Origin of the sequence: Microbacterium sp. SL75, assembly GCF_026625865.1 — a bacterium.
GTDB lineage: Bacteria > Actinomycetota > Actinomycetes > Actinomycetales > Microbacteriaceae > Microbacterium.
Genome location: NZ_CP113067.1, coordinates 1193801 through 1250242, shown reverse-complemented (window position 1 = coordinate 1250242; position 56442 = coordinate 1193801). Strand labels below are relative to the sequence as shown.

The 56442-nt window shown below is 68.3% G+C and carries 56 protein-coding genes and 1 pseudogene (2 of these 57 only partly in view); 31 read left to right on the top strand and 26 right to left on the bottom strand.

Annotated features, from left to right (window positions below):
• Positions 1-624 carry the 5' portion of an LLM class flavin-dependent oxidoreductase gene (locus OVA17_RS05740; protein WP_267788776.1) on the bottom strand. The gene continues 438 nt to the left of window position 1, outside the view, so 624 of the gene's 1062 nt are visible here — the first part of the coding sequence; its start codon is at positions 622-624; the stop codon falls past the left edge of the window.
• Between the two features lie 123 nt (positions 625-747).
• On the opposite strand from OVA17_RS05740, the gene sfnG reads away from it, so the two are divergent.
• The 8 genes from sfnG to OVA17_RS05700 all read left to right on the top strand — a co-directional run bounded on the left by sfnG (position 748) and on the right by OVA17_RS05700 (position 10783).
• Positions 748-1878, top strand: coding sequence for a dimethylsulfone monooxygenase SfnG (sfnG, locus tag OVA17_RS05735; protein ID WP_210075494.1), 1131 nt, complete (start codon positions 748-750; stop codon positions 1876-1878).
• Between the two features lie 230 nt (positions 1879-2108).
• Positions 2109-3740 carry an ABC transporter substrate-binding protein gene (locus OVA17_RS05730; protein WP_267788774.1) on the top strand — a complete coding sequence of 544 codons (1632 nt, stop codon included), beginning with the start codon at positions 2109-2111 and terminating at the stop codon, positions 3738-3740.
• Between the two features lie 119 nt (positions 3741-3859).
• Positions 3860-4933: an ABC transporter permease gene (locus OVA17_RS05725; protein ID WP_210075490.1), complete on the top strand. Its 1074-nt coding sequence runs from the start codon at positions 3860-3862 to the stop codon at positions 4931-4933.
• A gap of 1 nt (position 4934) precedes the next feature.
• The gene (locus OVA17_RS05720; protein ID WP_267788771.1) at positions 4935-6017 is read left to right on the top strand and encodes an ABC transporter permease; all 1083 of its coding nucleotides are present in this window, start codon (positions 4935-4937) and stop codon (positions 6015-6017) included.
• Positions 6014-7705 carry a dipeptide ABC transporter ATP-binding protein gene (locus tag OVA17_RS05715; RefSeq protein WP_267788770.1) on the top strand — a complete coding sequence of 564 codons (1692 nt, stop codon included), beginning with the start codon at positions 6014-6016 and terminating at the stop codon, positions 7703-7705. Before OVA17_RS05720 ends, OVA17_RS05715 begins: the two co-directional genes overlap by 4 nt.
• A gap of 504 nt (positions 7706-8209) precedes the next feature.
• Positions 8210-8683: a dihydrofolate reductase family protein gene (locus OVA17_RS05710; protein WP_267788768.1), complete on the top strand. Its 474-nt coding sequence runs from the start codon at positions 8210-8212 to the stop codon at positions 8681-8683.
• A gap of 229 nt (positions 8684-8912) precedes the next feature.
• Positions 8913-10403, top strand: coding sequence for an RCC1 domain-containing protein (locus tag OVA17_RS05705; protein WP_267788766.1), 1491 nt, complete (start codon positions 8913-8915; stop codon positions 10401-10403).
• 122 nt (positions 10404-10525) lie between these two features.
• Positions 10526-10783, top strand: a complete 258-nt coding sequence (locus tag OVA17_RS05700; RefSeq protein ID WP_267788764.1) for a hypothetical protein — start codon at positions 10526-10528, stop codon at positions 10781-10783.
• Between the two features lie 117 nt (positions 10784-10900).
• Here the strand turns inward: OVA17_RS05700 and OVA17_RS05695 are convergent, their stop codons facing one another.
• Both OVA17_RS05695 and OVA17_RS05690 read right to left on the bottom strand, forming a co-directional pair.
• Entirely contained in the window at positions 10901-11995 is a 1095-nt protein-coding gene (locus OVA17_RS05695; protein ID WP_267788762.1) for a hypothetical protein, read from the bottom strand.
• 2 nt (positions 11996-11997) lie between these two features.
• Complete coding sequence (locus OVA17_RS05690) at positions 11998-13158, bottom strand: hypothetical protein (RefSeq protein WP_267788760.1); 1161 nt, start codon at positions 13156-13158, stop codon at positions 11998-12000.
• A 190-nt stretch (positions 13159-13348) separates the two neighbouring features.
• Between OVA17_RS05690 and rpsF the strand changes: the two genes are divergently transcribed.
• The 10 genes from rpsF (at position 13349) to OVA17_RS05640 (ending at position 21001) form a co-directional block, all read left to right on the top strand.
• Positions 13349-13741 (top strand): 30S ribosomal protein S6, encoded by a 393-nt coding sequence (gene rpsF / locus OVA17_RS05685; RefSeq protein WP_058622540.1) that lies wholly within the window; start codon positions 13349-13351, stop codon positions 13739-13741.
• Positions 13742-13746: 5 nt separating this feature from the next.
• Entirely contained in the window at positions 13747-14271 is a 525-nt protein-coding gene (locus OVA17_RS05680) for a single-stranded DNA-binding protein (protein ID WP_210075480.1), read from the top strand.
• A 101-nt stretch (positions 14272-14372) separates the two neighbouring features.
• On the top strand, positions 14373-14627 hold the full coding sequence (gene rpsR, locus OVA17_RS05675; protein ID WP_055832386.1) for a 30S ribosomal protein S18: 255 nt from the start codon (positions 14373-14375) through the stop codon (positions 14625-14627).
• Between the two features lie 10 nt (positions 14628-14637).
• On the top strand, positions 14638-15090 hold the full coding sequence (gene rplI / locus OVA17_RS05670; protein WP_103207550.1) for a 50S ribosomal protein L9: 453 nt from the start codon (positions 14638-14640) through the stop codon (positions 15088-15090).
• A gap of 226 nt (positions 15091-15316) precedes the next feature.
• Entirely contained in the window at positions 15317-16687 is a 1371-nt protein-coding gene (locus OVA17_RS05665; RefSeq protein WP_267788758.1) for an adenosylhomocysteinase, read from the top strand.
• A complete protein-coding gene (locus OVA17_RS05660; protein ID WP_267788757.1) occupies positions 16684-17988 on the top strand; it encodes an amidohydrolase family protein in 1305 nt (434 codons plus the stop codon). Before OVA17_RS05665 ends, OVA17_RS05660 begins: the two co-directional genes overlap by 4 nt.
• Entirely contained in the window at positions 17978-18409 is a 432-nt protein-coding gene (locus tag OVA17_RS05655; RefSeq protein WP_267788756.1) for a cupin domain-containing protein, read from the top strand. The genes OVA17_RS05660 and OVA17_RS05655 overlap by 11 nt, the downstream gene beginning before the upstream one ends.
• Positions 18410-18523: 114 nt before the next feature.
• Positions 18524-19390: an ABC transporter substrate-binding protein gene (locus tag OVA17_RS05650; RefSeq protein ID WP_267788755.1), complete on the top strand. Its 867-nt coding sequence runs from the start codon at positions 18524-18526 to the stop codon at positions 19388-19390.
• Between the two features lie 4 nt (positions 19391-19394).
• Positions 19395-20261, top strand: coding sequence for an amino acid ABC transporter permease (locus OVA17_RS05645; RefSeq protein WP_267788754.1), 867 nt, complete (start codon positions 19395-19397; stop codon positions 20259-20261).
• The gene (locus OVA17_RS05640; protein ID WP_267788753.1) at positions 20258-21001 is read left to right on the top strand and encodes an amino acid ABC transporter ATP-binding protein; all 744 of its coding nucleotides are present in this window, start codon (positions 20258-20260) and stop codon (positions 20999-21001) included. The genes OVA17_RS05645 and OVA17_RS05640 overlap by 4 nt, the downstream gene beginning before the upstream one ends.
• A gap of 138 nt (positions 21002-21139) precedes the next feature.
• On the opposite strand, the gene OVA17_RS05635 is transcribed toward OVA17_RS05640, so the two are convergent.
• Both OVA17_RS05635 and OVA17_RS05630 read right to left on the bottom strand, forming a co-directional pair.
• Entirely contained in the window at positions 21140-22828 is a 1689-nt protein-coding gene (locus OVA17_RS05635) for a beta strand repeat-containing protein (RefSeq protein ID WP_267788752.1), read from the bottom strand.
• A gap of 78 nt (positions 22829-22906) precedes the next feature.
• Positions 22907-23920 (bottom strand): hypothetical protein, encoded by a 1014-nt coding sequence (locus OVA17_RS05630; RefSeq protein WP_267788750.1) that lies wholly within the window; start codon positions 23918-23920, stop codon positions 22907-22909.
• Positions 23921-24511: 591 nt separating this feature from the next.
• Here OVA17_RS05630 and dnaB point away from each other — a divergent pair.
• Both dnaB and OVA17_RS05620 read left to right on the top strand, forming a co-directional pair.
• Positions 24512-25879, top strand: a complete 1368-nt coding sequence (gene dnaB, locus OVA17_RS05625; RefSeq protein ID WP_094735227.1) for a replicative DNA helicase — start codon at positions 24512-24514, stop codon at positions 25877-25879.
• Positions 25880-25925: 46 nt separating this feature from the next.
• On the top strand, positions 25926-26108 hold the full coding sequence (locus tag OVA17_RS05620; protein WP_267788747.1) for a hypothetical protein: 183 nt from the start codon (positions 25926-25928) through the stop codon (positions 26106-26108).
• Between the two features lie 58 nt (positions 26109-26166).
• Here the strand turns inward: OVA17_RS05620 and OVA17_RS05615 are convergent, their stop codons facing one another.
• Together OVA17_RS05615 and OVA17_RS05610 are read right to left on the bottom strand one after the other, a co-directional pair.
• Positions 26167-26703, bottom strand: coding sequence for a hypothetical protein (locus OVA17_RS05615; protein ID WP_267788745.1), 537 nt, complete (start codon positions 26701-26703; stop codon positions 26167-26169).
• A 441-nt stretch (positions 26704-27144) separates the two neighbouring features.
• Complete coding sequence (locus tag OVA17_RS05610; RefSeq protein ID WP_267788743.1) at positions 27145-27723, bottom strand: hypothetical protein; 579 nt, start codon at positions 27721-27723, stop codon at positions 27145-27147.
• 63 nt (positions 27724-27786) lie between these two features.
• Here OVA17_RS05610 and OVA17_RS05605 point away from each other — a divergent pair.
• From OVA17_RS05605 to OVA17_RS05590, 4 genes and pseudogenes are all read left to right on the top strand, one after another.
• Positions 27787-28018, top strand: a pseudogene (locus OVA17_RS05605) (DnaB-like helicase C-terminal domain-containing protein); the annotation flags it as partial.
• Between the two features lie 291 nt (positions 28019-28309).
• Positions 28310-29809: a DGQHR domain-containing protein gene (locus tag OVA17_RS05600; RefSeq protein ID WP_267788741.1), complete on the top strand. Its 1500-nt coding sequence runs from the start codon at positions 28310-28312 to the stop codon at positions 29807-29809.
• 65 nt (positions 29810-29874) lie between these two features.
• Positions 29875-31137: a hypothetical protein gene (locus OVA17_RS05595; protein ID WP_267788740.1), complete on the top strand. Its 1263-nt coding sequence runs from the start codon at positions 29875-29877 to the stop codon at positions 31135-31137.
• A gap of 23 nt (positions 31138-31160) precedes the next feature.
• On the top strand, positions 31161-32387 hold the full coding sequence (locus OVA17_RS05590; RefSeq protein WP_267788738.1) for a DNA adenine methylase: 1227 nt from the start codon (positions 31161-31163) through the stop codon (positions 32385-32387).
• Between the two features lie 128 nt (positions 32388-32515).
• On the opposite strand, the gene OVA17_RS05585 is transcribed toward OVA17_RS05590, so the two are convergent.
• Positions 32516-32686 (bottom strand): hypothetical protein, encoded by a 171-nt coding sequence (locus OVA17_RS05585; protein ID WP_267788736.1) that lies wholly within the window; start codon positions 32684-32686, stop codon positions 32516-32518.
• Between the two features lie 364 nt (positions 32687-33050).
• On the opposite strand from OVA17_RS05585, the gene OVA17_RS05580 reads away from it, so the two are divergent.
• Positions 33051-33605: a dihydrofolate reductase family protein gene (locus OVA17_RS05580; RefSeq protein WP_267788734.1), complete on the top strand. Its 555-nt coding sequence runs from the start codon at positions 33051-33053 to the stop codon at positions 33603-33605.
• Positions 33606-33658: 53 nt separating this feature from the next.
• Here the strand turns inward: OVA17_RS05580 and OVA17_RS05575 are convergent, their stop codons facing one another.
• From OVA17_RS05575 to OVA17_RS05550, 6 genes are all read right to left on the bottom strand, one after another.
• Entirely contained in the window at positions 33659-34735 is a 1077-nt protein-coding gene (locus OVA17_RS05575) for an alkene reductase (protein WP_267788733.1), read from the bottom strand.
• A 100-nt stretch (positions 34736-34835) separates the two neighbouring features.
• A complete protein-coding gene (locus tag OVA17_RS05570) occupies positions 34836-36392 on the bottom strand; it encodes a gamma-glutamyltransferase family protein (RefSeq protein ID WP_267788731.1) in 1557 nt (518 codons plus the stop codon).
• A 46-nt stretch (positions 36393-36438) separates the two neighbouring features.
• Positions 36439-37206: an amino acid ABC transporter ATP-binding protein gene (locus OVA17_RS05565; RefSeq protein WP_267788729.1), complete on the bottom strand. Its 768-nt coding sequence runs from the start codon at positions 37204-37206 to the stop codon at positions 36439-36441.
• Positions 37203-38009: an amino acid ABC transporter permease gene (locus OVA17_RS05560; RefSeq protein WP_267788727.1), complete on the bottom strand. Its 807-nt coding sequence runs from the start codon at positions 38007-38009 to the stop codon at positions 37203-37205. Before OVA17_RS05560 ends, OVA17_RS05565 begins: the two co-directional genes overlap by 4 nt.
• Before the next feature lie 2 nt (positions 38010-38011).
• Positions 38012-38878 carry an ABC transporter substrate-binding protein gene (locus OVA17_RS05555; RefSeq protein WP_267788725.1) on the bottom strand — a complete coding sequence of 289 codons (867 nt, stop codon included), beginning with the start codon at positions 38876-38878 and terminating at the stop codon, positions 38012-38014.
• A 164-nt stretch (positions 38879-39042) separates the two neighbouring features.
• Complete coding sequence (locus OVA17_RS05550; RefSeq protein WP_267788723.1) at positions 39043-39684, bottom strand: TetR/AcrR family transcriptional regulator; 642 nt, start codon at positions 39682-39684, stop codon at positions 39043-39045.
• A 138-nt stretch (positions 39685-39822) separates the two neighbouring features.
• Between OVA17_RS05550 and pdxH the strand changes: the two genes are divergently transcribed.
• The 3 genes from pdxH (at position 39823) to OVA17_RS05535 (ending at position 42651) form a co-directional block, all read left to right on the top strand.
• Positions 39823-40464, top strand: coding sequence for a pyridoxamine 5'-phosphate oxidase (pdxH, locus tag OVA17_RS05545; protein WP_267788721.1), 642 nt, complete (start codon positions 39823-39825; stop codon positions 40462-40464).
• Positions 40465-40572: 108 nt separating this feature from the next.
• Complete coding sequence (locus tag OVA17_RS05540) at positions 40573-41376, top strand: formate/nitrite transporter family protein (protein ID WP_267788720.1); 804 nt, start codon at positions 40573-40575, stop codon at positions 41374-41376.
• 114 nt (positions 41377-41490) lie between these two features.
• Positions 41491-42651 (top strand): GTPase family protein, encoded by a 1161-nt coding sequence (locus OVA17_RS05535; protein ID WP_267788719.1) that lies wholly within the window; start codon positions 41491-41493, stop codon positions 42649-42651.
• Here the strand turns inward: OVA17_RS05535 and nagA are convergent.
• The 8 genes from nagA to OVA17_RS05495 all read right to left on the bottom strand — a co-directional run bounded on the left by nagA (position 42635) and on the right by OVA17_RS05495 (position 50700).
• The gene (gene nagA, locus OVA17_RS05530) at positions 42635-43765 is read right to left on the bottom strand and encodes an N-acetylglucosamine-6-phosphate deacetylase (RefSeq protein ID WP_267788718.1); all 1131 of its coding nucleotides are present in this window, start codon (positions 43763-43765) and stop codon (positions 42635-42637) included. The two genes, OVA17_RS05535 and nagA, sit on opposite strands and share 17 nt — an antisense overlap.
• Positions 43762-44532, bottom strand: coding sequence for a glucosamine-6-phosphate deaminase (locus tag OVA17_RS05525; protein WP_267788717.1), 771 nt, complete (start codon positions 44530-44532; stop codon positions 43762-43764). Before OVA17_RS05525 ends, nagA begins: the two co-directional genes overlap by 4 nt.
• Positions 44529-46322 (bottom strand): copper homeostasis protein CutC, encoded by a 1794-nt coding sequence (locus tag OVA17_RS05520; protein WP_267788716.1) that lies wholly within the window; start codon positions 46320-46322, stop codon positions 44529-44531. The genes OVA17_RS05525 and OVA17_RS05520 overlap by 4 nt, the downstream gene beginning before the upstream one ends.
• Entirely contained in the window at positions 46286-47293 is a 1008-nt protein-coding gene (locus OVA17_RS05515) for an asparaginase (protein ID WP_267788714.1), read from the bottom strand. Before OVA17_RS05515 ends, OVA17_RS05520 begins: the two co-directional genes overlap by 37 nt.
• Before the next feature lie 35 nt (positions 47294-47328).
• The gene (locus tag OVA17_RS05510) at positions 47329-48195 is read right to left on the bottom strand and encodes an amino acid ABC transporter permease (protein ID WP_267788712.1); all 867 of its coding nucleotides are present in this window, start codon (positions 48193-48195) and stop codon (positions 47329-47331) included.
• Positions 48192-48836, bottom strand: coding sequence for an amino acid ABC transporter permease (locus OVA17_RS05505; protein ID WP_267788711.1), 645 nt, complete (start codon positions 48834-48836; stop codon positions 48192-48194). Before OVA17_RS05505 ends, OVA17_RS05510 begins: the two co-directional genes overlap by 4 nt.
• Before the next feature lie 78 nt (positions 48837-48914).
• Positions 48915-49868 carry a glutamate ABC transporter substrate-binding protein gene (locus OVA17_RS05500; protein WP_267788709.1) on the bottom strand — a complete coding sequence of 318 codons (954 nt, stop codon included), beginning with the start codon at positions 49866-49868 and terminating at the stop codon, positions 48915-48917.
• A gap of 61 nt (positions 49869-49929) precedes the next feature.
• Positions 49930-50700, bottom strand: coding sequence for an amino acid ABC transporter ATP-binding protein (locus OVA17_RS05495; RefSeq protein ID WP_210075409.1), 771 nt, complete (start codon positions 50698-50700; stop codon positions 49930-49932).
• A 150-nt stretch (positions 50701-50850) separates the two neighbouring features.
• On the opposite strand from OVA17_RS05495, the gene OVA17_RS05490 reads away from it, so the two are divergent.
• Positions 50851-52041 carry an ROK family transcriptional regulator gene (locus tag OVA17_RS05490; RefSeq protein WP_267788708.1) on the top strand — a complete coding sequence of 397 codons (1191 nt, stop codon included), beginning with the start codon at positions 50851-50853 and terminating at the stop codon, positions 52039-52041.
• Between the two features lie 32 nt (positions 52042-52073).
• On the opposite strand, the gene OVA17_RS05485 is transcribed toward OVA17_RS05490, so the two are convergent.
• Both OVA17_RS05485 and OVA17_RS05480 read right to left on the bottom strand, forming a co-directional pair.
• Positions 52074-53000: a nuclear transport factor 2 family protein gene (locus OVA17_RS05485; RefSeq protein ID WP_267788706.1), complete on the bottom strand. Its 927-nt coding sequence runs from the start codon at positions 52998-53000 to the stop codon at positions 52074-52076.
• Between the two features lie 237 nt (positions 53001-53237).
• Positions 53238-53591, bottom strand: a complete 354-nt coding sequence (locus tag OVA17_RS05480) for an SdpI family protein (RefSeq protein ID WP_267788704.1) — start codon at positions 53589-53591, stop codon at positions 53238-53240.
• Between the two features lie 48 nt (positions 53592-53639).
• Between OVA17_RS05480 and OVA17_RS05475 the strand changes: the two genes are divergently transcribed.
• On the top strand, positions 53640-54167 hold the full coding sequence (locus OVA17_RS05475; protein ID WP_267788702.1) for a hypothetical protein: 528 nt from the start codon (positions 53640-53642) through the stop codon (positions 54165-54167).
• 34 nt (positions 54168-54201) lie between these two features.
• On the opposite strand, the gene OVA17_RS05470 is transcribed toward OVA17_RS05475, so the two are convergent.
• A complete protein-coding gene (locus tag OVA17_RS05470; RefSeq protein ID WP_267788700.1) occupies positions 54202-54990 on the bottom strand; it encodes a hypothetical protein in 789 nt (262 codons plus the stop codon).
• A gap of 95 nt (positions 54991-55085) precedes the next feature.
• Between OVA17_RS05470 and OVA17_RS05465 the strand changes: the two genes are divergently transcribed.
• Positions 55086-55745 (top strand): HEAT repeat domain-containing protein, encoded by a 660-nt coding sequence (locus tag OVA17_RS05465; RefSeq protein WP_267788699.1) that lies wholly within the window; start codon positions 55086-55088, stop codon positions 55743-55745.
• Positions 55746-55752: 7 nt separating this feature from the next.
• On the opposite strand, the gene OVA17_RS05460 is transcribed toward OVA17_RS05465, so the two are convergent.
• A protein-coding gene (locus OVA17_RS05460) for a serine/threonine-protein kinase (protein WP_267788697.1) crosses the window boundary here: on the bottom strand, positions 55753-56442 show its 3' portion. 327 nt of this gene lie beyond the right edge of the window; 690 of the gene's 1017 nt are visible here — the last part of the coding sequence; its start codon lies off the right edge, out of view — the gene reads right to left on this strand; its stop codon occupies positions 55753-55755.

Here is a 56442-nt window from a genome sequence, read left to right as displayed (position 1 = left end):
GTGCGTGAGGTACGCGTCGGCGAAGCGCGTGATCGCCGTGCGGCCGGCTTCGCTCTCGCCGCCGGCGTACAAGCGCGGCTGCACTTGCGGCTTGGGCTCGGTATACGTGCCCTCGGTGCGGTAGTACTCCCCCTCGTACGCGAAGGGCGTCTGCGACCAGAGACCGCGCAGCACCTCCACCCACTCGATCGTGCGCGCGTACCGGTCGTCGTGCGCGCTGAAGAGCCCCTCGTACTGCTTGGCCTCTTCTGCCCACCACGCCGACACGACGTTGAGGGTGAAACGGCCGCCGCTGATCTCGTCGATCGTCGCGGCCTGCTTCGCGGTGTGGAACGGGTTGTGGAAACCCGGACGCACGGCCGTCATGAGCTCCAGCGACGACGTGACCGCGGCCAGTCCCGCCGTCACCGCCCACGCGTCGAGCGACGGAGCCTCGACGCCTTTGATGTCGTTGAGGTTGAGCTCGGGAATGAGCGTGAGGTCGAACCCGCCCTCTTCCGCAGCCCGCGCGATGTCGGCGATGTGGGCGAACGACACGGGGGTCTGCTCGTCGTCGACGTTGCGCAACCATCCGCCGAAGATGGGGGTCCAGTAGCCGAAACGCACGCGCTGGGGGGAGGTCATGGCTCCATCCTCACCCGGCGACCGTCGCCCGGCGTCACGCGACGAAACGGTCCGTCATATGTCGTTGACCGATGCCCGAAGCGATGCGAGGTTGGCCGGGTTCCGATCCGCGAGGAGGACCCCATGACCGATTCCACTCCCACCCACGAGCCGCTGAAGTTCGCCTACTGGGTGCCCAACGTCAGCGGCGGGCTCGTCATCAGTTCGATCGAGCAGCGCACCGACTGGGGCTACGACTACAACGTGAAGCTCGCGCAGACGGCCGAGCGCGTGGGATTCGAGTACGCCCTCAGTCAGGTGCGCTACGCCTCGAGCTACGGCGCTGCCCAGCAGCACGAGTCCACCTCGATCAGCCTCGCTCTGCTGCTCGCGACCGAGAAGCTCAAGGTCATCTCGGCCATCCACCCGGGCATCTGGCATCCGGCGGTTCTGGCCAAGTTCATCAACACGGCCGACCAGTTCTCGCACGGCCGGGCCGCCGTCAACGTCGTCAGCGGGTGGTTCAAGGACGAGTACACCGACCTCGGTCTCGAGTGGCTCGAGCACGACGAACGGTACGAGCGGGCAGCGGAATTCATCCAGGTGCTTCGCGGCTTGTGGACGCAGGAGAAGTTCTCGTTCCACGGCAAGTACTACGACATCACCGATTTCACGCTTCGGCCGTTTCCGTACGAGGTGCCGGGCCGGGCGCACCCCGACATCTTCCAGGGCGGCAATTCCACGGCCGCTCGCTTCAACGGTGGCGCATTCTCGGATTGGTATTTCTCGAACGGCAAGGACTTCGACGGGTTCACCGAGCAGTACGACGACGTCACCCGCATCGCGGCGGAGCACGGTCGGCGCACCCGGTTCGGCCTGAACGGGTTCGTCATTCAGCGAGACAGCCGTGCCGAGGCGGAGGCGCAGCTGCGTGAGATCATCGCCCACGCCGATTCGGGCGCGGTCGAGGGGTTCCGCAAGAGCGTGCAGGAGGCGGGTAACGCGACCGCGGACAAGAAGGGCATGTGGGCGGACTCGAGCGTCGACGATCTCGTGCAGTACAACGACGGTTTCCGCACGCAGCTCTTCGGCGACGCGCAGCAGATTGCCGAGCGGATCATCGAATACAAGAAGCGTGGCGTCGACCTGTTCTTGCTGGGGTTCCTTCATTTCCAGGAGGAGCTGGAGCTCTTCGGCGAGACCGTGATACCGATCGTGCGCGAGCTCGAGGCGGATCTGATCAGGAGCGGCGACCCCGTGACCGCGGCGCGATGACGCGTATGCCGTAAGGCGTATACGGTGCTGGACGTCACGGCGGGTGACGGGGTCGGCGGCGAGGCGGTGAGTGCTTTGCTTCCCCGCGGGCCGGAACTCAGTCGCACGTTCGTTGAGTTTCGGTCTCGTAAATATGCGCGCAAGGGCTTTGTGAGTGGCGGGAATCGGACTTAGATGTCCGAAGGAATGCGGCATTTGTCGCAATCAACACTTCAGAGCAGAGGTACAACATGACACTGCACAACAGTGGCCGCGGCCGACTCGGCCTCGCTCTCGGCGCGCTCGGTGCGTCGACCCTCGTCCTGGCAGGCTGCACGACCACGACCGGAGGCAGCTCCTCCGACGGCGGCTCGACCGACCCGCTCGTCATCGGCACCACCGACAAGATCACCTCGATCGACCCGGCCGGCTCGTACGACAACGGCTCGTTCGCCGTCATGACGCAGATCTACCCCTTCCTCATGAACAGCCAGTACGGCACGTCGGAGGTCACTCCCGACATCGCCGAGTCGGCCGAGTTCACTTCGCCGACCGAGTACACGGTCACGCTCAAGTCGGGCCTGAAGTTCGCGAACGGTCACGACCTGACCTCGTCCGACGTGAAGTTCTCGTTCGACCGCCAGGTCGCGATCAACGACCCGAACGGTCCCGCATCGCTGCTGGGCAACCTCGACAGCGTCGCCACCCCCGACGACACCACGGTCGTCTTCACCCTGAAGAACGGCAACGACCAGGTCTGGCCTCAGATCCTCTCGAGCCCCGCCGCGCCGATCGTCGACGAAGAGGTCTTCTCGGCCACCGCCGTCACCTCCGACGACACCATCGTCGAGGGCAAGGCCTTCGCCGGTCAGTACACGATCGACTCGTACAAGCCCAACGAGCTCATCTCGTACAAGCCGTACGCCGATTACATGGGGTCGCTGCCCAAGGCCGCCAACGGCGGCATCTCGACCAAGTACTACGCCGACTCCTCGAACCTCAAGCTCGACGTGCAGTCGGGTGCGATCGACGTCGCCTACCGCAGCCTGAGCGCGACCGACGTCGCCGACCTGCAGAAGGACGACGCGGTCAAGGTCGTCGACGGCCCCGGCGGCGAGATCCGCTACATCGTCTTCAACTTCGACACCATGCCGTACGGCACGAAGACGGCCGACGCCGACCCCGCCAAGTCGCTCGCGATCCGTCAGGCCGCCGCCGACCTCGTCGACCGCCAGGCCATTGCGACCGACGTCTACAAAGACACGTACTCGCCGCTGTACTCCTACGTGCCGCAGGGTCTCGCGGGTGCCAACGAGGCGCTCAAGGACATGTATGGCGACGGCCAGGGCAAGCCCGACGCCGCCAAGGCCAAGGCGACCCTCGAGGCCGCCGGGCTTACGACGCCCGTCACGCTGAACCTGCAGTACAACGGCGACCACTACGGCCCTTCGTCGGGTGACGAGTACGCCGCGGTCAAGGCACAGCTCGAGAAGGACGGCCTGTTCACGGTCAACCTCGCGCAGACCGAGTGGGTGCAGTACACGAAGGACCGCAAGGCCGACGCCTACCCCGCTTACCAGCTTGGTTGGTTCCCCGACTACTCGGATGCCGACAACTACCTCACACCGTTCTTCTCCAAGGACAACTTCCTGCTGAACCACTACGACAACGCGGACGTCCAGAAGCTGCTCGTCGACCAGGCGACGCAGACCGACAAGACCACGCGTGAGTCGGAGATCGGCGAGATCCAGGACAAGGTGGCCGCCGACCTCTCGACGCTGCCGCTGCTCCAGGGTAAGCAGGTCGCAATCGTGGGCTCGAGCGTCGAGGGCGCCGTTCTCGACGGGTCCTTCAAGTTCCGTTACGCACCGCTGCACAAGTAAGACCGAAGCGGCGCCTCGCGCGATCGCGCGCCCGGCGACCGAGGGTCACGAACCCTCGGTCGCCGGGCGAGAGCGGAGCGATGAGGCGCCGTTCCCCCTGTGAGTAAGGTCTCTCCCGTATGGTCACTGCCGTCGACGCTGCCGACATCGCCAAACCCGTCGCTCCCAAGGGCGGAGGACTCTGGCGCTACATCCTGGTCCGTCTGCTCTTGATCATCCCGACGGTGTTCATCCTCGTCACCGTGGTGTTCGTGCTCATGCGCATCACCGGCGACCCGATCACCGCCGCCCTCGGCGGCCGTCTTCCCCCCGATCAGCTCGCGGAGCGCATCGCGCAGGCCGGGTACGACCGCCCGCTGATCGTGCAGTACTTCGAGTACATCGGCGGGATCCTCCGCGGCGACTTCGGCACCACGCTCACCGACAACCGTCCGGTGATCGAGATCCTGCTGCAGTACGGATCCGCCACTCTCGAGCTCGCGATCTACGCGCTCTTCGTGGCGCTGCTCATCGGCATCCCGTTCGGCCTGCTCGCCGCCTACAAGCGCGACCGCTGGCCCGACGCGACCCTGCGCATCGGGGCGATCCTCGGGTATGCGACGCCCATCTTCTTCGTCGGGCTCCTGCTCAAGCTCGTCTTCTCGGTGTGGCTGAGCGTCCTGCCGGTCGCCGGACGCGCGAGCACCCGCACCGAGCTGAAGTTCGCCTCGATCGAGAACCCCACCGGCATCTACCTGCTCGACGCGATCCGCCTCGGCGACGGAGCGGCCGCGGGAGACGTGCTGATCCACGCGATCCTGCCCGGCGTGGCTCTCGGCATCCTGACCGCGGGGATCTTCCTCCGCCTGGTCCGCACGAACGTGATCGGCACGCTGGGCGCCCAGTACGTCACCTCGGCTCGTTCTCGCGGCGTGGGGGAGTACCGCCTGGTCACCAAGCACGCCTACCGCCCGGCGCTCATCCCGATCATCACCGTGATCGGTCTGCAGATCGCCCTGCTGCTGTCGGGCGCCGTGCTGACCGAGACCACCTTCGAGTGGAAGGGCCTCGGCTTCATGCTCAGCGAGTACCTGAAGGCGCGCGACTTCGTCGCCGTCCAGGGGATCGTCGTGATCATCGCCGTGCTGGTCGCCTTCACCAACTTCCTGGTCGACGTCATCGCGGCGATCATCGACCCGCGAGTGAGGTACTGACATGTCGGATGCCATCACCCCCACCCTCTCCGACGACAGCGTGACCGTGCGCAAGGTCCCCCTGCGCGACCGCCTGCCGGTCATCTCGCATCTGCGGCGCAGTGTCGGCCTCCAGCGCACCATGCTGGTGCTCGGCCTCCTCATCACCGCCGTCTTCCTACTGACGGCGCTGTTCGCCCCGTTGCTGGCGCCCTACGGGTTCGCGCAGCAGGAGGCGGACGGCGTCAAGTTCGGGACGCAACAGGCGCCGAGTGCGATGAACCTGCTCGGCACGACCGTCGGCGGCTACGACGTGCTTTCGCGCGTGATCTGGGGAGCGCAGACCGCTCTGCTGGTGATCCTGTGCGCGATCGCGTTCTCGATCTTCCTGGGTATCTTCTTGGGCCTGGTCGGCGGCTACTTCGGCGGCTGGTTGGACCGCATCCTGGTCGTTCTGTGCGATGCGATCTACGCCTTTCCCTCGCTGCTGCTCGCGATCGTGATGTCGATCGCGATCACGAAGGGCCAGTCGACGCTGTGGGGCGGCATCCTCGCCACCGCCATCTCGATCACGGTGGTCTTCGTGCCGCAGTACTTCCGGGTGATCCGCGCCGAGGTGGTGCGGGTCAAGGCCGAGCCCTTCGTCGAGTCGGCGCGCGTGATTGGGGTGCCGACCGGTCGCATCCTGCTCCGTCACGTGCTGCGCAACTCGACCCGTTCCTTGCCGGTCGTCGTGACCCTCAACGCCTCCGAGGCACTGCTGACCCTCGCGGGCCTCGGCTTCCTCGGGTTCGGAATCGAGGCCACCGCCGCCGCCGAGTGGGGCTACGACCTCAACCGTTCGGTGAGCGACGTGACCAGCGGCATCTGGTGGACCGCCATCCCGCCGGGAGTCGCGATCGTGCTCGCCGTGCTCGGCATCACCCTCGTGGGCGAGAGCCTCAACGATCTCAGCGACCCGCGTCTGCGCACGCGCCGCCGCGCCGGTCGGGCACCTGCGCCCGTGACCGCGGTCGACCCGTCGACGGCTCCCGCCGAGGCTCGCGCCACGGCCGCCCCCGCCGGGCCCCCGGCATCCGCCCCCTCCGATGGGAGCCCCTCATGACCGGCACCACCGCCCCCGTCGCCCGGATCGACGACCTGCGCGTCACCTTCGCCACCGACGGCGAGCCGGTCTCGGCGATCAACGGGATCTCGCTCGAAGCCCACGCCGGCGAAGTGCTCGCCATCGTGGGCGAGTCGGGCTCGGGCAAGACCGTGACCGCGAACACGCTGCTGGGGCTGCTGCCCGAGACGGCCACGCTCTCGGGCGCCGTCATCGTGCGCGGCCGCGACGGCGACCAGACCGACATCGTGCACGCGACCCGCGCCCAGCTGCGCGAAATGCGCGGGCGCGACGCCGCCATGGTGTTCCAGGAGCCCTCCACCGCGCTCAACCCCGTCTACACCGTGGGCTGGCAGATCGCCGAGGGACTCCGCTCGCACGAGAAGCTGTCGAAGGCCGAGGCGAAGACCAGGGCCGTCGACATCCTGCGCCGCGTCGGCATCCCCGACCCCGAGAAGCGCGTCGACGACTACCCGCACCAGTTCTCGGGCGGGCAGAAGCAGCGCGTGGTCATCGCGATGGCGCTCGTGCTCAACGCCGGCCTGATCATCGCCGACGAGCCGACCACGGCTCTCGACGTGACGGTGCAGGCCGAGATCCTCGATCTGCTGCGCACCTGCCGTGACGAGTTCGGCGCGACGATCGTGCTCATCACCCACAACATGGGCGTCGTGGCCGACCTCGCCGACCGCGTGATCGTCATGTACCGCGGCGACATCGTCGAGCAGGCGCCCGTGCGCGAGCTCTTCGCTTCCCCGCAGCAGGCGTACACGCGCGAGCTGCTGGCCGCCGTGCCGCACGTCGGTCGCGGCAAGAGCGCCCATCAGTCTCTCGAGACCGCGGCACCGACCTCGCCGCCCGAGGGCAGCCTGGTCGTCGCCGAGAAGGTCGAGATCGGGTACCCGGGCCGCTTCGGTTCATCGGGGGTCGTCGCCGTGAAGGGCGTCGACTTCTGGATCGAGCCAGGCGAGGTGCTCGGCCTGGTGGGCGAATCGGGCTCGGGCAAGACGACGATCGGTCGCGCGATGGTCGGGCTGACCTCCGTGGTCGGCGGGTCGCTGAAGGTGCTCGGCACCGAGATGCGCGGCGCGAAGCCCCGCACGCTCGCCAAGACCCGCCCCGACATCGGGTTCGTCTTCCAAGACCCGGCCACGAGCTTTAACCCGTTGCTCACGATCGCGGAGTGCATCGCCGAGCCGCTCGTCGTGCACCGTCGCGTCTCGGGAGCCCGCGCGGCGCGCACTCGCGTGAACGAACTCCTGGATGCCGTGCAGCTGCCGACCGCGTTCGGCGACCGCTACCCGCATGAGCTGTCGGGCGGTCAGCGCCAGCGCGCCTCGCTCGCCCGCGCCCTCGCGCTCGACCCCAAGCTGCTGATCGCCGATGAGCCGACGTCGGCGCTCGACGTGTCGGTGCAGGCGCGCGTGCTGCAGCTGTTCGCGCAGCTGCAGGCGGAGTTCGGCTTCGCGTGTCTGTTCATCAGTCACGACCTGGCCGTCGTCGACGAGGTCGCCGACCGCGTCGTCGTGCTGCAGCAGGGCGTGATCCGCGAGCAGGGCACGACCGTCCAGGTGCTCACCGAGCCGCGCGACGACTACACCAAGCGCCTGCTGGTGTCGCTGCCCGTGCCCGACCCGGTCGAGCAAGAGAGCCGCCGCGAACTCTGGCGGTCGACCCGCGGGGTCTGACCGCAGCCGCCGCATTGCCGGGCCCGCCCCGTGCGGGCTCCCACGTGGACACCGCGACCGTCACGCTCGCCGTCAACGAGGGGGACTGGGAGAAGTGGACCTCACCGTGATGCACGCCCTCACTCGACGATGGATCGAGAGTGTGCCGAATGCTCCGCTGCACCCCGATCATCGACTGGGTGAACTCCGGGATTACGCTCGCGTACATATTGCGACGGCGTCGTCTTCGGCGGGAATCGCGGGACTCGGGGAACTGATGTGGCTCACGGGCCCCGAACCTCGCGCGCGTGTCGGTGAGGAGTCGGCCAGCCTGCTCTCGTGTGGGGAGCTTCTACCCGACCGTCGACACTCTGATGATGAGCCGCGCCACGTTCGACACGGTCTCGGCGTTCGCCGAATGGCCGTTCGCTGACAACGCCTCATCGTGCTCAGTACGACACTGGTCGCGAGTACGCACGTGAGCGTCGTGCGCGCCTTCGAGGAAGCGCGAGTCGCCCTCGGGGAGTGGGGGCCGGGCGTGTTTACATCGACGGCGGGAGAACGATTCAGTCCTTCCTCTCAGCCGGCCTCGTCGACAAGACCACCGTCTCGATAGCTCCCATCCTTCTCGGTCGAGGGAGCCGCCTCGTCGCCGAGCTCGACAGCGACGTTCTCCTGACCCTTCGCGGCCACCACGCGACTGAAGGGCGTAAGAATCTCGTTCTCCATCTCCATCTCCGGCACCCGCAACCGGCGCCGCAACTCGACCAGTTCCTCGTGCTCGTCGGACAACAGACCCGGCTTGCGACCAGAGTCGACGGCGTCCTTCAGTTGCCGAAGCACGACTCGCTGATCCCGAGATTGCGAGCGGTCTGGCCAACGGGTTTGCCGCTGGCGACCACACCCAGGGCTCGACGTCGCAACTCCGGCGGGTGGGCAACTGCAGGTCACTGCCCCCTAGACCCAAAACGCTCCATTTCAAACCGTTTTAGGTGCTAAGGTCCTGGTCCGGGACTCCCCACACGTCCCCGCCCACCTGACAACCCGCGCAAGGTACTGCTGGCCCGGATACACGCGCTCTGCAACCCTGTCCACAGTTGCGTGGGTAGCCCTACTTCACCCATGCCCTAGGAAACTAATGAACCGAACTTCACCGTCGCGGAAGCGCCTACGCGCCCTCTCGATTCTTGCCTCGGCGGCGTTGGCATCAGTTGTCATCACAGGCGTAGTGGCACCGGATACCAGAACGGGTGCGTGGTTCACGGCCGACAAGAGCCTTTCCGGCAATCAGCTGACCGCTGCAACGCTAGGCGCCCCGGCCAATCTCGCCATCACCACTAACAGTTCAGGCGGGAACGTGGTGTCCTGGTCTTCCGCCGCATCACAGACGTGGGCTCAAGCCAATAACGTCTCTTCGGGGATCACCTACACCGTTCAGCGCACCCTGCCCAACCAGACTGCGACGACGATGTACACCGGCAGCGCGCAGTCCTACACCGACGCGTCCTCTTCGCCCTCTATGAAGCAATTCACCCAAGTTTCTGCAGGCGTGGATCATGCCCTGGCACTCGCCCAGGATGGATCAGTATGGGCGTGGGGAACGGGAAACAACGGACAACTCGGCACCGGCAACACGTACGACTCGACCCTTCCGATTCGGGTTATCCTCCCCCGCAAAGCAAAACAGGTCGAGGCTTCGACCCGCAATTCGTTAGCTCTTCTCGAAGATGGTTCCGTCTGGGGCTGGGGACGCAACCCGTATGGAGAATTGGGCGACGGATCAACCACAACACGGTTTAGTCCTGTAAAAGTAGTTTTTCCGGACGGTGTCACCATCGGAAAACTCGCCGAGATGAACCGTGCGCAATACGCAAGCTACGCAATCACCACGACCGGGAAACTCTATTCCTGGGGGCACAATGACAAATACCAGCTGGGCCTGAACGACACGACAGATCGGGTATACCCAACTCTCGTTCCGGGCGTCACCGTCAAGGCCGTTTCTGCCGGCGCGGACCACGCCGCCGCCTTGAGCACTGGCGGGGACATCCTGGCGTGGGGTGACGGCTCAAAACGTCAGCTAGGCCGAAACTCTACGGTGAGAACGAAGCCGACGGTCGTGTCATTCCAAGGTCAAGTGGGGGCGAACGGCTTTCAGAGCGTGTCATCCGGATCGTATTTTGTCCTCGCGCAGGATTACGACGGACGCGTTTGGACCTGGGGAACCGTTGCTGAGTACTACACCGCGACAATAATCACTCCAGAAGTCGCTGTATCCGGGGGATTTAGTTTCATTCAGGGGGGACCATCCACCGCGTGCGCTAAGAGCTACGATTCACGTGTGCTGTGTTGGGGATCTAATCAGAACGGCCTCCTGATGGACGGCACGACGACATGGAGCGAGGCCCCTGTGGTCGCCACATCTGCAACATCGAAGAATGTTACCTCGCTCAGCTTTTCGGGATTAGCTGTTATGGCTACCGTGCAGCCCGATTCTATTCCTGGAACGAACATTTGGGCTTGGGGCGCCACTCTGCGCGGTAATGGGGAAAACGCGGAGGTCACCACCCCCACCCAGGTGAGCGGCCCGGGCGGGTGTCTCTCAGGTCTGAGTCTCAGGAGTGGCTACTGCGCTCCGCCCTCCGGTACGCAGTACTCCGTGACCTACACCTACGCCGGGTGGAAGTCTGGCGTGGCCCGGGCCACAACCAACTATTGACAACCCGGGCTTATGATAGTCGGTTAAGTACGCCTCGGCTCGGGACCGAATTTTCCGAGACTTCGCGGTCTCAGCCGCTCCACGTGATCAATCGGTAGAAGTACCTGACATACCCTGTCTGAATGGCTTACCCCACCGAACCCCGAAAGTACAAAACGTTCCACGAACTGGACCCTTCCCAGATCGTTCATCTACGTCATGTCGGCGAGGACGAAACTGCCGAACCCGAATACGTTGATGCCGCGTATCAGGGTGGCGCGGGCGGAAACCCGGTAACCGGGAAGTTCTTTGTACCTGCGGAGGGACGCACGATTACCGTCAGCGAAGCTCAATACGTGGCGTGGTCCCGCCACTCAGGTCGACACGGCTGGCGGAAGTAACAGCCAACGTCGTACGCCCGTTCGACGGTTCAGCGATCCACTCCGCGGCTGCCTCTGCGTGTCTTAGTGCGGTGACTCGTGCAGGATGCGCGTCATCAGCCGAAACCGGGGTGACCCTCATCGCCCGAGCACGACCGACAGCACCCAGAATCCGCCGAAGAACACCACAACCACTATCGATACCCACGAGATCCCTCGTTTCAAGCGCCGCCCCTCGCGGGCCACGCCGGCGGGCGGCGGGGTGAGCAGGGGGGCGCCCTGGACGGTGGCCCCCGGGATACCGGATGCCACGGCCCCGGCCGTCTCTTGGGTGAGCCGCTCATCGTGCCACCGCGCCCACTGCGCGAGCTTCTCGTCGATCGCGTCGACCGTGGCGAACAACCACCGCCAGGTCGCGGCATCCAGGGTCACCAGGTCGCGCTTGGCGTAAAGGAACAGCCAGTCGTCGACGATCTCGACGTCGAGCGCCGCGGCGTTGTCGACGAACCGCGCCATGACGTCCGGGGTGAAGAGGTACAGCGCGTCGCGCTCGTACCCCTCGGGGCAGTACAGGGCGAAGTGCCTGTCGAAGTCGCCCTCGAGGCTGAGTCGCTGGTCACGACCGAACGTGATGGGCAGGTTCGAGCCGCCGAACAGACCGTTGTTGCCCACGGCATCCAGCACGATGTGGGGGAGCGGGGTGTCGAGCCGCAGCGCGACATAGCCCCAGCGGTGCGTCTGCTTGTTCTTCCCCGACCCGGTTTCGTAGGTGTAGTTGGCAACCTCGAGAGAGCGCGGCTGCTCTCGCCGCATCACGTCGTGCAGCTCCTGATTGCGGCCGAGGTCGAAGATCATGCCCGGGCGGCGGGGGTTCGAGAATCCCGGATGCCACGTCATGTCGTTCGCGCTCGCGAAGAGGCTCAGCCGGTAGCGGCGTGCCGCGGCCCCGCCGACCGCGCGGATGAACGCCCACGCCAGGAAGCCGACGATGGCGAGAACGAGGACGAAGGGAAGGAGGGCGACGGGATTGCCGCTGTCGCGCGTGAACGCTCGGGTGACGATCGTCGCGATGGTCGGGACGAGGATGAGCGCGGCCACGATCCCCACGAACGCGAACACGATGATCGCGAACGCGCGGCTCTGCAGCATCCCCTTCTCGCGCAGCGCCTTACTGAAGGCACGGACCTTCGCGCGGTCGATCGGCTGGGTCAGGGCGGTGGTGTCGACGGTCATGCTCACTGTGCCAAGAAGAAGAGGAAGCCGGCCGCGAAGGCGACGAGCGGGATGACGATGAGGGACCCGGCCACGACGAGCAGGGCGATGAGCCAGGCGTTGCTGCGTTTGAGCCTCTGACCGGGAGGGGCGACTCCGACCGGCGCGGGGGTGAACGTCATCGGCAGGGGCGCGGGTGCCGGCGCCGCGGCTGTCGGTGCAACGGCTCCCGGCGCCGCGGCGACCGGAACGGGTCGCGGCGCGGGAGCCGCCTCCTGCAGCCGGTCGTCGCGCCACCGCGCCCACTGGTCGAGCTTGTCGAGCAGCGCCGAGACGACCGCGAACGCCCACGCCCACCGGGCCGGGTCGGTCGTCGAGAGCTCCTCGGGCGAGTAGAGGAACATCCAGTCGTCGACGATCTCGACCTCGAGAGCCGAGGCGTTGTCGATGAAGCGCGCCATGACGTCGGGGGTGAAGAGGTACAGCGCGTCGCGCTCGTAGCCCTCGGGGCACGACAGGTGGAAGTACCTATCGAAGTCGCCCTCGAGGCTCAGGCGCTGTCCGCGCTCCCAGAGGCCGAGTTTCACGCCGTTGCCCACGGCATCCAGGACGATATGGGGAAGAGGAACGTCGAGCCGGATCGCGATGTATCCCCAGCGCGAGGTGTGCGTGTTCTTGCCGTCGCTCGTCGTGTAGGCGTAGTTGCCGATCTCGACGAACCGCGGCTCGCGTCCGCGCAGGATGTCGTAGCCGGTGCGGTCGCTGCCGATGCCGAACAGCACACCCGGAAGAGGAGGAGCGGGCACCGCGGGCACGTACTCCATGCCCACGTCGCGGCTGAACCCCGCGAGCCGGAAACGGCGGTCCTCCTGCGTCCGCTGGGTCTTCTGCCCCACGAACCAGGCCAGGGCGAGCCCGCCGAGGCCCAAGCCGATGGGGATGAGGAAGAGGACGCCCAGAATGATCGATCCCTCGCGCAGGAACGGCGACAGCACGACCGCGAGCACGATGATGACGACGCCGACCCCGCCGATGAACGCCAGTGCGATGGCGTAGGCGGCGATCGCCGCGCCCGTCCCGGGGAGCTTCCCCTCGGTTCGGAGCTGCGCCGTGAACGCCTTGGCGGCCCGTGGGTCGGGCGGCGTGAGCAACGCCCGCGCGTCGAATGGTCGGATCCCTGCCATGCGGCCCCCCGCCGTCGTCTGGTCACGTCCACGCTACTCAGGTCCGATTCCTCGGTGCCACCGGCATCCGTTAGACTACGAAGGTTGTCCGGCTACGCCCATGCGCGTGTGAGCCCGCGACGACGTGCAACACACCCTCCTGCTGCCGGGAAATGCCCGTCAGCCGTTCTAGTCCGAAGGAGGTGGGTTAGTGACGCACCAGTACGAACTCATGGTCATCTTCGATCCCGAGGTCGACGAGCGCCAGGTCGCTCCGAAGCTCGACGGATTCCTCAAGGTCATCACGGCCGATGGGGGAACCATCGACAAGATCGACATCTGGGGCCGCCGTCGTCTCGCCTACGAGATCCGCAAGAAGAACGAGGGCATCTACGCCGTCGTCAACTTCGTCGCGACCAGCGAGGCCACGAACGAGCTCGACCGTCAGCTGAAGCTGAACGAGCAGATCATGCGCACCAAGGTCCTCCGTGCCGAGGAAGCGATCGCTCAGGTCGCCGCCGAAGCCAAGCGCTCCGAGGAGAAGGCCGCTCGCAAGGCTGCCGCTCCCCGCAAGGTCGAGTCCGCCGAGAAGGCTGCGAAGTAACGACGATGGCCGGCGAAACCGTCATCACCGTTGTGGGCAACCTCACGGCCGACCCCGAGCTGCGGTACACGCAGAACGGGCTGCCGGTCGCGAACTTCACCATCGCGTCGACTCCCCGCACGTTCGACCGTCAGGCGAACGAGTGGAAAGACGGCGAGGCGTTGTTCCTGCGCGCCTCGGTGTGGCGCGAATTCGCCGAGCACGTCGCCGGTTCGCTGACGAAGGGCAGCCGTGTCATCGCGACCGGTCGCCTGAAGCAGCGTTCCTACCAGGACCGCGAGGGCAACAACCGTACCTCCATCGAACTCGAAGTCGATGAGATCGGCCCCTCGCTCCGCTACGCGACCGCCCAGGTCACCCGAGCCGCCGGTGGCGGTAACGGTGGCGGCGGTGGCGGTCAGCGCCCGCAGGTGCAGCAGTCGAACGACGAGCCGTGGTCGACCCCCGGCTCGAACAACGGCGGCGGCAACAACAGCGGCGCTGACGCATGGAGCACTCCCGGCTCCTACGGCGACGACACCCCGTTCTGATCTTCGCCCCGCTCTCGAGCGAGACGACCCCCGAAATTCCGGATGCCATGCCCCGGTCCACGTGACCGGAACGGCGTCCGAACCACACGAAAGAAGGAAGCATGGCTGGAAAGGCCACTGGCGACCGCCGCAAGCCGCGGAAGGGCGCGAAGAACGCAGCCCCCGCGAAGGCGATCCGCGTCGGCGTCATCGACTACAAGGACGTCCCCACCCTCCGCAAGTTCATCTCGGAGCGCGGCAAGATCCGCGCCCGTCGTATCACCGGTGTCTCCGTGCAGGAGCAGCGTCTGATCGCCCGCGCCATCAAGAACGCGCGCGAGATGGCTCTTCTGCCCTACGCCGGCGCCGGCCGCTAAGGAGCACCCGATGGCAAAGCTGATTCTCACGAATGAGGTCACCGGGCTCGGTAGCGCCGGTGATGTTGTCGAGGTCAAGAACGGGTACGCCCGTAACTACCTCATCCCGCAGGGCTTCGCCGTGTCGTGGAGCCGTGGTGGCGAGAAGCAGGTCGCGTCGATTCGCGCCGCTCGCGAGTCCCGCGCGATCCACGACCACGAAGATGCTGTGGCCCTGAAGAACTCGCTCGAGTCGAACACCGTCAAGCTCGCCGTCAAGGCCGGCAACGAGGGTCGTCTCTTCGGTTCGGTCAAGCCCGCCGATGTCGCCGACGCCGTCAAGGCTGCCGGTCTCGGTGAGCTCGACAAGCGCAAGATCCAGATCACCTCTGCGATCAAGTCGGTCGGCGAGCACGAGGCGACCGTTCGCCTGCGCGACGACGTCACCGCCGTGATCACCCTTCAGGTGGTCGCCGCGAAGTAATTCGCGACGCACGATTCGGCCCCGCTCCTGCTTCGGCAGGGCGGGGCCTTTTCGTGTTCCCGGGGTCGGGGCGGCTGATCCCGCCGCGAGCGCCGGGTGCGTCACCAGGCGGGGCGCTTCCCGAGGTGAGGCCGGGGGTGGTTCGGGGTGGGTTCGCCGGGCGCATGCGACGACGGAGGGCCCGACTGTCCGAAGGTGCGAGCCCGGCGACCCTAGGCTGAGTGCCGTGACCGACCCTCGCGCACCCGAGCGCATCGTCCGCCGTTTCGCGCGCTCGTCGAACCTCATGATCGCCGGACGCCCGTTCGCGGTGACCGGGACCGGTGCCGATGCCCTGCATGATCTGCTGGCGGGGCTCGGCGGCATCCCGAGCCCGATCCCGGATCCGGGGCGCATCGAGTTCGACCTGGATGCCGAGCAAGTGCTGCTCGACGGGAAGCCGCTGCCCGAACGCGGAGACGCCGCCGGACGCATCGCCTTCGCACGGCAGCACATGCCCGTCGCCGCCGCCCTCGCCGAGAGGCTCGACCTGACCGGCCTGCGGGTGGGCGTGGCGATGGTGCTCGAACCGAAGACGGCCGTGCTGTCGCTTCTGCTCCGCGAGCGGGGTGCCGAGGTGTCGGTGTACGCGCATCCCGACGAGATCGACGTCGCGGTCGCAGACGAGCTGCGGGCCCAGGGTTTCGCCGTGACGGCAGACCCGGCGCTCGCGGGGCCGGACGAGCGCGCCGCGGCGCTGGCCTTCCTCCGCGCGGGACTCGACGTGCTGCTCGACGACGGGGCGCACCTCATCCGCCTGGCGCACGAAGACGACCCGGCGCTGGTGGATGGGTGGATTGGCGCGTGCGAAGAGACGACGAGCGGCCTCACGCCCCTTCGGCGGATGCAGGATGCCGGCATCCTGCGCTGCGCCGTGATGGCCGTCAACGATGCGCGCACCAAGACCATGTTCGACAACCGCTACGGCACGGGGCAGTCGTGCGTCTTCGCGATCGCCGACCTGCTCGAGGAGCGGGGGATCGCGCTGACCGACCAGCCCGCGCTCGTGCTCGGCTACGGACCCGTCGGCCGAGGGGTCGCCGCGCACCTGCGCGCGCTCGGGGTCGAGGTGCGGGTCGCCGAGACCGACCCCGTCCGCGCGCTCGAGGCGCGGCACGACGGGTTGGTCACCGGCCGAGCGCTCGAGCTGGCCGGGGGAGCGCTGGTGGTCTCGGCGACGGGCGTCCCCTCGACGGTGACGCCCGAGATCGCCGCCGTCGCGCGCGTGATCGCGGTCGCCGGAGGAGTGCCGGGAGAGGTGTCGGACGCGGGCGGCGCGCTCGTGCTGGGCGGCGGGGGAGCGGTGAACATCACCGCCGCCGAGGGCAACCCCATCGAGATCATGGACCTGTCGTTCGCCGTGCAGCTCGCGGCCCTGGGGGAGCTGCTCGAGCGGCGTCCCGAGCCCGGTGTGCACGCGCTCGGCCCCGAGGTCGACGAGCTCGTCGCCCGGACGGCGCTGGCCGTGCGAGGTGCGGGGATCGACCCGCCGCGCGACCTCGATCCCGACGGTGTGGACGACTGGCGTTCGCCCCGCTACCGGGACTCCCGCTCATGAGCGTCGTGCTGTACTCGGCCGCGCTCGTCGTCCCCGTGACGGCGCCGCCCATCCCCGGCGGGGCCATCGCGGTGGCGGGTGGGCGTATCCGCCACGTCGGCGACCGCGAGTGGGTGCGACACGAGCTGAGCGCGCGCGGCGTCGCGTTCGACGAGGTGCACTGGCCGGGGGTGCTGACCCCGGGGCTCGTGAACGCGCACTCGCACCTGCAGTACACGGGCATGGCCGAGGTCGGTCGGGGCTCGTACGCGGGCTTCGACGACTGGGACGACGCCTTCACCCCCGTCTATCGCGCCGGTCACGACTGGGCGGCGGATGCCAGGGCCGGCGCCCTGCAGATGATCGCGGCCGGGACCACGGCGGTCGCCGACATCGTCACCGACGTCGAGGCGGCCTCGGCGCTGCACGACGCACGCCTGCACGGCATCACCTACTGGGAGGTGATGAGCTGGACGAACGCGGCGTGGGCCGAGCGCGGTCGCGCCGAGGTCGAGGCGCGGCTCGACGCCCTGCCCTCGCCCCCCGGGACGGGGCTCTCGCCGCACGCGCCCTACTCGCTCGACGTCGAGCCGCTGCTCGAGATCCCCGACATCGTGCGCGAGCGCGGGAGTCGGCTGCACCTGCACCTCGGCGAAGCGGCCTTCGAACGCGAGCACGGCGAGGCGGTGCCGTGGCAGCTGCACCGACCCGCGAGCTTCCGCGCCCTGCGCGACGAGGGCTTCGGCACGGGGGCGACGGAGTTCGTCGATGAGCTCGGCGTTCTCGGTCCCGACTGCCATATCGCGCACGGGGTCTACATGACGGCACGCGACCGGGCGATCCTGCGCGCACGCGGGACGACCGTCGCCCTGTGCCCTCGGTCCAATGCCGTCATCGGGCTCGACGAGCCGCCGGTCGCCGCGTATCTGCTCGAGGGCAACGCGCTGGCCGTGGGCACCGACTCGTTGGCATCCAGTCCCTCTCTCGACCTCTTGGCCGATGTGTCGGCGCTTCACCGCATGGCGCGCGCGCAGGGGTACGCGAACCGCGACCTGTCGGAGCTGCTGCTGCGCGCGGCGACCCTCGGCGGAGCGCACGCGATGGGGCTCGACACCGGGCCCGCTCGAACCGGGTACCTCGCCGTGGGGGCGGTGGCGGATCTGGCGTTCTTCGACGTGCCGGTGTCGGAGGTCGATGACACGATCGAGCGCCTCGTCGTCGACGGCGAGGGGCGTGCCGCCGCGACGTTCATCGACGGCGAGGTGCGCTCGGCATCCGCCGCCTTCACCCGAGAGACCGGAGTATCCGCCGATGACCGCTGAGCGTCCCGCCACCGCCGTCCTGCTCGATCTCGAACCGCACGCCGAGGGCGGGTGGTTCCGCCGCATGTGGACCGGCAGCGTCGAGGTCGAGACCCCCGCGGGCACGCGGCCCGCGGCCACCTGCATCCACTACCTGCTGACCCCGGGCGAAGAGAGCGCGTGGCACGTCGTGACCAGCGACGAGGTGTGGCTCTGGCACGGGCCGGGAGCCCTCGAGCTCTCGCTCGGAGGCGACGGAGAGCAGCCCGGGGCCGCGCGCACCGTGACGCTCGGGCCCGACCTCGCCGCGGGGCACGTGCTGCAACACACCGTGCCCGCGGGGGTCTGGCAGGCGGCCCGACCGGCGGGAGACGCCGAGGTCGTGGTCAGTTGCGTGGTCTCTCCCGGCTTCAGCTTCGCCGACTGGCGCCTCGCCGAGTAGTCGCGTCTCGTGTCGCCAGGTTTCACCGGCGACATCCCCTGAAACATGCGCTCGGTACGCTGTGCACATCACAGCACTCCGGGGATGACCCCGATACGTCCACGAGGAGAAATCGTGACCGCTTCCGCACGCCTGCGCCGCGTCGCCGCCCTGACCGCCCTGGCCGCCGCCACGGTCGTCACCCTGACGGCCTGCGCGTTCGCCCCCTCCGGCTCCGATGCCGGCGCCGCCCCCGCCACCGAGGGCGCGCTGCAGACCGTCGCCGCCGGCAAGCTCACCATCGCCACCGGCGAGCCCGCGTTCTCGCCCTGGGTCGAGAACGACGACCCCGCGTCGTGCGAGGGCTTCGAGGCCGCCGTCTCGTGCGCCGTCGCCGAGAAGCTCGGCTTCACGAACAACGACATCGTGTGGGTGCGCTCGAACTTCGACAGCGCGATCGCCCCGGGCCCGAAGGACTGGGACCTGAACGTCCAGCAGTTCTCGATCACGGACCAGCGCAAGCAGGCCGTCGACTTCTCGTCGCCGTACTACACGACCACCCAGGCGATCGTCACCACGGGCACCTCGCCCGCGGCCTCCGCCACCACGGTCGCCGAGCTGAAGAACATCCCCGTGGGCGTCATGAGCGCCACCACGAGCTACCAGGTGGCCGCCGAGCAGCTCGGCACCGGCAACCTCAGCGTCTTCAACTCGAACGACGATGCCGTCGCCGCCCTGCAGTCGGGGCAGGTCGACGCGATCGTCGTCGACCTGCCGACCGCGTTCTACCTCGCCGGGGCCGTTCTCGACAACGGCAAGGTCGTGGGTCAGCTGCCCGACTCCTCGGCCGGTGGCGACGAGCTCGCCTACGTGCTGCCCAAGGGCTCGGCGCTGACCACGCCCGTCAGCGACGCGATCGACGCGCTCCAGGCCGACGGCACCCTCGACCAGCTGCAGCAGAAGTGGCTCGGCGGCACGGCCGCCGCGCCCGTGCTGAAGTAACTCCGTGGCATCCACGTCTTCCGGCACCGCGTGGCGGCCGAGCGACCTCGAGATCGCTCGGCGCGCCACGCGGCGTCAGCAGTCGACGAAGTCGGTGCTGATCGCCCTGGTCAGCTCGGTCGTCTTCGTCGTGGTCGTCGGGTGGGCGATCCTGTCGAGCCCCGGCTGGGAAGACGTACGCCGCAGCTTCTTCGACGTCGACATCGCGATCGCGAGCTTCCCGTCGATCCTGGTCGGGCTGTGGCTGAACATCCAGGTGCTCATCGTCGCGGCGCTCGCCGTGGCGGTGCTGGGCACGACCCTCGCGGTGCTGCGCTCGCTGCGGGGGCCGGTGTTCTTCCCGCTCCGCGCCCTGGCCACGATCTACACCGATCTGTTCCGCGGCATCCCGCTGCTGATCGTGCTGTACCTGGTGGGCTTCGGGCTCCCCGCGCTGGGGGTCTTCGGCCGGGTGCCGGTGGTGCTGTGGGGAACGATCGCGATCGTGCTCACCTATTCGGCGTACATCGCCGAGGTGCTGCGCGCGGGCATGGAGGCCGTGCACCCCTCGCAGCGGGTCGCCGCTCGCTCGCTGGGACTCACGCACGGGCAGACGCTGCGGATCGTCGTGATCCCGCAGGGCGTGCGCAAGGTCGTGCCGGCGCTCATGAACGACTTCGTGTCGATGCAGAAAGACGTCGGGCTCATCTCGGTTCTCGGAGCGGTGGATGCCGTCCGCGCGGCGCAGATCGCCGCGGCCGAGTACTACAACTTCACGCCGTACATCGTGGCGGCGCTGCTGTTCGTCGCCATGGCGCTGCCGATGATCCGCCTCACCGACTACGTCTCGGCGCGATTGGCCCGGCGCGAGCAGATGGGCGGGGTCGTATGAGCGTGCTCGAGGTCCGCAGCGTCCGGAAATCGTTCGGCGACCACGTGGTGCTCGACGGCATCGACCTGGAGCTCGCGAAGCACGAGGTCGTCGTGCTGATCGGGGCCTCGGGCTCGGGCAAGTCGACGCTGCTGCGCACCATCAACCTCATCGAGCGCGTCGACGACGGACAGATCCTGCTCAACGGCGACGATCTGACCGAGCCGACCGTCGATCAGGATGCCGCTCGCTCGCGCATCGGCGTGGTGTTCCAGCACTTCAACCTCTTCCCGCACCTGCGCGTGATCGACAACGTCACCCTGGCTGCGCGGAAAGTGCACGGGATGCCGAAGGCCGAGGCCTACGCGCGCGGCACCGAACTGCTGGAGCAGCTGGGCCTGGCGGCGAAGGCGCGGGAGTTCCCCGACCGGCTCTCGGGCGGGCAGCAGCAGCGCGTCGCGATCGTGCGTGCCGTGATGACCGACCCCGAACTCCTCTTGCTCGACGAGATCACTTCGGCCCTCGATCCTCAGCTGGTCGGCGAGGTGCTCGACCTGGTGCGGGTGCTGCGCGACCGTGGCTCGACCATGCTCATGGCCACGCACGAGATGTCGTTCGCGCGCGAGGTGGCCGACCGCATCGTCTTCATGAAGGGCGGCCGGATCGTCGAGCAGGGCACTCCGGCGCAGATCCTCGACGCGCCGCGGCATCCCGACACGATCGCCTTCCTCGAGCGCGAGCGCCGCGGCGGGGCTCTGTAGCCACCGAGGCGCGAGGTTCCTGCGCTCGTCGATGGGTGCGGGACCCCCGCGACACCCCGTGCCGGGCGCGCCGCGACACCGGATGCCGGCCCGAGGGCGTGGCATCCGGTGTCGCGTTCTGTGCGCGAACGCTCCGGGTCAGGCGACCGAGCGGCGACGACGCAGGAGCAGACCCCCTCCGAGGAGCAGAGCCAGCAGGCCCGCGATGCCGAGGCCGGCGGCCGTCGAGCCGTCGGTTCCCGTCACAGCGAGGGAGCCGCGGGCGGTGCCCATTCCGGTGGCGGCCACGGAGCCGACTGACGCGACCGAACCGATCACGGCAGGGGTGCCGTTGGTGCCGTTCGTCCCGTTGGTGCCGTTCGTTCCCGGGGTGCCGGGGGTTCCGGGCGTTCCCGGGGTGCCGGGCGTTCCGGGCGTTCCGGGGGTGCCCGGGGTGCCGGGGGTGCCCGGGTTTCCGGTGGTCGAGCCGGTGGTGGTGCTGTCACCGATCACCGAGACCGCGTTGCCGCCGATGGTGACGGGGATGCTGATCGGCAGACCGATCACGTTGCCGCCGCCGATGCTGCCGGTTCCGTCGGTGCTGGTTCCGCCGGTCGAGCCGGTGGTTCCGCCGGTGGTGGTGGCGTTCTCGGAGGTGCTGTCACCGACACCCGACACCGCGTTGCCGCCGATGGTGACGGGGGCGCCGACCGGGAGGCCGATGACGTTGCCGCCGAGGATGCCGTCGTTGCCGTCGGTGCTGGTGCTGCCCGTGCCGCCGGTGGTCGCGGTGCCGCCGGTGGTGGTGGCGCCGTCGGTGACGCTGTCACCGATGCCCGACACCGCGTTGCCGCCGATGGTGACGGGGGCGCCGACCGGGAGGCCGATCACGTTGCCGCCGCCGATGGCGTCGGTTCCATCGGTGACGGTGGAGCCGGTGCCGGTCGAGCCGGTGGTGCCGCCGGTGGTGGTGGCGCCGTCAGTGACGCTGTCGCCGATGCCCGAGACCGCGTTGCCGCCGACCGTGACGGGCACGCCCACCGGGAGGCCGATGACGTTGCCGCCGAGGATCCCGTCGGTGCCGTCGGTCAGGCTGCCGCCGGTCGAGCCGGTGCCGCCCGTGGTGCCGCCGGTGGTGTCGGCGTCGTTCGAGACGCTGTCACCGACCACCGACACGGCGTTGCCGCCGATGGTGACGGGCAGGCCGACGGGAGCATCGACGACGTTGCCGCTGCCGATGCCGTCGGTGCCGTCGGTCACGCTGCCGCCGGTCGAGCCGGTGCCACCCGAGGTGCTGTCACCGGTGGTGCCGGCGTTGTCGGTGCTGCTGTCGCCGATGATCGAGACGGCGTTGCCGCCGACCGTGACCGGAGCCTCGACCGAGATGGCACCCTGGTTGCCGCCGGCGACGCTGTCACTGCCGTCGGTGCCGCTGCCAGCCGCGGGGGCCGCAGCCTCGGGTGCGGGCGCCGAGGTGTCGGCATCCGTGCTCTGGCTGTCTCCGATCACCGAGACGGCGTTGCCGCCGACCGTGACGGGAACGTTGACCGACACGAGCCCTTGGTTGCCCGAGCCCACGCCGTCACTGCCATCGGTGATGGTGACGGGCGCGGGGGCCGGGGCTGCGGGAGCGGAGGTGTCGGCACCGTCGCTGGTGCTGTCTCCGATCAGCGAGACGGCGTTGCCGCCGACGGTGACCGGGAGGTCCACCGAGACACCGACCTGGTCGCCCGAGAGCAGACCGTCGACGCCGGAGGTGTCTGCGGCATTGGCGATGCCGGCTCCGAGGACGGCGAGGCCGCCCCCGACGAGCGTGCCCAGAAGGACACGCGAGTAGATCTTACGCATGAGAGTTTCTCCTGTAGATGAATGAGGGTGCGCGAAAGCGCGGGGTCGTCTGCCGTGCGATGCACGGTGCGACCGTCCTCAGTCAGGAGAGACGTCGGTGGCGAAGACCGGGGTGACGGGCAGGTCGTCGTCGACGACGGTCCGGCGGTCGAGAAGAAGCTGGGCGGCGCTGATCCTGCCGCTGTCGGCGGTCGCGGCGCTGACGCCGCCCGCTCCGGAGTTTCCGGATGCCGACGAGCTCGTGCCCGTGCTGGAGCCCAGGGCGACGCCGTGATCGGTGTCGAGGTCGAGGCCCGAGAGGGCCTTCTGCGCACCCGCGAGAGCCGCGGACGCACCGCCGGTCGGGGCGGCGGCGAACAGGGCCTCCACGTCGGCCGACCCGGAGGTGCGGAGCGGGGACGCGGTGGGGGAGGGATCCGTCGAGGCAGGGCCGGCGACGACCGCCGCGGCCGAGAAGAGCTCGGCGGTCACGGCGTCGGGGCTGGGGGTGGCGACCTCGCCACCGTCGACCGGAAGGGTCGGGACGACGGTGGAGGTCGGGGGGAGGGTGCCGATGATGACGGGGAGGGCGGCGTCGACCGCGTCGGTGACTCCGCTGAGCAGGTCGTCGAGGCCGATCGCGTGAGCGACGTCGCCGACGACGGGGACCGTCTGCACGGTGTCGACGACCGGGGCGACGACGTCTCCCACGACGCTCGAACCGGCGACGTCGGTGACCGTGTCGGCCACGGTGTCGACGGTGCTTCCGACGGCGGTCTCCGCGGTGTCGACGACGTCGGAGACGGTGTCGGTGGTGGTGGTCACGACCTCGGCGACGGGGGCGGGTGCGACGTCGGTGACCGGAGCGACCGTCTCGGTGACGTGCTCGACGGTGGGGGCGACCACGGTGCCGACGACCTCGTCGACCGTGTCGGTGACCTGGCCGACGGTCGAGCCGACGGTGCCGAGCAGACCGCCCTGGGAGCCGTCGTCTGCGGATGCCGAAGACACCGACAGCACGAGCGAGAGAGCCGCGAAGCCGAGGGCGGTGAGCACGCCGATGAGGAACAGCCGCAGCGCGTGCGGTGCCCCCCGGTCGAACGTGTTCTCCATGATTCGCCCCCCAAGGTGAACCTCTGACAACTCCTGGCCGGCGACGATACGCCCGGTTTCGCCGACGCGGAAGGGCTCGGGTGAAATCTCAGTAGTCGTCCGGCAAAGGCGTGGTGACGGGCGACACGCCGGATGGTGAAGAAAAATTTGACAGCGGGGCCTCTGTATCGATACGCGTCCGGCGAGTTATCCCCCGAGTTGTACACATGTGAATGCATCCGCGGGCAACCTTCAACGTCCACTTCACACGGGATTTCCCCAGGAAAGTTGTGGATAGAAAAAACCCAGGTCAGGGTACGCAACACGCGCGGAAATCAGATCCATCCACCGAGTTGTCCACAGCACTTGTGCACAGACCTGACGGCGTTTCCCGCAATCTCTCCACAGAGTTATCCACAGGCTCGTTTGCGTGGATCGAAGGTGGTATCTAGCGTGGGTCGAGCCACTTGGGCAAGCCGATCACCCTGCCCCGCGCGTCGATGTCGGACGTTGGTGATCTCATGCTGCCAAGGCCGCACCGAGCCCCGTTTTCGCGACGTCCTTCACGCGCGCGAGGCCCGGCGGTGGTGCCCGAGAACCGAAGGAGAGCCCGTGTCGATCGCCGATATCGCCGAAGAACGTCTCGGAAAAGCACCGCGCCCCGAGCGCACGCCCCCGCACGACACGCTCGCCGAACAGAGCGCCCTGGGCGGCATGCTGCTGTCGAAAGACGCCGTCGCCGATGTGATCGAAAGTCTCCGCGGTCCCGACTTCTACGTGCCCAAGCACGAGCTGATCTTCGAGGCCATCCTCACCCTGTACTCGCACGGCGAGCCCACCGACGTCGTCGCCGTCACCGACGAGCTGATCAAGACGGGCGAGCTGCAGCGCGCCGGGGGAGCGGACTACCTCCACACGCTCACCTCGATCGTTCCGACCGCCGCCAACGCCGGCTACTACGCCTCGATCGTCGCCGAGCGCGCCATGCTGCGCCGCCTGGTCGAGGCCGGCACGCGCATCGTGCAGATGGGCTACGCCGGCGAGGGCGACCCGGTCGAGCTCGTCAACAGCGCCCAGGCCGAGATCTACAACGTCTCGGGCGACGACAGCGCCGAGGACTACATCCCCCTGACGATGGCGGTGGATGCCGCGGTCGAAGAGATCGAGGCCGCTCGCGGCCGCGACGGGTCGATGACGGGCATTCCCACCGGCTTCGCCGGCCTCGACCAGCTGACCAACGGCCTGCACCCGGGCCAGATGATCGTGCTCGCCGCGCGCCCCGCCATGGGTAAGTCGACGCTCGCGCTCGACTTCGCCCGCGCCGCCGCGATCAAGTCGAACGCGCCCTGCATCTTCTTCTCGCTCGAAATGGGTCGCTCCGAGATCGCGATGCGCCTGCTCAGCGCCGAGGGTCAGATCCCCCTGCAGAGCATGCGCAAGGGAACGCTCGACTCGCGCGACTGGACCACGGTGGCCTCCACCCGCGGTCGCATCAACGACGCGCCCCTCTACATCGACGACAGCCCCAACATGACGCTCGTCGAGATCCGCGCCAAGTGCCGTCGCCTCAAGCAGCGCGAGGGCCTGAAGATGGTCGTCATCGACTACCTGCAGCTGCTCACGAGCGGTAAGCGCGTCGAGTCGCGCCAGCAAGAGGTCAGTGAGTTCTCGCGTGCGCTGAAGCTGATGGCGAAGGAGCTGCAGGTTCCGGTCATCGCTCTGTCGCAGCTGAACCGTGGTGCCGAGCAGCGCGCCGACAAGAAGCCGGCGCTTTCGGACCTGCGTGAGTCGGGCTCGATCGAGCAGGACGCCGACATGGTGGTGCTGCTGCACCGCGAGGCGGCGTACGAGAAGGACTCACCGCGTGCGGGCGAGGCGGATCTGATCGTGGCGAAGCACCGTAACGGGCCGACGGACACGATCACGGTGGCGTTCCAGGGGCATTATTCGCGGTTCACGGATATGGCGCCGGGGATGTAACTCCCGCCGCGGCATCGTCGCGCCCGTCCGCGCGTATCCTCGTTCCGTGGAAAAGGTGTGGATCGTCTACCGGAGCGACAACGAGGTGGAGATTCTCGGCGTCTTCGATGATCAGGACGAGGCGACGAGGTACGCACAATCTCTCGCTGAGACGCAGTACGAGGGCGAACGAATCTGGACCGGCGGCTACGCCGTGCCCTACCGGATCACCGACGACGTCCCCAGATGATTGAGGAGAGGCCGGGCGCAAGCGCCCGGCCTCTCCTTCTCGGTCTAGCTTCGGGTCGTCAGTTGCATCTGAACGTGTACGAGCCCGTCGAGTCGCGCCCCACGCCTGTCTGTCCTCTGCCGGTGGTTCCCCAGGCCGTCGTGATCACCTGGAACTTATTGTCTCGTGTCTGCCCGTTGCAGTAGTAGGTGACCTGGGTGGACTGCATATTGCCCGTGCCCCAGCTGTTGAATGGGCCGGCGACCTTCGCCCAACCCCACCACTCCTGGCGAAACACCTCGCTAGCCATGCCGGTCTTCACCACGTCCGCGCTGCAGTTCCGGAGTGCAGGCTTGGATCCCACCCCGCCGTAGCCTGAGGACTTGCGAAACCACATGTTGCCGGGCGCGAGGTAGCACTTCGATCCACCTGAGCCACCCTGTACGCGGAGATCGGCGGTTTGCACCATTCCGGTACGGAAGCTCGCTGGCTTCGCAACCGATGCCTCAGGTTCGGCGGGCTCGAGATTCAACGTCTCGAGTCTCTCCTCGGTTTCTTGGCGCGTCTCGTCGAAGACGATCTTCGGAGTCACACTTGCGTCGGTCAGCTCAGCCATCTCTTGATTGGTCAAGGAGTCTGGCAGTGCCGGAACTTCGATTGGAGCGCTGGTATCCGCATTCGTGCTCGGCGCACTCTGCGCAGACGCTGGTGAAGCCGATAGCAGCGCTGTCGCGACTAAAACCACGATTGGTGCGAAAATTAGCCTGGCGTTCATCAGTCCCCCTCAGGATGCGCCGTGTGCGCAGACCAGACCATAAACGGCAGGCGCAACCAGGTGTGCGGTATTGGTTGTGCTCGGCGCAAAATTCACCCGGGCGTTCAGCCGGATCCACTAGGCGTCGGAGAGGGGATGAGCCTGCGGATGCGAGCGCGGTGCAGCGCCCGCTGGCGCTTAAGCGACGTAGTTGCTCCTTCCGGTCGTCACGCCCGCGCCGCGAGGCGCCTGAGCTACGGCCGCGCCGTCATTGGCGTGGCGCCGGGGATGTAACGCCGAGGCTTACGGCGTCCAGAACCCCAGCGTGCACAGCAGCATGGTCTCGTCGTCGGAGCCCGCCGGTGGCTCGATGGCCGGCGGGAACACGCCCCACTGACGCCACTCGTCGGCGTGCGGGACGACGTGCTCGTTGAACCCGGCGACCAGCTCGGGGGTGAGGTGGAACGGGACGCCGAAGTGCTTCGCGATCGAGTACGCCTGGAACGCGCGATAGGTCGCGAGGTGTGCAAAGGCCTCATCGGCCGGGTAATCGCCGTAGGTGAACCGAAAGGTTTCGGCGATGTCGCCCGATCGGACGGCTGCCGTCGCCTTGTCGTTGAGCGCGTCGTACGACGCGACGGGATCGTCGCCGAGAAGGTCGGTGTCGGCGTAGGGGTCGCCGTCGGCCGCCGCGCGGCCCGCGATGACATCGGGGATCCAGGCTTCGTCGTACGCATGCCGCCCGAGGATGCCGAGAAGCGTAGGCGACTCGAGCTGGCTCCACTCCTTCGGAACGGGAACGGAGAAGTCGGTGGGATCGAGCTGGTCAATGACCTCGCGCAGCGCGGCATCGGCGTGGAGGAAGAGGTTGGCTGGGGTCATGGTGGGGAGGGTACTCCGGGGGTCGGACATGGGCCAGATCTCTCTCGCTCGGATGCTGGCTCGAATATTGCGCTGGTTGAGATCTGTGCGAGGTGCCGTTGCCTGAACCAGCGCGAGGGTCTGAAGAATGGTCGTCATCGACTACCTGCAGCTGCTCACGAGCGGTAAGCGCGTCGAGTCGCGTCAGCAGGAGGTCAGTGAGTTCTCGCGTGCGCTGAAGCTGATGGCCAAGGAGCTGCAGGTTCCGGTATTCGCGCTGTCGCAGCTGAACCGTGGCGCGGAGCAGCGCGCCGACGGGAGGTCGCCCCGATAGACCTGCACGAGTCAGGCCGACTCCTTCTGAGCCCGATGGTCAGCTAGCACAGCTACAGCCTTCGGCACGCAAAACCGGACGCATCGACGCGGTCAGGGGTCGTACTGTCTGGGCATGCTCCGAGCGTGGAGCGCTGTCTCGCAGCTGTCTTGTGGGGTGGCTAGATACCTGAGATGCAGGCCAAGCGACGAGTTCCGTTAGCCTCGAGTGGTTGGTGGGAACAAGGGGGAACCAATGCCATCAGTTGAGTCGACGACGCTCACAGCTCTGAGGGTGAAGCAGTGGCTGGCCCAGTGGGACGACATGCAGTACGACGGCGGGCAAAATCAATCACGCCCAAAACCGCACTTCTACATGTTCTCCGTCGCAGCTTCGCAGCTTCGGAGGCTATCGGGTATCTACCGACGCGATACAGACGAACTGCGACCGCGTGCAGAGGATCTGAGTATTCAACGAAAGCACGATCCCGAGCGGAGTGAAGAGATTCGACGATATGTCGAGGGCGGCTATCCCTGGTCAGGCCTAAGTGCAGCAAAACGGGATGATCCCGCGAACGACCGCCTGAGAAAGCCCGGCTGGCTGCCGACAGCCGTCGTGGTCAACATCCTCGAACCCGGTGATATGCGATCCGGTCGGGTAATCGCTACTGGCGAAACTATATCCATAGAAGAGGGCCCGGCCCCCGGAATGGCGACGCTTTCTCTCCCTGTCCGCTCCTCATCTCAGGATGAAGAGAGTGTGCCGCCTATTGAGGTGATTGACGGACAGCACCGACTTTTTGCTTTCCAGGAGGGCGACGGAGACGTTGAGGACTACGAGCTTCCCGTCGTCGCGTTTCACGGTCTTGACATTTCTTGGCAGGCATACCTGTTCTGGACAATAAATATCAAGCCCAAGAAGATCAATGCTTCGCTTGCCTTTGATCTCTACCCATTGTTGCGTGAGCAGGAGTGGCTTAACAGCGGCGAGGTCGTGCAGGTATACCGTGAGAGTCGGGCGCAGGAGCTGACCGAGATGCTGTGGTCGTCTCCAGATAGTCCTTGGTATAGACGAATCAACATGCTTGGTGGCTCTAGAGCCGAGAATGGCCCCGTGACACAAGCCGCCTTCATTCGCAGTCTAATTGCAAGCATGGTGAAGTCATGGCGACCGCGTGGGAGCACTGGGGGACTTTTTGGCGGAACGCCCGACGCGACCAGTGGTGGGCTTTCTTGGTCAAGACTACAACAAGGTGCTTTCCTGGTCACCGCGTGGAAGCTCCTAGCGGACGCAATTGCAGACTCCAACGCGGGTTGGGCTATGTCACTTCGACAAGCAGACAATACTCTTGGCCTCGATGGGGAGCGCCTGGTGGGCGCAACGGATCCAGCTTTCGCGGGGTCGTTTACGCTCCTTGCGACAGATCAGGGGATCCGCGGATTCCAGTCGGTCATCAACGATCTTTGCTACGTCCGCAACCGAGAGCTTTCGCTCGCTGGCTGGCGTGATTTGAGCGCTGCGCCGGAGGTAACACCCGAGTACATATCAATCGCGGCGGCTACTCTGGCCGACGAGCCTGTCCACAGATTCCTCGCCCAAATCTCCGAGAGGCTTGCGGTCTTTGACTGGCGCAGTAGCGGATTCCCGGGGCTCAGCGAGCAGGAGCGGTTGCGCGCCTCCGCGCTTCGCGGTAGCAGCGGGTACAAGGAGATGCGTATTCGATTGATTGATCACCTTCGCGGCTCGGAGAACGCTGAAGTGCAATCAGCCGCCAATCTCGTCGACCGCGCATGAGTGCATCGAGTGGTTTGGGTGCGAGGTCGGAGGCGGCGTTAGGCACTGCTGACCGGGCAGTTGTGGTGGCGGCTCTTTCTCGACTCCCGATTTCCGGTTCCGAGACATGGTTGGCGCCCGCCAATGTCTACTTTCATTCTGCTGGAGAACGTGTTCTTGCCGACGGAAAGACCGTCCCTCCCTCTCAATACTCCGACTTTGCGGACTACCTCGCGGCAGCTTCCTTTATTCATTCCGCCGACAGCTGGGCATACCTCGGCAGGGCATTGCATGCTGTTCTTCAAGGAGACGTGCACGGAGCGGTGCACCTCTGCTATTACGCCGAGCTACGTGCAGCTATTTCCCTCCTGAGTACGGAGGGAATTTACGTCGGTAATCGCTGCAGTTTGGCGCTTTCGGGCGCCGGTGTAGCGGAGGTCACTGGAGTGGGCACGCACGTAGCCACCTGGATGGTTCTCAACTCATGGGCGCGTTCAACGCGAGCTCAGGACCTATTCGGGAAGATTCTCCGTCCTATAGGTGCCCCGCTCTACGAATGGGCAAACAATATGGGCAGTGGTATCACTCCAATCGTCGAAGGACTGTTGGATGACATTGCCTTCGACCTTTCCGCGTTTTCCGAGGATCGAAACCGTCGGAACCACGCCAGTTATCAACCCACGCGTGTCGAACCCGATGACCTCAGCGCCCAAGATTGTGCTCAGATTGTGGATGACGTTTGGACACTCCTCGAACCTGAGTCTCGAGGGACATTCCCGGTTCTCGACCGACTCTTGCTCCGGCACCTCGCCGTGGGTGTGTATGCGCCGACCCATGAAGAGCTGGATCCGTACGGGGTACCGACAGGCCGCACTGACTGGAGCGGGTGGTCCTCCTGGCTGACCAGCGTCGCCCCGGGAGGAGTCGAACGAGACCCCTACTTCGTGAGTATTCGAACGGACCCCGAGGATTTGAGCCGGGACGGCGCGCTCGAAGCTGCATTTACTCGGAGCCACGGGGCGCCCTCCGCATACCTGAGCGAGATGCTCTTGCGCACTACCATTCTTGCGCGTCTGGCTACTGGCGCCTGCGTTGAGCTGCTCGATGACTCGGGTCTGGGAGCAGATGACGTTTCAACTTGGGTCGTCGGCCTGGGCGGGGCCCGTGCACTTTGGTCAGATGACGCTCCCGACCCGATGATCGATCTGTGGGCGGACGCCGAGATTGCGAAGGAGGAGCTCGAGCTGTCGTCGAAGGCGAGCCATCATGCGCTGATCACGGGCATGCGAGAATATCTAGCTGTGCTCGGTCAAGCTGAACGTGTAGCAGCTTGGAGCTTTGCTAGCTAACGAGAACGTGAGGCGACCAGGTAATGAAGTACATGGGCGGCAAGTCCGCGCTCCTGCGAGGTTCGCTCGGAGATCTTGTTCTGGAGGAGGCCGAAGGTGCTGACCGGTTCGTTGATCTGTTCTCCGGGGCCGGATCCGTTGGGCACTTCGTAGCAGAGCGCGCTGCTCGTCCGGTGCTCAGCGCAGATCTACAAACGTACTCAAAGGTGCTCTCGGCAGTGATCGTCGAGCGAGTGCGCTCGCTCGAGCAGTCATTGGTGATTTCCTCGTGGTTGGCCGCTGCTCGGAAACAGTATGACGATGACGCCGTCGTTGCCCGCTTGCGAATTGAGGAGACTGTCCTCTCGGCACATTCAGTGCGCGTCGCTCGTCAACGGGCGAGTGAGGTCGAAGGGCGACGACTCACTCGACATTATGGAGGACACTATTTCGCGCCTCTTCAAGCGCTCGCTTTCGACCACATGTTGAGCGGCATGCCCGAGGACTTGGAGATCCGGACGCTGGCCCTCGCAGCGGTCATACGCGCAGCGAGTGCCTGCGCTGCCGCCCCCGGCCATACTGCCCAGCCTTTCCAGCCGACAGGAACTCTCCTACCGTACATTCGTGCTGCTTGGAAGCGTGATGCATTTGGCGAAGTTCAGCGCCAACTCGATGCCCTCGCGCCTCGTCATGCTCGAGTCCGCGGACACGCTCGAGTGTCAGACGCGGAGGCCGTCGCCGGCACGCTGTCTGAAGGCGACCTTGCCTTCTGTGATCCGCCGTATTCGTCTGTTCAGTACAGTCGCTTCTACCATGTGCTGGAGGGAATCGCTCGGGGCGGATGGGACACTGTTTCGGGCGCGGGGCGGGCGCCCGCGCGAGGCGATCGTGCTTCCTCGGATTTCAGTCGTCGAACGGCCGCGGTGCAAAGTCTGACCGGGCTTCTTCAGGTTCTGAGGCTCCGAGGCTGTCAGGTAATGATCACCTTCCCGGATGGGAATTCGAGTAACGGGTTGAGCGCGGCCAAAATAGTCGAGCTGGCAAAAGCGCAATGGCATGTGACGAGCACCCTGGTTGATTCAACGCACAGTACGCTGGGGGGTCGCTCCGAGGATGCTCGCGGTGGTCGTCGAAAGTTGAAGGAGGCCGTGATCGTGTTGCGGCCCAAGCAAGGCATGATTGCTGTGGCTATGAATACCCCGCCAGCTACCAAGGACGGTCTGAACGCAGGATCGACAGCGTCCCGCCTCAGCGAGGCCGCAGCATCCTAGGTTGCCCTCTAACGAGGGTCCGATCCCACCGCCGCTGCGCGTCGCCGAGGTTGATTGAACGGCCGATCTCATCCGTGGCGAGGTCGTCGAGACCGTTTTCCAATCAAAGGAAACAACGTGCTGAGGATCTACCTGGGCGGAGTGAATATGCTCATGACACTTTCGGCATTGGGGGGTTCATTGACCAGTTCACGTTCGTCGTGCATCCGGTCGTCGCAGGTCTTGAGCGTCGTCTGCTGGACGGCATCCGGGATCAGATCGAGCTGAATTCGTGGAGCGGCGGGAGTCGTCGGCTCCATGTGCTTCCTTCATGCCGCGGGTCGTGCCGGGCGGAGACGCCGGTGTATTCGTCTCGGCGCGGCTCAAGTGTTTGGACGCGAACGAGTGGCCCTGCTGGGGTCGGTGCTCATGCACGCGCCCGCCCGCGTCGTGTTGTCCTTCACAGGTGATGTCTCAGTCGTGTCCGTCAACGACGAGTAGTGCACTCTGGAGGTCGGGTTGTGGGTGTGGGGCGCGCTCGTCGCTTCCTTCACGCAAGTCGTGGTGGCGATGGACGACAGCGAGCCGGCGGAACTGGCAGAGGCGTTCGCGGGCGGGCGGCGCGGTTCGCGAGGGCAGCAGAAAGCTCTTCCGCTGACGGGACCCAGCGAGGAAGCTAGCGGCATGACCCAGCCCCTCCGCTACGCCATCAACGTCACCCTCGACGGCTGCGTCCATCACGAGGCGGGCCTCCCACCCGACGACGAGTCGATGGCGTTCTGGACCGACGAGCTGCGCCGCTCCGACACCCTCCTCTACGGCCGTGTCACCTACGAGCTGATGGAGGGCGCGTGGCGCCGACCGGAATCGGGGGAGTGGCCCGACTGGATGGACGACAGTGAGGTCGCGTTCTCGGAGGTGATGGATCCGATGCGGAAGGTCGTGGCATCCGGGATTCTCGACGCAGTCGACTGGAACGCCGAACTCATCCGGGGCGACGTCGTAGACGCCGTCCGAAGGCTCAAGGAGCAACCGGGGCGAGGCATCTCGCTCGGTGGAGTGAAGCTCCCCGCGACTCTCGCGGCGCACGGGCTGATCGATGAGTACACGTTCGTCGTGCACCCGGTCATTGCGGGGCGCGGGCCTCGGCTGCTCGACGGCGTCGACTTGAGGCTCGAGCTGATCGAGCAGCGAGCGTTCCGCTCGGGCGCGAGCGTGCAGCGCTATCGGCCGGTGTAATACGGAAGGGCCCCGCGCGATCGAATCGCGCGAGGCCCCAGAAGCAGGACGGCTTACGCCTGCAGGAACGGGTAGTCCGTGTAGCCGCGCTCGTCGCCGCCGTAGACCGAGGCCTGGTCGACCTCGTTCTCGTCGGCGCCCTGCTCCCAGCGCGTCACGAGGTCGGGGTTGGCGATGGCGGGGCGGCCGACGGCGACCAGGTCGGCGATTCCGTCTTCGACGACCGAGACGGCCTCGTCGCGCGTGGTGACGCTCGAGAAGCCGCTGTTGACGATGACCGTGCCGCCGAAGGTGCGGCGGAGGTCCTGGATCAGGTCGCCGGCGGGGTCGGCGTGCAGCACGCTCAGGTAGGCGAGGCCCAGGGGAGCGAGGCCCGACACGAGCGCTTCGTAGGTGGCGCGGGTTTCGGCGTCGTCCTTCTCCCACACGTCCTGGATGTTGTGCGCGGGCGAGATCCGGATGCCGACGCGCGTGGCACCGACCTCGGCCACGACGGCCTGGGCGACCTCGATGACGAAGCGGGCGCGGGCCTCGGGCGATCCGCCGTAGGCATCGGTGCGCTGGTTCGAGGCGGGAGAGAGGAACTCGTGCAGGAGGTATCCGTTGGCGCTGTGCAGCTCGACGCCGTCGAAGCCGGCATCCACGGCCTTGCGGGCGGCGGCGACGAACTCGTCGCGCACGGTGGTGAGCTCGGCGGTCTCGAGCGCGTGCGGGGTGGCGTAGGCGACCTTCGTGCCGTCGGCCAGACGCGTGTCACCCTCAATCGCGATCGCCGAGGGGGCGACGATGCGGTCGGTGCCGGTGATCTCGGGGTGCGTGACGCGTCCGCCGTTCATGAGCTGCATGAAGACGGTGCCGCCCTCGGCGTGCACGGCGTCGGCGACCTTGGCCCAGCCCGCGGCCTGAGCATCGGTCACGATGCCCGGCTGACCCGGGTACGCGCGCGACTCGTCGCTCGGGAAGACACCCTCGGTGACCAGCAGGCCGATGCCGGCGCGCTGCGCGTAGTACTTCGCGACGATGGGCCCGGGAACGCCGTCGGCGCCGGCGCGCAGGCGGGTCATCGGGGCGAGCGAGACGCGGTTGCGAACGCCGATGTCTCCGACGGTGGTGGGGCTGAACAGGCTCATGGGTGTCCTTTCGTGGGGGAACAGAACCGAGTCCCCCAACCCGATGACCTCGACGGGCATTCCAGGAACGCACGAATTCTCAGGCGTGCCAGAGAAAACCTCAGCCCGCATACCCCCGCACGCTCGCCGCCCCATCCGAGCGCGGGTCGCTGCCGGCGTCCAGGCCACCGTCTGCCGCCACGATGACGAGGTTGGCGTGGCCGACGAGCTCGTCGGCATCCGGAGTCTCGATGAGGTGCAGGTGCGTCGCCTCGAGTGATGCGCGGGCCGGTGCGGACAGGTTGCCCTCGACGTAGACGTCAGAGGGGCGGTCGCCGTCGCGCTGCGGGCCCACGATCGCGCGCGGCGCCGACACCGCCTCTTGCGCGGTCGCTCCGGCCATCGCCCGCAGCAGCGTCTGGGCGTGGATCTGCGGCTGGCCCTGGCCGCCCATCGTCGCCGAGACGAAGCGCAAGCCCGTCGCGTCGTCGACCATCACCGGCATGAGGGTGTGGAGCGGGCGCTTTCCGGGTGCGAGGGCGTTCGGCGACGAGGGGTCGAGCGAGAAGCCGGTGCCGCGGTTGTGCAGGAGGATGCCCGTCGACGGCTCCACCACCGCGGCTCCGAACGCGTGGTAGACGCTCTGGATGAGCGAGACCGACCACCCCGACGAGTCCGACACCGCGATGCCGACCGTGTCGCCGCGGGGGCGGCGGAAGCCGGGCAGCACGGGCTCGTCGCCGCGCGCGGAGGCGTCGCCGTCGAGCAGCTCGCCGACGTCTCCCGAGGTGACCCGCGGGTCGGCGAGCAGCTCGTCGCGCACGAGGTTGGCCGCGAAGAAGCGCTCCATCATGCGCCCGAAGTCCGCGCCGAGGGGGTCGGCGATGCCGTGCCGTTCGAGCTCGCGCAGCACGCGCAGCAACACGAAACCGTGCGTGTTGGGCGGGCTCGTCAGCACGCGGTACGAGCCGAACGCGGTGGTCAGCGGTTCGACGACCTCGGGGTGGAAGAGGAGCAGGTCGGCCGCCCCGATGCGCGAGCCGAGACGCGCGAGGCCGTCGACGAAACCGGCGGTGAGCTCGCCGTCGTACAGGGCCGCGGCGCCTCCGTCGCGGATCGCCTCGAGGGTGCGGGCGAGCACGGGCTGCACGAGGGCATCGCCCTGCGCGGGCAGGCCCTCGGCGAGGAACGTGTCGCGGAATCCCGCGTCGAACCCGATCGCGGCCTCTTCTTCGCGGAAGGCGGCGGCGAGCGAGCGCGACACCGGCACGCCCTCGCGCGCTGCCACCACGGCATCCGTGAAGATCTCGCCCCACTCGAGACGACCGCCCATGCGCCGCAGCACGTCCCACCCGCGGATCGCCCCCGGCACCGTCACCGTGTCGATGCCCCGGTACGGCAAGACCTCTCCGTGCGCTGCGCGCATGGCGTCGCGATCGACGGTGGATGCCGCGGGGCCCGAGGCATTCACGCAGCGCGTGCGCCCCGAGGGGTCGCGGACCAGGGCGATCAGGTCGCCGCCGATGCTGACGTTGTGCGGGTAGACGACGCTGAGCGTGGCCGCGGCCGCGAGGGCGGCGTCGATCGCGTTGCCGCCGCCGGCGAACGCCTGCTCGGCGGAGCGGGTGGCGTCGGCGTGTGGGGTGGCGATGGCGCCGGTCAGGGGCGTGCGAGACATGGGTGTTCCTCGATCGATCGTGCGGGGGCGGTGCAGGGGGAGGGCGTCACAGGATCTTCGAGAGGAACGCCTGCGTGCGCGGGTGTTCGGGCGAGCCGAACAGCTGGCTGGGCGGGGCGACCTCGATGATCGCTCCGGCATCCATCACCACGACCCGATCGGCGACCTCGCGCGCGAAGCCCATCTCGTGCGTGACGACCACCATGGTCATGTGGTCGGCGGCGAGCTCGCGCATGACGTCGAGCACCTCGCCGATCATCTCGGGGTCGAGGGCGCTGGTCGGCTCGTCGAACAGCATCAGTCGCGGCTTCATCGCGAGAGCCCGGGCGATCGCGACGCGCTGCTGCTGACCGCCCGACAGCTTGCTCGGGCGGGCATCGGCCTTGTCGCCCAATCCCACGCGTTCGAGCAGCGCCTGCGCCTGCGCCACGGCCTCGCCCTTGGCGACACCGCGGACGCGCACGGGGGCGTGCCAGATGTTCTCGAGCGCCGTCATGTGCGGGAAGAGGTTGAAGTGCTGGAAGACGAACCCGATCTCCTGCCGCTGCTGCCGGAGGGCCGACTTCGTGGCGGGCACGCGTCGACCGTTCGGCGCGATCCGGTAGCCCATCGGCTGGCCCGCGACGATCAGGTCGCCGTCGTCGATGCTCTCGAGGCTGTTCATCGTGCGCAGGAACGTCGTCTTGCCGGCGCCCGAGGGGCCGACGAGCACGACGACCTCGCCCGGCTGCACGTCCAACGAGACGTTGTCGAGCACCCGGCGTCCGCCGAGTTCGCGAGAGACGTTCTTCGCGCTGACGAGGGGATCGGTCATTTCAGGACTCCCGAGTCGGAGAGGGCGGTGACGGGAGTGAGGGGCGCCGACCGACGCCCCCCGAACAGTCGCTGCCACGGAGACGCCGTGGTCACGATGCCGACCCGGGCGTTGAGCTTCTTCTCGATCGCGCTCTGGATGATCGTCCAGATCGTGGTGAGGGCGAGGTAGTAGATCGCGACGACGGCGAAGATCTCGAAGGTGCGGAAGGTCGCGGCGCTGATGCTCTGGGTGACCAGGAACATCTCCGAGACGCCGATGACGCTCAAGATCGACGTGCTCTTCATGAGCCCGTTGAACGAGTTGCCCAGCGGGGGAACCATCAGCCGCAGCGACTGGGGCAGGATGATCCACCGCATCGCCGATATCCCCGACATGCCTAGCGCCTGCGCCGCCTCGGTCTGACCGACCGGCACCGAGTCGAGGCCGGCGCGGATGATCTCGGAGATGTACGCGCTCTCGTTCATGATCAGCCCGACGATCGCGGCCTGGATGGCGGCCTTGATCAGGATGCCGCCTAGATCGACGTCGCTGAAGCGGAAGACGTTCGCCGCGGCGAACCCCGTGTAAATGATCACGAGCTGCACGAGCAGCGGGGTGCCGCGGATCAACCAGATGTAGAGGCTCGCGATCACGCGCAGCGGCGCGAACGTCGAGCGCCGCATCATCGCGATCACGAGACCGACGACGAGCGCGCCGGCCATCGCGAGCACCGAGATGAGCACCGTCAGCGCGAGCCCCTGCAGGAAGGGCGCGCCCGGGGTGAGCAGGTTCTTCCAGAAGAAGCCCCAGTCGAAGTTCACCGTCAGTTACTTCCGTTGTACGCGAGGGCCTCTTGCCCCCACGTGCGGAGGATGTTCTCGTAGTCGCCCGTCGAGACGAGGTCGTCGAAGGCCTTCTGGATGGCCTCGTGCAGCGCGGTGTTGTCCTTGAGGGTGGCCGCGCCGATGTCGATCGCGTCGGTCGGGTCGCCCACCATCTCGATGCCCGCGGTGCCCTGCTTCTGGTAGTAGCCGATCAGCTCGGCCGCGTCGAGGTACGCGTCGAGCTGTCCGCTGACCAGCTGCTGGAAGCCCACCGTGGCCTGGTTGTTCGTGCTGATGTCGAGGGGCTTCTTGCCCTCGGAGGTGCAGGTCGTCGACTGCTTCTCGGCGAGATCCTGAGCGGTGGTTCCGACGGTCACCATGACCTTCTTGCCGCAGAGCGAGTCGTCGAGGCCGGTGATGCCGGCATCCGCTCCCTGCTTCACCGCGACGCCGGTGGCGGAGGTGAGGTACGGCACGAAGTCGACGACCTCTTTGCGCTCGGGCTTGATGTAGAGCGAGGCCATGATGACGTCGCACTGCTTGGCCTGCAGGCTCGGGATGAGCGCCGAGAAGTCGACCGTGACGAAGTCGGGCGTGAGGCCGAGGCGACCGGCGACCGCTTTGGCCAGGTCGATCTCGCTGCCGACGAGGTTGCCCGACTCGTCGGTGCTGATGTTCGGGGGCGAGCCCAGGTTGGTGGTGCAGATCGACAGTTTGCCGGCCGACCGCAGGGCGGTGGGAGCGACGGTCGTGATAGCGGATGCCGTGTCTGCTGCCGGCGCCGGGCTCGAGGAGCACGCGGCCAGGCCGAGGGCGGCGATACCGGCGACCGCGGCGACTGCGGCGATGCGAGTGGTGGTGTGCATGGAAATCTCCGTCGATGCTCGATGCTCCGCCACCTCGGGAGTGACGTGCGGAGCAGGCTATCAAGTGATAGGTAATGCGTCTATCAATTGATAGAGGGCGCGTGTTGCGCCCGCATTTCGCGACGGTGTCACCCCCGAGAAAAGTCGGGGGAAAGGGGCGGGGACTACTGCGAGAAAGAGACCGCGCCCTCGAGGCGCGATTGGGTCGCAGAACGCACGTCCTCGAGACGGAAAGGATCGACGAGCACCGCGCGCAGGATGAAATCCGACACCTGAAGGGGGCGGTGGGCGACCGGCGCCGACGCATTCGTCTCGCGCTCGCGCATACCCTCGAATTGCAGGCCGGTGATCGCGCGCTGGACGAACTCGGCATCCATCGCCATGAACTCGCCCGCCGTCATGCCGTGCTCGACGAGGGCGCGCACCTCGTCGTGGAAGCGCGAGATCTCGCCGCGCTGGGTCTCGAATTCCGGCTCGGTGAAGATCGCATCGCTGTAATACCCCCGCGCGTCGTACGGCAGCGTCAGATAGTCGTGCGAACTGATCGTGAGGAAGTAGTGGAACCGCTCCGCCCACGACGCGTCGAGGTCGCGAGCTTCTTGCAACCGACCGAAGGTCTGCGCGAGGTCGGCGTCGACCAGCTCGGCGAGAATGACGTGCTTCGCAGAGAAGTGGTAGAACAACGACGGCTGCCGGATGCCGACGGCATCGGCGATCTCTCGCGTCGTGGTGCCGTGATACCCGTGACGGCCGAACAGGCGGGCCGCGTGCACGAGAATCTGCTGCCGCGTTCCCCCCTCTTCCATGCGGCGATTCTATCGGCCGCTAGGTCGGAGCCCCGGACCGGGGCGTTACCGGGGGCCGACATGTCCCTCTTATCGGCGATCCGGTCTCTGCCGCGTCGTCATACGCTGGGGTCCCAGCCACCCACCGGAGGACCCGCGATGACCGAGAACCCCCTCGCCCACCGGCTCGACTACACGCTCGCCGAGCTGGATGACGACGCCCTCTCGGCCTCACCTTTCGAGCTGCTGCAGCAGTGGCTGACGGATGCCACGGACCAGCCCGAGCCGAACGCGATGGTCGTGTCGACGGTGGATGCCGAGGGCCGGCCCACCTCGCGCACGGTTCTGCTGCGCGGGATCGACGACGACGGGGCGCTCGTCTTCTTCACCAACCGGCAGTCACGGAAGGGCCGCGCGCTCGCCGGGAACCCGGCGGTGTCGATCCTGTTCCCCTGGTACGCGCTGCAGCGACAGGTCATCGTGCTTGGTACGGCCACGCCGATGCCGCCGGAGCGCGACGACGCGTACTTCGCGTCGCGGCCGCGCGGCTCGCAACTGTCGGCGTGGGCGAGCCATCAGTCGGAGCCCGTGGCATCCCGAGCCGCTCTCGAAGAGCACATGGCCGAGGTCACCGCCCGGTTCGCCGACGATGAGGTCGTGCCGCGGCCACCGCACTGGGGCGGATACCGGGTCGAGCCGCGCGAGATCGAGTTCTGGCAGGGCCGGCGGTCGCGACTGCACGATCGGGTCGTGTTCACGCGGGATGACGACGGGTGGGTGGGGTCGCGGCGGCAGCCGTGACGCGTGGGGGCGCCCGCCCTGTACACGCGCCAAGACTCGCGCGCAGCCGGGTTGTGCGGTCGCGGATCGAGAGCGACAGTGAGGCATGAGCACACGACAGAGCCCCCGGTGAGCGACGACAGACGCCGCGAGGTCGGCGAATCCGACGAGGTCGTCGAGGACGAGCTGGCCGAATCGTTCGACGCCACCGTCTCCGAGGGCGCGGAACGTCTGCAGAGACCCTGGCGCATCGTGCTGATCACCGGGTTCTTCGGCGGGCTCGAGGTGGGCCTCGGCGTCGCCGCGTACCTCGCGGTGCTGCACCAGACGGGCGATCACCTGTTGGCCGGCGTGGCGTTCAGCATCGGGCTCATCGCCCTGCTCCTCGCGCACAGTGAGCTGTTCACCGAGAACTTCCTCATGCCCATCGCCGCGCTGGTCGCCCGCGAGGGAACGATCGGTCACCTCGCTCGGCTTTGGGGCGGCACCCTCGTGGCGAACCTCGTCGGCGGGTGGGTCTTCATGTGGCTGCTGACCACCGCGTTCCCGCAGTGGAACGACACCCTCGCCGAATCCGCGCTCCACTACGTCGAGGCTCCGTTCGGGCTGCAGAGCATCGTGCTGGCCGTCCTGGGCGGCAGCACCATCACGCTCATGACGCGGATGCAGCAGGGCACCGACTCCGAACCCGCCAAGATCGTCGCCACCGTCATCGGGGGGTTCCTCCTCGCCGGGCTGCAGCTGTTCCACTCGATCCTGGATTCGCTGCTCATCTTCGGGGCGATCCAATCCGGGGCCGACATCACCTACCTGCAGTGGCTGGGGTGGTTCGGGTACACCCTGCTGTTCAACGTGCTCGGCGGAATGCTGCTGGTCACGGCACTGCGCCTCCTGCGGACGAAGGAGCTGTTCCAGCAGCGCAGGCCCGACTGAGCCCTCGCGCGCAAGGGGTACGGCCGAAAACGGCGTCGGGCACCTCGCCCCGTAGATTCGATCCATCCCGCGCACGCGGGTCGCGACGCGAATCATCGGGGGTAGGGCCAGATCATGGCGAAGAAGAACACCGACGCGCATCAGCTCGACGACAAGGCGTTCGTCCAGGCGACGTCCGAGGCGAAGTCGCGATACGGACGGTTCAATCTCGCGATCGTCGGCGCTTCGGGCGTGGGCAAGTCGTCGCTGGTCAACGCGGTGTTCGGGCGCGACTGGGCGAAGGTCGGGCGCGGCTTGCCGGTCACGCGCGGCGTGCACTTCTACAGCGACGACTCGCTCGGTATCTGGGACGTCGAGGGGTTCGAGATCGGCTCGCCCGTTCCGCCGGATCAGCAGCTGCGCACCCACCTCGACGCGATCGCCGCCCACCCCGGCGACCACCAGATCTCGGTCGTCTGGTATTGCGTGCGGGCCGCCGACGATCGGCTGACCCCGGCCGACATCGCGATGATCCGCGAGCTCGACGCGCGGGGGCTGCCGGTGATCCTGGTGTTGACGAAGGTCGACTGGATCAAGAACCCCCTCACCGGGCACCAGGGCATCGCGAAAGATCTGGAGGCGTTCGTCGAGTGGCTCAACGACCCCGTCGACCCGAACACCGGTGAACGACTGCGCATCCCCTACCGGCAGGTCGTCCTCACCTCGACCCGCGACAAGAACGGGAAGGGCAAGGGGCACGGCCTCGGTGACCTTGTCACGCAGACCCTCGAGCTCGCCCCCGAGCGCGACAAGGACGCGTTTCGCATCGCACAGCGACTCAACCTCCCGTGGAAGAGGGAGATGGCGCGGCCGATCATCGCCGCGGCGGCCGCGGCCGCAGCGGGGGCTGCGACCGTTCCGCTTCCTGTCTCGGATGCTGTCACGCTGGCGCCGATCCAGCTGACGATGATGGGCCGGATCGCCGCGATCTACGACCTCGAGGTCAAGACGATGCTCTCGGCCGGCGCGCTCGCGCAGTTCGGTGTGCAGGTGGCGGGGCGGGCGCTCGCGACGAGCTTCCTCAAGCTGATCCCGGGCGCCGGGATCGTCGTGAACGCGGCGGTCGCGGGGGCGCTGACGGCGGCGACCGGCGAGAGCTGGCTGAAGATCTGCGAACTGCTGCACACCGGCAAGATCGACGTGCGCAAGCTCGACCAGGAGTGGGCGAAGTATGCACCCAGCTTCATGGACGTCGCACGCAAGCTCGTGGAGCGGCGCGTCACGAAGAGGGGCTGAGCCACACCTTCCGCACGCTCCAGTCCGCGTCCCACGCGACGAGGTCGGCGCGCATTCCCGGCTCGAGGAGCCCGCGCGCGGGGTCGCCCAGCGCCGCCGTGGGAACGGCCGTCGCCGCTCCCACGGCATCCGACGCGGCAAGACCCAGGTCGACGATGGCCGCGCGCACCGCGCGATCTAGCGTCAGCGTCGACCCCGCGATCGTGACGCCGTCGTCGAGCAACGCGCGGCCGTCCGCGACGTGAACGTCGAGCTCGCCCAGGCGGTACGCGCCATCGGCGTGGGCGGCGGCGGCCATGGCATCCGTGATCAGGGCCACCCGGCGCGGCGCCGAGGTCAGCAGCATGCGGGCGACCGCGGGGTGAACGTGCACGCCGTCGAGGATGAGCTCGAGGGTGACGCGGTCGTCCTCGAGAGCGGCCGGCACCGGACCCGGCAGCCGGTGGCCGATCGCGGGCATCGCATTGAGCGCGTGGGTGAGCAGGGTGGCGCCACGCGCGATCGCCTCGCGCGTGAGGGCGTAATCGGCCTCGGTGTGGCCGATCGCGACGCGGATGCCGCGGGCGGTGAGCTCCGTGATCGCGTCGAGAGCTCCGGGGAGTTCGGGCGCGAGGGTGACCTGCCGGATGAGGCCGGGCTCGGCATCGCGCACGAGGTCGAGGACGGGTCCGTCGGGGAGAGCGAGCGCGCCGGGGTCGTGCGCCCCGCGCCGGGCGGGTGAGAGGCAGGGGCCCTCGAGATGCACGCCCAGAATCGCGGGATCGGTCCGTCGTGCGACGGCGACGTGAGTGAGCTGCCGACGCAGGACGTCGAGCGGAGACGAGACCAGGCTCACGAGGGTCGCCGTCGTACCGTGGCGGCGGTGCGCGGCGACCCCGGCGGTGATGGCATCCGTTCCGTCGTCGAAGGCGTGCCCGCCGCCGCCGTGCACGTGCAGGTCGATCAGGCCGGGGGTCAGGGTCGCCCCGCCCAGGTCGATGCGCTCGGACGCCCTCGGAGCGAGCCCCGTGCCCACCTCGGCGATCAGACCGCTGCGCACCCGCACCCAGGCGTCGGGCAGGTCGCGCCGCGCGTCGACCACCCGGGCGCCCGTGAGCAGAAGGTCGGCGGTCATGCCGAGGCGATCTCGCGGTGGTCCCAGGCGAAGCGGTAGTAGTCGCGGTGCTCGAGCTGCGAGGCGGCCGCCTCATCGACGATGACCACGGCCCGCCGGTGCAGCTGGATCGCGGATGCCGGGCACGACGAGGTCAGCGGCCCTTCGACCGCCGCGGCGACGGCGGGGGCCTTCGACTCGCCGAACGCGAGCAGGACGAGCACTCCCGCGTCGAGGATCGTGCCGATGCCCTGGGTGAGGCAGTGCGTGGGCACGTCGTCGATGCTGTCGAAGAACCGTGCGTTGTCGGCGCGGGTCGCGGGCGTCAGCGCCTTCAGGCGCGTACGCGAGGCGAGCGACGAGCCCGGCTCGTTGAACCCGATGTGCCCGGTGCGGCCGATGCCCAGGATCTGCAGGTCGATGCCGCCGGCCGCGGCGATCGCGGCCTCGTACCGCTCGCCGGCCTCGGCCAGCGGACCCCCGTCGTCGCCCGGAACGCGCACGAGCGACGGGTCGAGTCCGAGGCGGCCGACGATGTCGCGATCGACCACGGCGCGGTAGCTCTCGGGGTGTCCGGCGGGCAGGCCCACGTACTCGTCGAGGGCGAAACCCCGCACGGCCGAGAGGTCGAGGGAGCGCTCCGCCAGGGCCGCCCACACCGGCAGGGGTGTCGAGCCGGTCGCGAGTCCCAGCGTCGGGTCGCTGCGGCGATTCAGCGCGGCGACGATGAGGTCGGCGGCGATGCGGCCGGCATCCGCCTGATTCTGCACGATCGCGATCTCGGTCACGAGCGGGCCTCCGTTCGAGGGGTGGTCGGCTCAGCCAGGATGACAGGTGCGGTCCACGAGCGGGTGACCTCGGGTCGCTGCGCGGCCTCGAAGGCCAGCATCGCGGCCCCGATGCGGCCGGCGTGCGTGCCCAGGGCCGCGGTCGTCAACCGGGGGGCTTCTCGCCACGCGAGCGCCGCGGTCAGCCGTTCGCGCAGGGGCTCGATGAACGCGTCCCCGGCCTGCGCGACGCCACCGCCGAGGACGATCACCTCGGGGTCGACGAGCAGGGTGAGGGTCGCGAGCCCCGTGGCCAGGGCGTCGAGCCCCTCCGACCAGACGCGGGCGGCGACGGGATCCGTGTCGACGCGGGCGATGATCGACGCGGCATCCGGAGTCTCTCCGTCGAGCAGCGGGGCGCTCGCCGCGTACCGCCGGGCCAGGCCGGCGCCCGAGAAGTACACCTCGAGGCAGCCGCGCTGACCGCACGCGCAGAGCTCGCCGCCGGGCACCACCGGGATGTGACCGAGCTCGCCGGCCCCGGAGATGGCCCCCTCGACGGCCCGTCCGTCGGAGGTGAGGGATGCCGCGACCCCGGTGCCGATCGCCGCGAAGACGACGTTGCGCGAACCGGCGGCGGCGCCGTAGGCCCGTTCGGCCGCACCGGCCGCCCGCACATCGTGGTCGACGGCGACGGGGAGCCCGGTGGCATCCGACAGGAGCCCGGCGAGGGGGACGTCGGTCCATCCGAGCGTCGAGGCGTAACGGACGGTGCCGGTGGCGCTGTCGATGAGACCAGGGCTGACGACACCCGCCCCCACGACCGAGCGGCCCAGGCTCTCGGCTCCCGCGATGAGATCGTTGAGGAGCTCAGCGATGCGCGTGACCGTCTCGGCTCCCGAGCCGCCGGTCGCGACGCGGGAGCTCTGCAGCACGTGCCCGTCGATGTCGACGAGGGCGCCCTTGGCGGAGGTGCCGCCGATGTCGACCGCGATCACGGCCGGGTGCGACGCGAGGGTGTTCGCTGTCACGGCGAGGACCGTCTCGCGGATCGCGGACTCGTCGGTGACGAGGTGCCCGCGATCGGACTCGACCTGCGCGCGCAGGTGCACCTCGCGGGCGCCGGTGCGCTCGAGGAGCGCCGCCACGTTGTGGGCCCGGACCGAACCGCCGACGAGCACCGCCGGCATCCGGGTGCCCTCCGACCGCGCGCGGAGCCCGGCGAGCACGTCGGCTCCCTCGCGGGCCGTGGCCTTGCCGCCCGAGGTGAGCACGCGGACGACGCCGTGGTGGGCGAGGGTGTCGTAAGCGTCGAACAGGTCGGCGGTGTCGTCGAAAGCCTTGTGGAAGGTGATCGGCACCTCGCCAGCCGCCGCGCGGATCGCATCGAGAGCCTGTTCATCGACGTGCCCGTCGGCGGTGAGTGCTCCGAAGACGATGCCCACGGGCACGCTGCTGGTCCGAGCGAGGACGGCGATGGCGCGCGCGTCCGTCTGCATCACGCGCAGCTCGTCGGCGGAGTACACGAAATCTCCGCCGCGTGAGCGGACCATGACCTGCACGCCCACGCGCTGCACCGAGGCGAGGACCGACTCGATCATCCCGAAGCTGGGGGTGGTGCCCCCCTCGAGAAGGTCTGCGCACAGCTCGACGCGATCGGCGCCCGCCCGCTCGGCGGCGAGCACCCCTGCGAGGTCGTCGACGCAGATCTCCACGAGGGCGCGGGCGCGCGTGGAGGACTTCTCGGCGAGGGATGCCGGGTCTGCGGCGGTCGTCACGGTGCGGCGCTCGCTGCCGAGGCGTCGAGCCACTCCCGCACGTCGCGACCCACCTCGATCGAGCCGATCGGGACCCCGCCGCCGAGGATCGGCAGCTCGACGAGGTCGCCCGCGCCCGAGATGTCGGCGCCCAGGGCTTCGAGGACGGTGAGGGCGACGAGCGTCGTCGCGCGGGGGTTGCCGTCGAGGATCTTCATCGACACCGCAGCCCCGTCGGCCGTCGCCATGCCGATCACCCCCTCGGCGCCGCCCTTCGACAGCAGCCCCGGTACGCGCAGCATGGCGTCGGTGTTGGCGTGGTGGTCGCCGCCGACGAAGCGGGGGTACGACCGCATGGCATCCGCCACTCTCCGCTCCGGCGTGCCGGGGGCGCCCGTCACGAGGGCGCGGAAGATGCGGGCGATGCCGAGGGGCGAGACGCTGAACAGGGGCGCCCCGCACCCGTCGACGGCTTCGTGCGCCACCGTCTCGCCCGAGAGGCGCTCGAGCGTCGACCGCACGAGCTGCTGCAGGGGGTGCGAGGGGTCGAGATAGGTCGCGGTGTCCCACCCGTTGACCGCGCACGCGAGGAGCATCGCGGCGTGCTTGCCGGAGCAGTTCATGCGCACGCGTGAGCGCTGCTCGCCGTCGCGGATGAGGCGTTCGCGCGTGGGCTCGTCTTCGGGCCAGTCGACCGGGCACGCGAGGGCGCTCTCGTCGAGGCCCGCACGGGTCAGCAGGTCGCGAACGACGTCGACGTGCACGTCTTCGCCGGTGTGGCTGCCCGCGGCGATAGCGAGATCGGCGCCGTCGATGTCCGCACCGGCGAGCAGGCAGGTGAGGGCCTGCACGGGCTTGACCGTGGAGCGGGGCAGGATCTGCTCACCGCTTCCGGTCTGCCAGGCCACCGATCCGTCGGCCGCCAGGGCCGCGATCGACCCGAGGTGGCGGCTCTCGACGACACCCGAACGGATGACGACGGCGAGGTCGGCCAGCGGGGAGGGGACGGGGGGAAGGGACGTCATGGGTGGTTCTTTCGATGCCGGGGCGGAAGGGCGGGTCAGCGGTCGACGGGGGCGTTCGGGGTGGTGAGACCGGCCGGAGCGACCTTCGCGGGGGTCGCGAGGCTGCGGCGGCCCGGTCGCTTCTGCAGGCGGGCGGCGAGACCCGAGAGGCCGCCGTTGAGCGCGAGGAAGATCACGGTCACGACCACGAAGGTCTGGATGAGCAGGCCGTTGAAGCTCGACAGCACCTGGCCGCGGTACAGCAGTTCGGTGAACGCGACGATGTAGCCCAGCGAGGTGTCCTTCAAAAGGCTGACCAGCTGCACCACGAGCGAAGGCGCGACGAAGCGCAGGGCCTGCGGAAGGACCACCTTGCGGTCGACCTGCCAGCGGGTCATGCCGAGGCTGAGACCGGCTTCGGCCTGCCCGCGGGGGAGGGCGAGGACGCCCGCACGGATGATCTCGGCGAAGGCTGCGGCATTGGCGATCGTGAGCGGGATGACGAGCTTCCACAGCACCGGGAAGTTCAGGCCGAGCTGGGGAAGGCCGAACAGCATGAGGTAGATCAGCAGCAGCACGGGGACCGTACGGGCGATCTCGATGTAGGCGGTGCAGAGCCAGCTGATCCAGCGGACGCGGCTGAGGCGCCCGAGCGCGAGCAGCAGGCCGAGCACGAAGCCGAACACGGCGGTCAGGGCAGCGGCCTGCAGCGTGCCGAGCAGACCGACGCCGAGGTATTCCCAGATCGCGATGTCGAGGAACGGCAGCCAGCGGTCGCTGTCGAGCTGGCCCTTCGACGCGAACTGCACGAGGGCGAGGGTGATCAGACCCAGGATGACGACGGCGCTGACGACCGACCAGATGAGGATGCGTCGGCGGGTGCGGGGCCCCGGCTCGTCGTAGAGCGAAAGGGTGGAGTTCATCGGCGGATCCTCAGCTTCTTCTCGAGGCGGCCGGCGGTGAGGCCGATCGCCAGCGCGAGCACCATGTAGATGAGCCCCGCCGCGGTGAAGATCAGGATGGGCTGAGCCTCGACGAGGTTGAGCTTGTTGGCCGCGCTCGTCAGCTCGACGACGCCCACCGCGGCGGCCAGGGCGGTGTTCATGGTGAGGGCGATCATGACGTTGCCGATCGGTTGGATCGCGGCCCGCAAGGACTGGGGGATGACGAGCACGCGCAGCGTCTGACCGAGCGAGAAGCCCAGCGCCCGGCTGGCCTCGATCTCGCCCCGGCTCACGGTGTTCACTCCGCTTCGCACGGCCTCGGCGACATACGCCGCTTCGTAGAGAGTGAGCACGATGATGGCCGTTGGGGTCAGGGGCAGGAGGAATCCGGCATCCGGCAAGGCGAAGACCGCCAGCACCAGTAGCACCAGAAGCGGCACGTTGACGAAGAACTGCACGTAGGCGAAGGCGGCCCAGCGCAGCACCGGCACGGGGCTGATGCGCGCGGCGGTGACGAGCGTGCCCAGCACGATCGACCCGATGCCGGCCGAGACGGCGAGCAGGATCGTCGTTCCGAGCGCTTGCGCGGTCGGTCCGGCGCTCGAGGCGAAGAAGTCCATGGGGTCCTCAGGAGAGCGGGAGGGAAGAGGGAGACCGGCGCCCGTCATGTGCGGAACGGGCGCCGGTCGGTCGGTGGCTCAGGAGCCGGGAACGCTGCCGATCGCGGGGGGAGTCGGAGCGCTCGTCTCGACGGCCGAGCCCAGGGTGGCGTCCCAGATCTTGGCCCAGGAGCCGTCGTCCTGGATCTTCTTCAGCCAGTCGTTGATGAACGACTTGAACTGCGCGTCGTCCTTCTTCAGGCCGATGCCGTACGCCTCGCTGGTGAAGGGCTGGCCGACGACCTTGATGCTCTTGTCGTCGATGGCGTGGCTCGCGAGCAGGGTGAAGTCCTGCACGTACGCGTCGCCGCGGCCCTGGGTCAGGGCCTGGAGGGCCTGCGGGTCGGTGGCGAAGCTCACGATGGTCGCGGTGGGCTGCTTCTCGGGCACGGCCGTGACGGCCGGGGTGTTCGCGCCGACGATGACGGTCTTGCCGCCCAGGTCGTCGATGCCGTTGATGTCGGTGTTGTCGCTGCGGACGGCGACGGCCAGACCCGACTCGAGGTACGGGCCCGCGAAGTCGACCTGCTCGGCGCGCTTCTCGGTGATCGTGTACGTGTTGAAGACGACGTCGACGGTGCCGTTGGCGAGGAGGGCCTCACGCGTCTCGGATGCCGGCGGCACGATCTCGACGTTGGGCTCGCCCAGGATGTAGATGGCCAGCATCTTCGCGAGGTCGGCGTCGAAGCCCTGGACGTCTTCGGGGTTGGTGGGGTCCTGCTGCGACAGCAGGGGAGCGTCGAGGGCCTCCGCGACGATGAGCTTGCCGCGCGCCTTGATCTTGGCCATCGTCGAGTCCGGGATGAGGGCCGCGGCGTCGGCGACGGGGGCGTTGGCGTAGACCTCTTCGAGGCTGCTGGCCTTGGCCGAGGCGCTGGGGTCGGACCCGGGGACGGCCGCGGTGCCGGACGAGCACGCGGCGAGAGACGCGACCGTGGCCGCGGACGCCAAGAGGACGAGGCCTCGGCGAAGGATCGAGCGAGAGGAGATCACGGGTACTGCCTTTCGGTTGCTGGTGCGTGCGGAGCGAGCCGCGTCGGGGGCGGGGAGGATGTCAGTGGGCGAGGATCTTCGACAGGAACGCCCGCGCGCGGTCGCTCTCGGCGCGGGTGAAGAAGCGCTCGGGGGTGGTGTCTTCGACGATGCGGCCGTCGTCCATGAAGATGACGCGGTCGGCGGCACGCCGGGCGAAACCCATCTCGTGCGTGACGACGACCATCGTCATTCCTTCTTCGGCGAGCGAGGTGATCACGTCGAGCACCTCGCTGACCATCTCGGGGTCGAGGGCCGAGGTCGGCTCGTCGAACAGCATGAGCTTGGGCTTCATCGCCAGCGCGCGGGCGATCGCGGCGCGCTGCTGCTGACCGCCGCTGAGCTCGCCGGGAAAGCGGTCGGCCTTGTCGGCGATGCCCACGCGGTCGAGCAGGGCGAGACCCTCTTCGCGTGCCTTCTTCAGCGGCACCTTCGACACGATGCGCGGGGCCAGGGCGACGTTGTCGAGCACCGTGCGGTGCGCGAACAGGTTGAACGACTGGAAGACCATGCCCACCTCGGCGCGAAGGTCGGCGAGACCGCGGCCTTCGCTCGGCAGGGGCACGCCGTCGATCGTGATGGTGCCCGAAGTGATGGTCTCGAGACGGTTGAGGCACCGGCAGAGGGTCGACTTGCCCGAGCCCGACGGGCCGACGATCACGACGACTTCGCCGCGGGCGACGTCGAGATCGATGTCCTTGAGCACGTGGTGGTCACCGAAGTGCTTCTGCACCTCGCGGACCGCCACGAGGGGCGCCGCCGCCGGGGCGGAGGGTGATGCGGGCGTCGACACGGGCGCAGATCCTTCCCGCGGACTCGCCGCGATGTCGGGTACAGCCGACGCGGGAGGAGATTTCCGCGTCGTTGGTGAAATCAAACTAACAACGCCATGTTACAGAGATAATTCGAGACAGATACTCCAAGTTTGGACTAAGCTGGAGGGGTGCAGTCTCAATCCGTCGCCCTGCCGTCCTTCAGCTCGCAGACCCTCGCGGTGCTGACGCCGCTGCGCACGGGCGCCGCACGATCGCGCGCCGAGCTCGCCGCGCACACGGGGCTGTCGCCCTCGACCGTCACGGCACGCGTAGATCCGCTGATCGCGTCCGGTGTCATCGTCGAAGACGGCACCGACGATTCGCGAGGCGGTCGCCGACCCCGCCGTCTCGCCATCCGCGGCGACCTCGGCACGGTCTCCAGCATCGATCTCGGAGTCGAGCGCAGCACGGTCGGGCTCGTCGACTACGCCGGCACCCCCCTCGCCCATCGCCACCTCGTGCTGGATCTGGTGGAGGGCCCGGATGCCGTGCTCCGCCGCGTCGCGAGAGAACTCGACGCTCTGGCCGAGGCGAATGGCGCTCCTACGGTGACGGGTGCAGCGATCGCGCTGCCCGGACCGGTGTCGGCGGAGACCGGCCGGCTCGTCGCGCCGTCGCGTATGCCCGGCTGGCACGACGTCGACGTCGCCGCCCTTCTCTCCGAGGTCCTCGGAGTGCCCGCCCTCGCCAGCAACGATGCAAATTGCATGGCGGTCGGCGAGCTCGTCGGTGGCGACCCCGAGGCGCTCAACCAGGTGTTCATCAAGGCCGGGTCGGGCATCGGGTCGGGGGTCGTCGCAGGCGGACAGCTCTACACGGGTCGGAGTGGGGCGGCCGGTGACATCAGCCACGTGACCGTGCCCGGCGCCGCGCCCGTTCCCTGCTCGTGCGGGCGTGTCGGCTGCCTGGATGCCGTGGCGAGCGGATCGGCTCTCACCCGCGCGGCGCAGGAGGCCGGACGCGACGTCTCGGATGTCGAGACCGTGATCGATCTGGCCCGTAACGGTGACGCTCTCGCCACCGGCCTGTTGCGCGAGGCCGGCAGTATGACCGGCGGAGTCCTCGCCACGATCGTCAACTTCTTCACCCCCGACCGCCTCGTCGTCGGCGGCTCGCTGAGCGCGTCAGACGTCTTCATAGCCGCGATCAAATCCAAGCTCTGGGCCGACTGCCTGCCGATGGCGACGGAGAACCTCGAGGTCGCCGTGCCGCGTCACGCGCGCACGGGCGGCATCCTCGGCGCGGCGCGGCTGTTTCTCGACGCGGTGTTCGGGACCGAGGCTGCACGCTCGTCGTTGCGGGTCTCGGCCCGCTCCTAGCCCGCGAGGGCCGCGTCTCCGTCGTCGCAGCGTCAGCTCGCCGGAACCACGTCCCAGTGCTCGCGGATCAACCCGCCGTCGACTCGGAACAGATCGGAAGCCAGCAGCCGGTCGTCGGGCTTCGCCCCAACGGCTTGCGAGAACGTCCAGACGATGTCGCCGTCCGATAGCGAGATGACCGACTGCTGCGCCGGGAACTGCACCCCGCTCGAGAAGAACTGCTTCAGTGCGGCGGTGCCGTTCGGGGCGACCGAGTTGTGTTGCAGATAGGCGGGGTCGAACGCGCGATCGAGGATCGATACGTCTTTGTCGCGGAACAGCGTGTCATACGCCGAGACGGCGAAGAGACGGTTCTTTTCTTCCTGCTGCTCGGTCGGGGGCGCGGTGGGCCGCGACGGGCGGTACAGGTCGCTGAACATCGTGTTCGTGTTGCCGCTGGCCGGGGTGCCGGTGGGAATCGCCTGGTCGAGCGACCAGTGCTCGACGATCTTGCCGTCCCGGAGGCGGAACAGGTCGACGGCCGCGTCGCCGCGGCGCTCGTCGCTCGGGTCGGGGGCGATCTGCCAGTGCACCGCGACCAGGTCTCCATCGGAAGCGAGGTGCTTGATCACGGCCTGCGCGCCGGGAATGCGGTCCCGGTCGGCCGCGAACTGGGTGAGGAGACCCTCGGGGCCCGAGGCTGATCCGCTGCCGTGGGTCACGGCATCCGGAGCCACGAGCTGACCCGCGATCGCCCGAGCGAACGGGCTGTCGGGGTCGGTGAACGTCGTGGCGAAGAGCGTGCGGATGAGGCACGCATTGACCTCCTCGGCGCCGACGTCCTGTCGGTCGACGGCCGTCGCCGTGGACGCTCCGGTCGGCGAAGCATCGGCGGGCGCGGCCACGACGAGAACGCCGACGAGGGCTGCCCCGGCGACCAGGGCGGTCGCGCGGGTGATTCCGGGGGTGAAGGGGGACATGACTTTCTCCTACACAGTGCGGATCGATGTGTCACCGTTGCGTCGACTCGTGGTCCTCTCGGCGACGGTGACCGGTGGAGACGCGAGCACGCGGTCGGCGGCTCGGCGCGCAGCGGCAGGATCGCAAGATTTCGCCACGCGCACACCTACGCACCTGATCGTCAGGTACTGACCCCGAGGTTGGATTCGTGGCGACGGCGGTCGACGCTGGGCGGATTCATCAGCACCGCCGGCCGCTCAGACGTTGCGCCGCTCGCGGTCGGAGGCCACCCGGTTGGCCGCACGACTGCCCAGGATCCCGCCCACGACGAGTCCCGCGATGATGACCAGCGCCGTCAGGGCCGGATCGGCGTCCGCAAGAGCCGGGGCCACCACCGGCAGAACCGCGACACCGACGGCCGCGAGGGCGAACACGGCATAGGGCAGCAGCGCGGCGCGGTGCCCGGCCCTCCACGCGGCGTCGCTCTGCTGGATGGCGGGAAGCCGGATGCCGACTCCCCAGCCCCTCGGGATGACCCCGCGCCCGCACAGGGCGAGGATCGGGATGAACGCGAGACCGACGACGGCGAGGACGATCGCCCCTGTGCTCATGGTGGCAGGATACGCCCGACATACACTCGCCGTCGTACGCTCCACATCATGTCCTCGTCAGATCGCGCCCCGCGGCTTCCACGTGTGTTCCGGGAACGCCGGGGCCTGCTGGTGGCGATCGTGGTGCTCGTCATCGCGGTCGTCGCGGGGGCGAGTCTCACCAGCGCCAACGATCACGCGGTGCGCGATTCCGTCGCTCCCGTCGAGTGGCGCGGGGCCTTGGACGGATCCGCGCCCGGGAGCGAGATGCGGATCCGGCTGCAGCGCGACGGTACGGCGGAGGTCATCGATGCCCCTCGCGGAGACGTGACGCGTCAGGACCGCGACGAGGCGCGGCAGAACCGCAACGGCCGCCGGCACCTCTGCTTCGCGCCCGCGGGGACGGGCGTCTACACCGGGCCCGCCACCTGGGAGGTCGTCGGCGAGTGGGGGATCCGGGTGCAGTTCGACGATTCGTCGCTCATCCTGCGCGCGGGCAAGGGCGGCTCCGTGCTGCGCGACCCCGACTGGAACAGCCCGCGCATGCCTGAGTGCGGTGAGAACGGCAAGAGCTGGCGGTTCACGCGCCTCGACTGAGCACGGCGGGCCGTGCCGAGGAAGCCGAGCGCGGTCAGCCCTTCGGGACCTCGATCTTCACGGGTTCGCCCCACCCCGTGAACTGCTGCATCGTGGTGGTCTCGATGCCGCCGAACGATCCCGTCTCTTGGATGGCGACGACGCGGTGCCCCTCGCCGAGCCACACGGTCATGTCTTTCACGTCGACCCCGGATGCCGAGAAGGAGCCGTTCGCGTGCACCCGCCACGCGCGCACCTCGGTGCCGTCGGGCAGTGAGACGGTGTCCTGATCGGGTTGCACCGTCCAGCCGGGAGCGGCCGCGAGCAGCGCTGCGGCGGCCGAGGGATCGGCGAACGCCCGGTACGTCTCACCGATCGTGGCGGCGATGACCGCGCGGTAGTCGCTGCTGGTGGCGTCGGCGCGCACCCACGCGCCGTCGAAGCTCACCCACGCCTCGTCGGAGGTGAGCACCAAGTCGTGCGTGCCGTCGGAGCCGGTGACCGATCCCGAGGTCGCGGGTGCGTCGCCGAAGACGAAGTCGGCTTCGCCCGTCAGATCGGCCGACTGCAGGTGCAGGTGGCCGCTGCCCGCGGCGCGCGAGTATGCGATCACGCACGCCGAGAGAGCATCGCCGGTGACCGTCGCGTCGGCGATGAGATCGACGTCGTCGCACTCGCGCGGAGACGAGACCGCGGGAACGCCGGCCGGTGTCTGCGATGCGATCGCGGTGGGGGTGGGGGAGTCAGCGGTTCCGGGTTCGCCGGTCGGCGCGCAGGCAGCGAGCAGCAGAAGGCCGACCGAGGCGAGAGTGAGCCCGAGGGCCGTCGTCGACGTTCGTCTCATGGCATCCACTTTAGGAAGACAGCGGCCGGGCGGACCACCGCACGGCCCACCCCGCCCCGGGCCGTGAAACGCTGGATCCGAAGGAGGGATCGACCATGACCGACCCCACACCCGCCGACCGGCTGCGCGCGGCCCTCGAGCACTCCGACGCCTCGGCCCGGCTGCAGGCCGCGCTCGCCGCGGGAACGCGACCCGATGATCGCTACGTCGACGTGCTCGTGGCGCGGTGCGCGGTCGAATCCGACTTCTTCGTGCGTGACATGCTGACGTGGGCGCTCACGCGCCACGACCCCGCGCGCACCGTGCCCGCCCTGCTCCCCGAGGTGGGGTCCGAGATCCCCCAGGCGCGGAGCCAGGCCCTGCACACCCTGTCGAAGATCGGCGACCCGATCGCCTACACGGCGATCACGCCGGCGGTGCTGCGCGACAGACACCCCGAGGTGGCCCGGGCGGCCTGGCGGACGGCATCCGGTCTCGTTCCCGACGATCAGCGCGAAAGCCTCGCCGACGAGCTGTCGACGCAGTTCGGCCGGGGCGACCACGACACGCAGCGGAGCCTCAGCCGGGCGTTCGCCGCGATCGGCTGGCGCGCCGAGCCCACCGTCGAACGCGCGGCGGCCTCGCCGTACGACGTCGTCAGCGCGCACGCGCGGGCCACCGTGATCATCATGGACGACCCGGATGCCGACTTCGCCGCCGCCGCGGTCGAGGCGCGGCGCCTCGTGGCCCAGCGCGCGCTGCCCGCGGAGGACTGAACTCGGCTCAGTGGTAGTGCGTGACCCAGGCCCACAGCGGGGGTCGACGGCGTCGCGCCGACGTCTCCCGCGCCTGTTTCACGGCGCGGAGCGCGGTGACCGGCTCGGCATCGGCGGTGACGGCGGCCACGGCGGTGGAGTCCGCCGAGACCGCGGCGACGGCCGGTGAATCCTCCGGCACGGGCCCGCTCCGCAGCTCGCGCGCGAGATCGGCCACCTCGCCGGCGGTCGGACGGCCCGCGGGATTCGGGTCGGTCATGGCCGTGAGCAGCACCTCCCAGCCGTAGCCGAAGCCCTGCGGCACCTCGGGGTCGTAGTCCAGGGGGCCGAGCACGAGCTCCTGCATCGCACCGCCGCTCAACGGACCCTCGGCCGTGAGCATCTCCTGCGCCAACAAGCCCAGGGCGTAGATGTCGGATGCCGGGGTCGCGGCCTCGCCATGCAGTCGCTCGGGCGGGAGGTATTCGGCATCCGGATGCGTCTGCGCGGGGGCGGGCCGGGCGCCGAGCACCTGGGTCACGCCGAAGTCCGCGAGGACGGCGGTGAAGGGGCGGGGCGCGGCGCGCTCGGGGCGCAACAGCACGTTCGAGGACTCGAGGTGCTGGTGGACGATACCGACCTCGTGGATCGCGGCGAGGCCCTCGGCCACATCTTGGAGCAGTCCCGCGGCGACGTCGGGAGCCAGCGCGCCGTGGTC

Excerpts from the sequence above, each read along its gene's own strand:
- sfnG (WP_210075494.1), top strand. The coding sequence starts at position 748 with ATGACCGATTCCACTCCCACCCACGAGCCGCTGAAGTTCGCCTACTGG.
- OVA17_RS05730 (WP_267788774.1), top strand. The coding sequence starts at position 2,109 with ATGACACTGCACAACAGTGGCCGCGGCCGACTCGGCCTCGCTCTCGGC.
- OVA17_RS05725 (WP_210075490.1), top strand. The coding sequence starts at position 3,860 with ATGGTCACTGCCGTCGACGCTGCCGACATCGCCAAACCCGTCGCTCCC.
- OVA17_RS05720 (WP_267788771.1), top strand. The coding sequence starts at position 4,935 with ATGTCGGATGCCATCACCCCCACCCTCTCCGACGACAGCGTGACCGTG.
- OVA17_RS05715 (WP_267788770.1), top strand. The coding sequence starts at position 6,014 with ATGACCGGCACCACCGCCCCCGTCGCCCGGATCGACGACCTGCGCGTC.
- OVA17_RS05700 (WP_267788764.1), top strand. The coding sequence starts at position 10,526 with ATGGCTTACCCCACCGAACCCCGAAAGTACAAAACGTTCCACGAACTG.
- OVA17_RS05695 (WP_267788762.1), bottom strand. The coding sequence starts at position 11,995 with ATGACCGTCGACACCACCGCCCTGACCCAGCCGATCGACCGCGCGAAG.
- OVA17_RS05690 (WP_267788760.1), bottom strand. The coding sequence starts at position 13,158 with ATGGCAGGGATCCGACCATTCGACGCGCGGGCGTTGCTCACGCCGCCC.
- OVA17_RS05680 (WP_210075480.1), top strand. The coding sequence starts at position 13,747 with ATGGCCGGCGAAACCGTCATCACCGTTGTGGGCAACCTCACGGCCGAC.
- rpsR (WP_055832386.1), top strand. The coding sequence starts at position 14,373 with ATGGCTGGAAAGGCCACTGGCGACCGCCGCAAGCCGCGGAAGGGCGCG.
- rplI (WP_103207550.1), top strand. The coding sequence starts at position 14,638 with ATGGCAAAGCTGATTCTCACGAATGAGGTCACCGGGCTCGGTAGCGCC.
- OVA17_RS05660 (WP_267788757.1), top strand. The coding sequence starts at position 16,684 with ATGAGCGTCGTGCTGTACTCGGCCGCGCTCGTCGTCCCCGTGACGGCG.
- OVA17_RS05655 (WP_267788756.1), top strand. The coding sequence starts at position 17,978 with ATGACCGCTGAGCGTCCCGCCACCGCCGTCCTGCTCGATCTCGAACCG.
- OVA17_RS05640 (WP_267788753.1), top strand. The coding sequence starts at position 20,258 with ATGAGCGTGCTCGAGGTCCGCAGCGTCCGGAAATCGTTCGGCGACCAC.
- OVA17_RS05635 (WP_267788752.1), bottom strand. The coding sequence starts at position 22,828 with ATGCGTAAGATCTACTCGCGTGTCCTTCTGGGCACGCTCGTCGGGGGC.
- OVA17_RS05630 (WP_267788750.1), bottom strand. The coding sequence starts at position 23,920 with ATGGAGAACACGTTCGACCGGGGGGCACCGCACGCGCTGCGGCTGTTC.
- OVA17_RS05615 (WP_267788745.1), bottom strand. The coding sequence starts at position 26,703 with ATGGCTGAGCTGACCGACGCAAGTGTGACTCCGAAGATCGTCTTCGAC.
- OVA17_RS05610 (WP_267788743.1), bottom strand. The coding sequence starts at position 27,723 with ATGACCCCAGCCAACCTCTTCCTCCACGCCGATGCCGCGCTGCGCGAG.
- OVA17_RS05590 (WP_267788738.1), top strand. The coding sequence starts at position 31,161 with ATGAAGTACATGGGCGGCAAGTCCGCGCTCCTGCGAGGTTCGCTCGGA.
- OVA17_RS05585 (WP_267788736.1), bottom strand. The coding sequence starts at position 32,686 with ATGGAGCCGACGACTCCCGCCGCTCCACGAATTCAGCTCGATCTGATC.
- OVA17_RS05580 (WP_267788734.1), top strand. The coding sequence starts at position 33,051 with ATGACCCAGCCCCTCCGCTACGCCATCAACGTCACCCTCGACGGCTGC.
- OVA17_RS05575 (WP_267788733.1), bottom strand. The coding sequence starts at position 34,735 with ATGAGCCTGTTCAGCCCCACCACCGTCGGAGACATCGGCGTTCGCAAC.
- OVA17_RS05570 (WP_267788731.1), bottom strand. The coding sequence starts at position 36,392 with ATGTCTCGCACGCCCCTGACCGGCGCCATCGCCACCCCACACGCCGAC.
- OVA17_RS05565 (WP_267788729.1), bottom strand. The coding sequence starts at position 37,206 with ATGACCGATCCCCTCGTCAGCGCGAAGAACGTCTCTCGCGAACTCGGC.
- OVA17_RS05555 (WP_267788725.1), bottom strand. The coding sequence starts at position 38,878 with ATGCACACCACCACTCGCATCGCCGCAGTCGCCGCGGTCGCCGGTATC.
- OVA17_RS05550 (WP_267788723.1), bottom strand. The coding sequence starts at position 39,684 with ATGGAAGAGGGGGGAACGCGGCAGCAGATTCTCGTGCACGCGGCCCGC.
- pdxH (WP_267788721.1), top strand. The coding sequence starts at position 39,823 with ATGACCGAGAACCCCCTCGCCCACCGGCTCGACTACACGCTCGCCGAG.
- OVA17_RS05535 (WP_267788719.1), top strand. The coding sequence starts at position 41,491 with ATGGCGAAGAAGAACACCGACGCGCATCAGCTCGACGACAAGGCGTTC.
- nagA (WP_267788718.1), bottom strand. The coding sequence starts at position 43,765 with ATGACCGCCGACCTTCTGCTCACGGGCGCCCGGGTGGTCGACGCGCGG.
- OVA17_RS05515 (WP_267788714.1), bottom strand. The coding sequence starts at position 47,293 with ATGACGTCCCTTCCCCCCGTCCCCTCCCCGCTGGCCGACCTCGCCGTC.
- OVA17_RS05510 (WP_267788712.1), bottom strand. The coding sequence starts at position 48,195 with ATGAACTCCACCCTTTCGCTCTACGACGAGCCGGGGCCCCGCACCCGC.
- OVA17_RS05505 (WP_267788711.1), bottom strand. The coding sequence starts at position 48,836 with ATGGACTTCTTCGCCTCGAGCGCCGGACCGACCGCGCAAGCGCTCGGA.
- OVA17_RS05485 (WP_267788706.1), bottom strand. The coding sequence starts at position 53,000 with ATGTCCCCCTTCACCCCCGGAATCACCCGCGCGACCGCCCTGGTCGCC.
- OVA17_RS05480 (WP_267788704.1), bottom strand. The coding sequence starts at position 53,591 with ATGAGCACAGGGGCGATCGTCCTCGCCGTCGTCGGTCTCGCGTTCATC.
- OVA17_RS05475 (WP_267788702.1), top strand. The coding sequence starts at position 53,640 with ATGTCCTCGTCAGATCGCGCCCCGCGGCTTCCACGTGTGTTCCGGGAA.
- OVA17_RS05470 (WP_267788700.1), bottom strand. The coding sequence starts at position 54,990 with ATGAGACGAACGTCGACGACGGCCCTCGGGCTCACTCTCGCCTCGGTC.
- OVA17_RS05465 (WP_267788699.1), top strand. The coding sequence starts at position 55,086 with ATGACCGACCCCACACCCGCCGACCGGCTGCGCGCGGCCCTCGAGCAC.